The sequence below is a fragment of the Frankia sp. Allo2 genome, from assembly GCF_000733325.1.
Taxonomy (GTDB): domain Bacteria; phylum Actinomycetota; class Actinomycetes; order Frankiales; family Frankiaceae; genus Frankia; species Frankia casuarinae.
This window is the reverse complement of sequence record NZ_JPHT01000006.1, coordinates 115,344-173,014: the sequence shown is the minus strand read 5'-3', so window position 1 is coordinate 173,014 and position 57,671 is coordinate 115,344. Positions and strand designations below refer to the sequence as shown.

48 protein-coding genes (2 of these 48 cut by a window edge) are annotated in these 57,671 nt (G+C 72.3%); 29 read left to right on the top strand and 19 right to left on the bottom strand.

The window, feature by feature from the left end; genetic code table 11:
* From ALLO2_RS07170 to ALLO2_RS07150, 5 genes are all read right to left on the bottom strand, one after another.
* Nucleotides 1-197: the 5' portion of a VWA domain-containing protein gene (locus ALLO2_RS07170; protein ID WP_023840950.1), read on the bottom strand. The gene continues 763 nt to the left of window position 1, outside the view; only the first 197 of its 960 coding nucleotides appear in the window; it begins with the start codon at nt 195-197; the stop codon falls past the left edge of the window.
* Entirely contained in the window at nt 194-1,246 is a 1,053-nt protein-coding gene (locus tag ALLO2_RS07165) for a DUF58 domain-containing protein (protein ID WP_011435827.1), read from the bottom strand. The genes ALLO2_RS07170 and ALLO2_RS07165 overlap by 4 nt, the downstream gene beginning before the upstream one ends.
* Complete coding sequence (locus ALLO2_RS07160) at nt 1,243-2,352, bottom strand: MoxR family ATPase (RefSeq protein ID WP_011435828.1); 1,110 nt, start codon at nt 2,350-2,352, stop codon at nt 1,243-1,245. Before ALLO2_RS07160 ends, ALLO2_RS07165 begins: the two co-directional genes overlap by 4 nt.
* A 177-nt stretch (nt 2,353-2,529) precedes the next feature.
* Nucleotides 2,530-4,041, bottom strand: a complete 1,512-nt coding sequence (crtI, locus tag ALLO2_RS07155; protein WP_035730607.1) for a phytoene desaturase family protein — start codon at nt 4,039-4,041, stop codon at nt 2,530-2,532.
* Nucleotides 4,042-4,108: 67 nt separating this feature from the next.
* The gene (locus ALLO2_RS07150) at nt 4,109-5,323 is read right to left on the bottom strand and encodes a polyprenyl synthetase family protein (RefSeq protein ID WP_198030959.1); all 1,215 of its coding nucleotides are present in this window, start codon (nt 5,321-5,323) and stop codon (nt 4,109-4,111) included.
* A 69-nt stretch (nt 5,324-5,392) separates the two neighbouring features.
* On the opposite strand from ALLO2_RS07150, the gene ALLO2_RS07145 reads away from it, so the two are divergent.
* Both ALLO2_RS07145 and metF read left to right on the top strand, forming a co-directional pair.
* Complete coding sequence (locus tag ALLO2_RS07145; protein ID WP_023840952.1) at nt 5,393-6,079, top strand: hypothetical protein; 687 nt, start codon at nt 5,393-5,395, stop codon at nt 6,077-6,079.
* Between the two features lie 244 nt (nt 6,080-6,323).
* Nucleotides 6,324-7,220 (top strand): methylenetetrahydrofolate reductase [NAD(P)H], encoded by an 897-nt coding sequence (gene metF / locus ALLO2_RS07140; RefSeq protein ID WP_011435831.1) that lies wholly within the window; start codon nt 6,324-6,326, stop codon nt 7,218-7,220.
* 104 nt (nt 7,221-7,324) lie between these two features.
* On the opposite strand, the gene ALLO2_RS07135 is transcribed toward metF, so the two are convergent.
* Nucleotides 7,325-7,573, bottom strand: a complete 249-nt coding sequence (locus ALLO2_RS07135) for a hypothetical protein (RefSeq protein WP_011435832.1) — start codon at nt 7,571-7,573, stop codon at nt 7,325-7,327.
* Between the two features lie 289 nt (nt 7,574-7,862).
* Here ALLO2_RS07135 and ALLO2_RS07130 point away from each other — a divergent pair, with 289 nt between their 5' ends.
* Nucleotides 7,863-8,621 carry a CDP-alcohol phosphatidyltransferase family protein gene (locus ALLO2_RS07130; RefSeq protein ID WP_023840954.1) on the top strand — a complete coding sequence of 253 codons (759 nt, stop codon included), beginning with the start codon at nt 7,863-7,865 and terminating at the stop codon, nt 8,619-8,621.
* Here ALLO2_RS07130 and ALLO2_RS07125 read toward each other — a convergent pair.
* The 7 genes from ALLO2_RS07125 to ALLO2_RS07095 all read right to left on the bottom strand — a co-directional run bounded on the left by ALLO2_RS07125 (nt 8,544) and on the right by ALLO2_RS07095 (nt 20,490).
* A complete protein-coding gene (locus tag ALLO2_RS07125) occupies nt 8,544-10,031 on the bottom strand; it encodes an NAD(P)/FAD-dependent oxidoreductase (protein WP_035730605.1) in 1,488 nt (495 codons plus the stop codon). The two genes, ALLO2_RS07130 and ALLO2_RS07125, sit on opposite strands and share 78 nt — an antisense overlap.
* A gap of 141 nt (nt 10,032-10,172) precedes the next feature.
* Nucleotides 10,173-11,360, bottom strand: a complete 1,188-nt coding sequence (locus tag ALLO2_RS07120; RefSeq protein ID WP_011435835.1) for a glycosyltransferase family 2 protein — start codon at nt 11,358-11,360, stop codon at nt 10,173-10,175.
* Nucleotides 11,357-12,184, bottom strand: coding sequence for a bisanhydrobacterioruberin hydratase CruF (gene cruF, locus ALLO2_RS07115; RefSeq protein WP_035730602.1), 828 nt, complete (start codon nt 12,182-12,184; stop codon nt 11,357-11,359). The genes ALLO2_RS07120 and cruF overlap by 4 nt, the downstream gene beginning before the upstream one ends.
* Nucleotides 12,181-12,759, bottom strand: a complete 579-nt coding sequence (locus tag ALLO2_RS07110; RefSeq protein WP_232234953.1) for an N-acetyltransferase — start codon at nt 12,757-12,759, stop codon at nt 12,181-12,183. The genes cruF and ALLO2_RS07110 overlap by 4 nt, the downstream gene beginning before the upstream one ends.
* 220 nt (nt 12,760-12,979) lie before the next feature.
* Nucleotides 12,980-15,646, bottom strand: a complete 2,667-nt coding sequence (locus ALLO2_RS07105) for an FAD-dependent oxidoreductase (protein WP_023840956.1) — start codon at nt 15,644-15,646, stop codon at nt 12,980-12,982.
* Nucleotides 15,647-15,790: 144 nt separating this feature from the next.
* Nucleotides 15,791-16,534 carry a hypothetical protein gene (locus ALLO2_RS07100; RefSeq protein WP_011435839.1) on the bottom strand — a complete coding sequence of 248 codons (744 nt, stop codon included), beginning with the start codon at nt 16,532-16,534 and terminating at the stop codon, nt 15,791-15,793.
* On the bottom strand, nt 16,531-20,490 hold the full coding sequence (locus tag ALLO2_RS07095; protein WP_035730601.1) for a BTAD domain-containing putative transcriptional regulator: 3,960 nt from the start codon (nt 20,488-20,490) through the stop codon (nt 16,531-16,533). Before ALLO2_RS07095 ends, ALLO2_RS07100 begins: the two co-directional genes overlap by 4 nt.
* Nucleotides 20,491-20,826: 336 nt before the next feature.
* Here ALLO2_RS07095 and ALLO2_RS07090 point away from each other — a divergent pair, with 336 nt between their 5' ends.
* From ALLO2_RS07090 to ALLO2_RS07070, 5 genes are all read left to right on the top strand, one after another.
* Nucleotides 20,827-21,564, top strand: a complete 738-nt coding sequence (locus ALLO2_RS07090) for a hypothetical protein (protein WP_035730599.1) — start codon at nt 20,827-20,829, stop codon at nt 21,562-21,564.
* Nucleotides 21,565-21,638: 74 nt separating this feature from the next.
* On the top strand, nt 21,639-22,280 hold the full coding sequence (locus tag ALLO2_RS24070) for an SAV_6107 family HEPN domain-containing protein (RefSeq protein WP_011435842.1): 642 nt from the start codon (nt 21,639-21,641) through the stop codon (nt 22,278-22,280).
* A gap of 82 nt (nt 22,281-22,362) precedes the next feature.
* Entirely contained in the window at nt 22,363-22,518 is a 156-nt protein-coding gene (locus tag ALLO2_RS26965) for a hypothetical protein (protein ID WP_023840958.1), read from the top strand.
* A gap of 76 nt (nt 22,519-22,594) precedes the next feature.
* Nucleotides 22,595-23,407, top strand: a complete 813-nt coding sequence (locus tag ALLO2_RS07075; protein WP_011435843.1) for a bifunctional 2-polyprenyl-6-hydroxyphenol methylase/3-demethylubiquinol 3-O-methyltransferase UbiG — start codon at nt 22,595-22,597, stop codon at nt 23,405-23,407.
* Between the two features lie 167 nt (nt 23,408-23,574).
* Complete coding sequence (locus ALLO2_RS07070) at nt 23,575-23,985, top strand: DUF3040 domain-containing protein (protein WP_011435844.1); 411 nt, start codon at nt 23,575-23,577, stop codon at nt 23,983-23,985.
* On the opposite strand, the gene ALLO2_RS07065 is transcribed toward ALLO2_RS07070, so the two are convergent.
* From ALLO2_RS07065 to ALLO2_RS07055, 3 genes are read right to left on the bottom strand one after another with little or no spacing between them, the layout of a single operon-like run.
* Nucleotides 23,933-26,500 (bottom strand): transglutaminaseTgpA domain-containing protein, encoded by a 2,568-nt coding sequence (locus ALLO2_RS07065; RefSeq protein ID WP_232234945.1) that lies wholly within the window; start codon nt 26,498-26,500, stop codon nt 23,933-23,935. The genes ALLO2_RS07070 and ALLO2_RS07065 overlap by 53 nt on opposite strands.
* Nucleotides 26,497-27,900, bottom strand: a complete 1,404-nt coding sequence (locus ALLO2_RS07060; protein ID WP_035730682.1) for a DUF58 domain-containing protein — start codon at nt 27,898-27,900, stop codon at nt 26,497-26,499. Before ALLO2_RS07060 ends, ALLO2_RS07065 begins: the two co-directional genes overlap by 4 nt.
* Before the next feature lie 38 nt (nt 27,901-27,938).
* Nucleotides 27,939-28,967 carry a MoxR family ATPase gene (locus tag ALLO2_RS07055; protein ID WP_035730595.1) on the bottom strand — a complete coding sequence of 343 codons (1,029 nt, stop codon included), beginning with the start codon at nt 28,965-28,967 and terminating at the stop codon, nt 27,939-27,941.
* Between the two features lie 460 nt (nt 28,968-29,427).
* Between ALLO2_RS07055 and mraZ the strand changes: the two genes are divergently transcribed.
* From mraZ to murG, 9 genes are all read left to right on the top strand, one after another.
* The gene (gene mraZ, locus ALLO2_RS07050) at nt 29,428-29,859 is read left to right on the top strand and encodes a division/cell wall cluster transcriptional repressor MraZ (protein ID WP_011435848.1); all 432 of its coding nucleotides are present in this window, start codon (nt 29,428-29,430) and stop codon (nt 29,857-29,859) included.
* A gap of 223 nt (nt 29,860-30,082) precedes the next feature.
* Nucleotides 30,083-31,069 (top strand): 16S rRNA (cytosine(1402)-N(4))-methyltransferase RsmH, encoded by a 987-nt coding sequence (gene rsmH, locus ALLO2_RS07045; protein WP_035730593.1) that lies wholly within the window; start codon nt 30,083-30,085, stop codon nt 31,067-31,069.
* A gap of 853 nt (nt 31,070-31,922) precedes the next feature.
* Nucleotides 31,923-33,845, top strand: coding sequence for a peptidoglycan D,D-transpeptidase FtsI family protein (locus ALLO2_RS07035; protein ID WP_369808130.1), 1,923 nt, complete (start codon nt 31,923-31,925; stop codon nt 33,843-33,845).
* A gap of 73 nt (nt 33,846-33,918) precedes the next feature.
* Nucleotides 33,919-35,553 (top strand): UDP-N-acetylmuramoyl-L-alanyl-D-glutamate--2,6-diaminopimelate ligase, encoded by a 1,635-nt coding sequence (locus ALLO2_RS07030; RefSeq protein ID WP_084588371.1) that lies wholly within the window; start codon nt 33,919-33,921, stop codon nt 35,551-35,553.
* Nucleotides 35,550-36,953, top strand: a complete 1,404-nt coding sequence (gene murF, locus ALLO2_RS07025; protein ID WP_035730589.1) for a UDP-N-acetylmuramoyl-tripeptide--D-alanyl-D-alanine ligase — start codon at nt 35,550-35,552, stop codon at nt 36,951-36,953. Before ALLO2_RS07030 ends, murF begins: the two co-directional genes overlap by 4 nt.
* A 49-nt stretch (nt 36,954-37,002) precedes the next feature.
* Entirely contained in the window at nt 37,003-38,070 is a 1,068-nt protein-coding gene (gene mraY, locus ALLO2_RS07020; protein WP_035730587.1) for a phospho-N-acetylmuramoyl-pentapeptide-transferase, read from the top strand.
* Nucleotides 38,071-38,074: 4 nt separating this feature from the next.
* Nucleotides 38,075-39,490 carry a UDP-N-acetylmuramoyl-L-alanine--D-glutamate ligase gene (gene murD / locus ALLO2_RS07015; protein ID WP_011435855.1) on the top strand — a complete coding sequence of 472 codons (1,416 nt, stop codon included), beginning with the start codon at nt 38,075-38,077 and terminating at the stop codon, nt 39,488-39,490.
* A gap of 2 nt (nt 39,491-39,492) precedes the next feature.
* Entirely contained in the window at nt 39,493-41,085 is a 1,593-nt protein-coding gene (ftsW, locus tag ALLO2_RS07010; protein WP_035730586.1) for a putative lipid II flippase FtsW, read from the top strand.
* Between the two features lie 3 nt (nt 41,086-41,088).
* A complete protein-coding gene (gene murG, locus ALLO2_RS07005) occupies nt 41,089-42,219 on the top strand; it encodes an undecaprenyldiphospho-muramoylpentapeptide beta-N-acetylglucosaminyltransferase (protein WP_011435857.1) in 1,131 nt (376 codons plus the stop codon).
* 57 nt (nt 42,220-42,276) lie between these two features.
* On the opposite strand, the gene ALLO2_RS07000 is transcribed toward murG, so the two are convergent.
* On the bottom strand, nt 42,277-42,726 hold the full coding sequence (locus ALLO2_RS07000) for a nitroreductase family deazaflavin-dependent oxidoreductase (protein ID WP_011435858.1): 450 nt from the start codon (nt 42,724-42,726) through the stop codon (nt 42,277-42,279).
* Nucleotides 42,727-43,059: 333 nt separating this feature from the next.
* The gene (gene murC / locus ALLO2_RS06995) at nt 43,060-44,568 is read right to left on the bottom strand and encodes a UDP-N-acetylmuramate--L-alanine ligase (protein WP_035730583.1); all 1,509 of its coding nucleotides are present in this window, start codon (nt 44,566-44,568) and stop codon (nt 43,060-43,062) included.
* 435 nt (nt 44,569-45,003) lie between these two features.
* On the opposite strand from murC, the gene ftsZ reads away from it, so the two are divergent.
* From ftsZ to ALLO2_RS27770, 7 genes are all read left to right on the top strand, one after another.
* A complete protein-coding gene (gene ftsZ / locus ALLO2_RS06990; RefSeq protein WP_011435860.1) occupies nt 45,004-46,494 on the top strand; it encodes a cell division protein FtsZ in 1,491 nt (496 codons plus the stop codon).
* 23 nt (nt 46,495-46,517) lie between these two features.
* A complete protein-coding gene (gene pgeF, locus ALLO2_RS06985) occupies nt 46,518-47,201 on the top strand; it encodes a peptidoglycan editing factor PgeF (RefSeq protein ID WP_023840537.1) in 684 nt (227 codons plus the stop codon).
* Between the two features lie 14 nt (nt 47,202-47,215).
* Nucleotides 47,216-48,118, top strand: a complete 903-nt coding sequence (locus tag ALLO2_RS06980) for a YggS family pyridoxal phosphate enzyme (protein WP_232234944.1) — start codon at nt 47,216-47,218, stop codon at nt 48,116-48,118.
* A gap of 10 nt (nt 48,119-48,128) precedes the next feature.
* Entirely contained in the window at nt 48,129-48,671 is a 543-nt protein-coding gene (locus tag ALLO2_RS06975; RefSeq protein WP_023840535.1) for a cell division protein SepF, read from the top strand.
* Nucleotides 48,672-48,745: 74 nt separating this feature from the next.
* The gene (locus ALLO2_RS06970; protein ID WP_035730579.1) at nt 48,746-49,000 is read left to right on the top strand and encodes a YggT family protein; all 255 of its coding nucleotides are present in this window, start codon (nt 48,746-48,748) and stop codon (nt 48,998-49,000) included.
* A gap of 94 nt (nt 49,001-49,094) precedes the next feature.
* On the top strand, nt 49,095-50,045 hold the full coding sequence (locus ALLO2_RS06965; protein WP_011435865.1) for a DivIVA domain-containing protein: 951 nt from the start codon (nt 49,095-49,097) through the stop codon (nt 50,043-50,045).
* 133 nt (nt 50,046-50,178) lie between these two features.
* Nucleotides 50,179-50,304 (top strand): hypothetical protein, encoded by a 126-nt coding sequence (locus ALLO2_RS27770; protein WP_255361184.1) that lies wholly within the window; start codon nt 50,179-50,181, stop codon nt 50,302-50,304.
* A gap of 15 nt (nt 50,305-50,319) precedes the next feature.
* On the opposite strand, the gene ileS is transcribed toward ALLO2_RS27770, so the two are convergent.
* A complete protein-coding gene (ileS, locus tag ALLO2_RS06960) occupies nt 50,320-53,529 on the bottom strand; it encodes an isoleucine--tRNA ligase (RefSeq protein WP_035730669.1) in 3,210 nt (1,069 codons plus the stop codon).
* Nucleotides 53,530-54,022: 493 nt separating this feature from the next.
* Here ileS and ALLO2_RS06955 point away from each other — a divergent pair, with 493 nt between their 5' ends.
* The 5 genes from ALLO2_RS06955 to ALLO2_RS06935 form a co-directional block, all read left to right on the top strand.
* Nucleotides 54,023-54,706, top strand: coding sequence for a signal peptidase II (locus tag ALLO2_RS06955; protein WP_023840534.1), 684 nt, complete (start codon nt 54,023-54,025; stop codon nt 54,704-54,706).
* Nucleotides 54,687-55,628: an RluA family pseudouridine synthase gene (locus tag ALLO2_RS06950; RefSeq protein ID WP_011435868.1), complete on the top strand. Its 942-nt coding sequence runs from the start codon at nt 54,687-54,689 to the stop codon at nt 55,626-55,628. The genes ALLO2_RS06955 and ALLO2_RS06950 overlap by 20 nt, the downstream gene beginning before the upstream one ends.
* Entirely contained in the window at nt 55,625-56,686 is a 1,062-nt protein-coding gene (locus ALLO2_RS06945; protein ID WP_035730577.1) for a hypothetical protein, read from the top strand. The genes ALLO2_RS06950 and ALLO2_RS06945 overlap by 4 nt, the downstream gene beginning before the upstream one ends.
* A gap of 190 nt (nt 56,687-56,876) precedes the next feature.
* Nucleotides 56,877-57,521: a DUF6308 family protein gene (locus tag ALLO2_RS06940; protein ID WP_035730575.1), complete on the top strand. Its 645-nt coding sequence runs from the start codon at nt 56,877-56,879 to the stop codon at nt 57,519-57,521.
* A gap of 49 nt (nt 57,522-57,570) precedes the next feature.
* Nucleotides 57,571-57,671, top strand: the 5' portion of a protein-coding gene (locus ALLO2_RS06935; protein ID WP_011435871.1) for an ABC transporter ATP-binding protein. The gene runs 862 nt beyond the window's last position; 101 of the gene's 963 nt are visible here — the first part of the coding sequence; it begins with the start codon at nt 57,571-57,573; its stop codon lies beyond the right edge, outside the window.

The following is a 57,671-nucleotide window of genomic DNA, read 5'->3' as shown; positions in this document are numbered from 1 at the left end:
AGGGCGAGCAGCAGCAGCGCCGCCGGGACGTGACGGCGCCACCACTGCGGTCGGCGGGGAAGCACCGAGGACAGCAGCGACGTCGACGACAGCCGGGCGGCATACACCCGCCGCCGCGCCGAGACCACGACATAGGAGATCAGCAACGCGCCGACCCCCAGGTACAGCCACAGCCAGTGCCCGGCCAGGAAGCTCACCGGCTGCCTGCCCGACTGGTGCCTGCCCGACTGGTGGCGGGCGCCGCCGTGCCACCCTGGTCGGTCCGACCCACGGGCGGGCGGCGGCCGGCTCCCCGGCCGCGCCGGTTCGCCGAGGCGAACCGGACGATGTCGACCAGCCAGTCCGAGTCGGTGCGCAGGACCAGATGGTCGGCGCCGACCCGGCGCAACGCCAGCGAGACCGCGCTGCGGTGGGCGACGGCGGCCGCGGCGTAACGTTCCCGCAACCGCCGCGACGACGTCGGGACCTCGACGAACGCCCCCGTCTCGGCGTCGACGACGGGCAGCGGCCCGACCGGTGGCAGGGTCAGCTCGAGCGGGTCAACGATCTCGATGGCGAGCACCTGATGCCGCGCCGCGAGCACCCGCAGCGGCCGTTCCCAGCGCAGGTCGGTGGACAGGAAGTCGGAGACGACGACCGCGAGCCCCCGGCGGCGCGGCGGGCGCAGCAGGCCCTCCACCGCCGCGGCGAGGTCGGTGGCCGCCGCCGGATCGGGCCGGCGGCGGGGCCGGTCGTGCGCGCCGCGAGGCGCGGTGATGAGCGTGTGCAGCAGCGCCCGCAGCCCGTCCCGGCCGGGCCGGGCCGGGATCGCCCGTGGACCGGCCTGGGTCAGCGCGATCGCGCCCATCCGGTTGCCGGTGCGGGCGGTCAGGAAGCCGACCGCGGCCGTGGCGGCAATCGCCAGATCACGCTTCTGCCAGGTACCGGTGCCGAACTCGGTGCTGGCGGTGAGGTCCACCAGCGCCCAGGTCTCGAGCTCCCGGTCGGCGATGAGATCGTGGACGTGGGGGACGGTGGTCCGGGCCGTGACGGCCCAGTCCATCCGGCGCACGTCGTCACCGACGGCGTACTCGCGGCTCTCGGCCTTCTCGCTGCCCTGACCGGGCAGCAGCCCGAGATGATCGCCGAGGAGCATGCCGTCGAGACGGCGGAGCACGGTCAGTTCGAGCCGGCGCAGGGTCCGCTCCACCGCCGGATCGGTCGCCGACACGGAGCCGGCCCGGAGCCGGTCCGCGGGGTCCGTCATCCGGACGCACCCTGGTCGAGGTATTCCGGGAAGCCCGAACGCGGGTTCGTCCCCCACCCGCCGGCATGCGGACCGGTGGGGTAGTGGGGGCCCTGCTGGCGGGGCGCCACCTGAGGCTGCGGGACCACGCCCAGGATCCGGGCGGCGATCGCGTCCGCGGTCAGCCCCTCGGCCAGCGCCTCGTACGAGAGCACCAGGCGGTGGGGCAGGACGTCCAGGGCGACCGCGGCGACGTCGTCGGGTACGACGTAGTCGCGCCCGCGCAGCAGGCCGAGCGCGCGGGCCGCCGCGACCAGTCCGAGCGAGGCGCGCGGCGAGGCTCCGTAGGCCAGGTGGCCCTCGAGTTCGGGTAGACCCGCCTCGCCGGGGGACCGGGTGGCGAGCACCAGCCGGACGGCGAACTCGATGATGGCGTGATGGACGAACACCTCGTCGGCTCGGGTCTGCAGCCGGGTCAGCGCCTGCGGGGTCAGGACCCGCTCGGGGAGCGGTGGCGAGGTGCCCATCCGCCGGACGATCTCGAGCTCCTCCGCCGGGTTCGGGTAGGGGACGTTGACCTTCATCAGGAACCGGTCCCGCTGCGCCTCCGGTAGCGGGTAGACACCCTCGGATTCGATCGGGTTCTGGGTGGCCAGTACCAGGAACGGCTCGGGAAGCCGGTGGGTGACCCCGCCGAGCGAGACCTGCTTCTCCGACATCACCTCCAGCAGCGCCGACTGCACCTTCGCGGGTGCCCGGTTGATCTCGTCGGCGAGCACGAAGTTCGCGAAGACCGGGCCGAGCTCGACGTCGAACGCCTCCTGACTCGCCCGGTAGATGCGGGCACCGACGATGTCGGAGGGCACGAGGTCGTTGGTGAACTGGATGCGGACAAACGAACCGCCGACGACGGTTGCGAGGGTCTGCACGGCCAGCGTCTTCGCGACCCCGGGCACGCCCTCCAGCAGGCAGTGGCCCCGGGCGAGCAGGGCGACGAGCATACGTTCGACCATCCGGTCCTGTCCGACGATCACTTTTTTGATCTCGAACAGGGCGCGTTCGAGCAGCGCCGCGTCCGACGTGGTGTCCGGTACGGCGAGGCCGGCCGGGCTGTGCCCTTCGTCCATGGCAGCATTGTCCCAGCCGCATCGTGGAACAGGGTGCCAAAGGACTCGGCACGGCCTGGCCGGAAGCCTCTTCTAAGCCGCTCTTCAGCAACTTCTCGGCGGTGGGAAATGTTCGGGGCACCGGGGCACCGGGGCACCGGGCTGTCGGGCTGTCGGGCTGCCGGGGTGCGTCACGGGTCAGCACAGGGCGCGGGAACGGTAACCCCGGTCAGCGCCGAGGATCCGCTCCGCGGCCAGCCGGCCGGAAATGAGGACCATCGGGACCCCGACGCCGGGCCGGGTGCCGCTGCCGGCGAACACGACGTTCGCGAGGCCCGGGGCCAGGTTCGAGGGGCGGAACGGACCGGTCTGGCGAAAGGTGTGGGCCGCCGCGAACGGGGCGCCCGCCGCCATCCCGCGGGCCCGCCAGTCGGCGGGCGTGGTGACCTGCTCCACCTCGATGGCGTCGCCGAAGCCTCGGTAGCCGTGGCGTTCGCAGGTGGCGACCACCTCGTCGCGGTAGCGCGAGCGCAGCACCGACCAGTCGAGCGGGGCGGTGAGGTTGGGTGTGGGGAAGAGCACGTAGTACGTGTGGCCGCCGGCCGAGGCCATCGCGGGTTCGGTGCGTGAGGGGGTGGTGACGAGGAAGGACGGGTCGCTCATCAGCTCGCCGCGATCGATGATCTCGCGGAAGGTCGACCGCCAGGCCCGGCCGAAGTGGATGGTGTGATGCGCGGTGTGCGGGTACTCCACGCGCGCCCCAGCCAGCAGGAGGAAGCACGAGGGCGAGTACCGCAGGCGGCGCAGGCGGGCCGGCGCCGTCGAGGGAGGCAGCAGTTCGGTGTAGGCGATCGGCAGGNCGGGGNTGAGCACCACCACGTCGGCGCCGATGCGCTCCCCCGCCGCGGTGTGCACCGCGACCGCCCGGCCGCCCCGCACCTCCACCCGCGTCACCGTGGTCTCGTAGCGCAGGGTGGCACCGTGTTTGGCCGCGGCGCCGGCCAGCGCCTCGGCGACGGCGTGCATGCCGCCGGCCGGGTGGTAGACCCCGGCAACGCAGTCCATGTAGGAGATGACGGCATAGAGGGCCAGTGCGTCGTGCGGGGCGAGCCCGGCGTACATCGCCTGGAAGGAGAACATCCGCCGGGTCCGCGGGTCCCGTAGATGGCGGCCGACGACGGTGTCGAGCCGGCGGAAGCCGCCGAGGGCGGCCAGCCGGGCGAGCTGCGGGCGCAGCAACGACAGCGGGGAGTCGACCTGCGCGTCGATGAAGTGGCGCAGCTGGGTGCGGAACATTGCAGTGACGATTCCGACGAACCGCTCGAAGCCGGCCGCCTCCGCCGGGCCGCACAGCGCCCGGATCTCCTGTGCGGTGTCGGCGGGGNCGGCGCGGNTGTCCAGCGACGAACCGTCGGCGAAGAACCCCCGGTACATCGGGTCGAGCCGGGTCAGTGACAGCCAGCGGTCGAGATCCTCCCCGACACAGTCCAGGGCGTCGGCAATCAGCTCGGGCATGGTCAGGACGGTCGGTCCGGTGTCGAAACGATAGTCGCCCAGTGCGAGCAGGCCGGCCCGACCGCCGGGGGTCGCATCCCGCTCGAGCACCGTCACCCGCCGGCCGGCTCCGACCAGGCGCAGCGCGACCGACAGACCGGCGAGACCGGCCCCGACGATGACGACGTGATCCGTCGCTCCGGTCACCGTGCGCACCTGCCACCTGCTTCCTGGTCGATGGACTTCCCTGTCGATGGTGCGGTTACCCGATGTGGTCGGTTGCTCAATGTGATCGCGAAGTCGCTGCCATGGCGAGTTCCGTCAGGGCGGCGAGGGTTGTGACGTCCAGATCCGCCCGTCGGGCCGCCTCGACCGCCGTGGCGGTCCGGGCGGCGATCCGTTCCTCGGCGGCGGCCACCGCTCCGCTTGCGGCGATGATGTCGCGGGCCTCGGCGACCCGGGCGGCGCGGGCCGCGGGGTTCTCGGTGGGCCCGAATCCCGGGGAACATCCGGGTCCCCCGGAATACCCGGGATTCTCGGGCTGTCCCGCATCCTCAGGGTGCCCGGCGCGCCGGACCGGCGGGGAGATCAGCGTGCGCAGCCGGGCCGCCGCGGCCGGCTGCGCACGGGTCAGCGCGAGCGCCAGCAGGCCAGTGGGCCGCCCGTCACGCAGATCCTCCCCGGTGGGTTTTCCCGTCACCGCCGGATCGCCGAACACGCCCAGGAGGTCATCGCGGAGTTGGAACGCCTCGCCGAGCGGCAGGCCGAACGCCGCATAGGCCGCCAACAGGTCCGGCGGCGCGCCCGCGAGCAGACCGCCGAGCTGCAGGGGACGGACCACCGTGTAACCGGCGGTCTTGTACCGGGCGATGCGGACCGCCCGCCCGGGATCGAGGCCGCCGTGCGGACCGGCCTCGGCCTGGCCGACGAGGTCGAGGTACTGCCCCGCCATCAGCTCGCTGCGCATCCGCCCGTAGGTGGGCCAGGCCCGGACCAACGCCTCGGGTGGCATCCTGCTGGCCGCGAGCAGTTCGTCGGCCCAGGCCAGGAACAGATCGCCGAGCAGGATCGCGGCCGAGCGGCCGAAGTCGGCGGGATCACCCCGCCAGCCGGCGGTCCGGTGGACCCGGGAGAAGCGCCGGTGCGCGGCCGGCCTGCCGCGCCGTGTGTCGGAGGCGTCCATGACGTCGTCGTGGATCAGCGCGCAGGCGTGCAGCAGCTCGATGGCGGCGGCGGCGGTCACAATCTCGTCGCAGTCCGGGCCGCCCGCGCCCCGCCACCCCCAGTAGCAGAAGGCGGGACGCAACCGCTTGCCCTCCGCCAGCAGAAATTCGGTGGCGATACGGACGAACGGGATCAGATCGTCGTCGATTCCGCGCAGGAGCGCTCCGCGCGAACCGGCGAAGCGCCGCAACACGGCGGAGACCCGCCGGCGCACATCCACCGTGGTGTGGTCCGGCACCGTGGTGTGGTCCGGCACCGTGGTGTGGTCCGGCACCGTGGTGTGGTCCGGCACCGTGGTGTGGCCGGGGATTGGCCGGCGCCCGGGGTACCGTGCGGTGTGCCCGTGTTCGACACCGCCGTCGTCGTGGTCGCCGTTCTGCTGGTCGCCGCCGCACTGGGCGGATTGACCCTGTTGCGGCTGCCACCCGCGGAGCTGACTCACACTGTCGACGGTATCGACGCCGTGGAGGTTCTGGTGGCCGCCGGCCGCGTCGAGATCTCCGGGCGGGACCGCGAGGACGTGCACGTCGCGCTGACCGTGCGGCGTCGTCCCGGTCGGTCCGTACCCGTGCTCACGAGGGCCGGGAGCACGCTGCGGATCGACGGCCGGGCCAGCGACGTGCGGGTCAGGCTGACCGTGCCGCCACGGGTCCGGGTGCGGGCCGAGGTGCTCGCCGGCGAAATCACGCTGTGGGGGGTAGGCGGTGAACTGTCCCTGGTCACCCGCGATGGCACCATCGCCGGGCGGGAGCTCACGCGCGGTCCGGTCGCCGCGCGCAGCCGGGACGGCGACGTCAACCTGCACTTCAGCGAACCGCCGGACGGCGTGCGGGCGCAGAGCGAGACAGGCATGGTCACCGTCATGCTGCCCGACGGCGAGTACGGGGTGGAGGTGGAGACCGCCGATCCCGGGGCGGCCGACGTGGAGCTGACCCCGTCGGCGCACGCGGCGTGCCAGGTGGTGGCGCGCAGCGTGTCCGGGCGGGTACGGGTCGGTCTCGCCGCGCCGCTGGGACCCTTGTCTATCTGACGTCTCTTGTCCATCTACCGTCCATCTGGGTTGTCCCAGCTGGTCCCGCCCAACGAGCCCGTTTCAGCCGGGTTGCTCACCCACGTTGGTGGAATCGACGGATCATGACTCTCGCGTGATCACGCTGGGGATTCATGGGATCACGCCGGGGAAATGTTGCTGCCCGCTGTCGGGGCCTGATCGGTCGTGTTTCCGATCGGGGGTCCGTCTTCGATCGTGGCCACGCTCGGTCTACCCTCGTGCCATGGCGGCGGTCCGGAGTCTGAGCACGCAACCCACGACGATGGGCGAGTACCTCGCCACCGGTCGTGCGTCCTTTTCCTTCGAGTTCTTTCCGCCGAAGACGCCGGACGGCGAGCGGCAGTTGTGGACGGCCCTGCGCCAGATCGAGGCGCTGCATCCCTCGTTCGTCTCGGTGACGTACGGGGCGGGCGGGTCGACGCGCGAGGGCACGATCCGGGTGACCGAGCGGATCGCCACCGACACCACCCTCACGCCGATCGCCCATCTCACCGCGGTCAACCACTCCGTCGCCGAGCTGCGCCGGGTCATCGGCAACTACGCCGGCGTCGGGGTGCGCAACGTCCTGGCCCTGCGCGGCGACCCGCCAGGGGATCCGCAGGGCACCTGGACCGCCCATCCCGCGGGCCTGCGGCACGCGGACGAACTCGTGCGCCTGGTGAGGTCGGTCGGCGGCTTCTGCGTCGGCGTGGCAGCCTTCCCCGACAAGCACCCACGATCGGTCGACTTCGACAGCGACGCGCGCTACCTGGTGGGCAAGTTCGACGCCGGCGCGGACTACGCCATCACCCAGTTCTTCTTCGGCGCTGACGACTATTTCCGTCTCGTCGACCGGGTCCGCCGGCTGGGCTGCGACAAGCCGATCATTCCTGGGATCATGCCGGTGACGAACGTCGCGCAGATCGTCCGGATGGCGCAGCTGTCCGGCGCGGCCTTCCCGCCGGCGCTGGCCTCCCGGTTGCAGGCCGTCGCCGACGACCCGGCGGCCGTGCGGGCGATCGGGGTCGAGGTGGCGACCGAGTTGTCCCGTCGCCTGCTGGACGGCGGTGCACCGGGCCTGCACTTCATCACCCTCAACCGCTCCAGCGCCACCCGAGAGATCTACCAGGCGGTCCGATAGCCGGCCGCGGTCCGCGGGGTGGCCGATCCGCGGGGTGTCCCGGTGGCGCATGACGGGTGGGCCGCTCGCCTGACCCGTCCGCGCTCATGCCGCCGGGCCGGCACTCAGTCGTGCTCGTCGTAGGCATCGAAGACGCACAGCAGCCATTCGTCGCGGAGCGAATGCTCCCGGACCAGCGCGAACCCGGCCTGGTTGGCGGCGTCCACCACCGCCGTCACCAGGCTGAGATCAAGGGTGTTGAAGATCGGGGTGATCCGTACCGCAAGGATCACCTGGTCGCGATGGGCGGAGAAGACCGCCCGCGGGTCGAGGTCCTCAAGGGTCTCCACTACGCCGCCTACCTGTTCGGACACGTCACTCCCGCCACGTCTGGGTGGCACCGCTGTTCTCTCGTGACACCGCTGTTCCTCCGACACCGCGTCTCCCCACCTCGGGCCGGTCCGGTGACCGATCGACGCCTTCGGTTTTGGTCGCCGGCCGGACGCAGGGTGCCGCTACGGCTCGCGGTAGGGGACGACGAGACTCTATGTCCCAGCATGTCCCAGCGCGAGACGGCGTACCGGACGGATGGCGGCGTACCGGGCGGGGCGCTGGCCGTACCGGGCGGAACGGGATGGCGGAACGGGATGGACGACGGGCACGATGGACGACGTGAGCACCCCGCTACCCGGTCGGGACACCTACCTTGCCCAATGGTCGGCCCTGCACGGCGGCTACGACCTGGCGCGCGGGCTATGGCTCGTTCGTGCCTGGTTGACGGTGGTCTACTGGCTGGCCAGGCCGCTCGCCGCCCGCCGGGTGCGCCCGTCGGCGGTGACCGCCGGGGGGGCCGTGCTCACCGCCCTCGCGATTCCCCCGGCCGTGGCCGGTGGCCGGTGGCCACTGCTGGGGGCTCTGGTGATCGTGCTCAGTGGCCTGGCCGACAACCTCGACGGAGCGGTGGCGATTCTCACCCGACGCGCGAGCGCCTGGGGATATGTCCTGGACTCCGTCGTGGACCGCTGCGGTGACCTGGCCTACCTGCTGGCCCTGTGGTGTCTCGGCGCACCCGGCGGCCTCGTGATCGCGGCAGGCAGCATGCTGGGACTGCTGGAGTACACCCGGGCCCGGGCCGGCAACGCCGGCTTCGACGAGATCGGTGTGGTGACCGTCGGGGAGCGGCCGACCCGGATCATCATCGCCGCGGTTGGCTCGTTCGGAGCGGGTCTGGTGCCCGGCCTCGCGAACCTCGCCGCGAGTATCGCGACGACCGCGACGCTGGCGGTCTGCGCCATCGGCCTCCTTCAGCTCACGGCCACGGTCCACGCGGCCCTGACCGCCGGGTCAGGCCGGGCCGATGAGACCGGCGACGATGCCGGCGGAGAGCACGACGAGCGGCAGCCCGCCGCCGGGATGGGTTGACCCACCGACGAGGAACAGGCCGGGTACCCGGGATGCGTTCGGAGGCCGCAGGAAGGCCGCCCGCACGCCGTTCGAGGATCCACCGTAGATGGATCCGCCCACCGTCCCGGTGCGCCGTTCCAGATCCGCCGGGGTGATGGTCTCGTACCAGCGCAACCGGGAGCGGACGTCGAACCCGCGGGCGGCGAGCACGTCGAGGATGCGCCGGGCGTAGCCGTCGGTGAGCCCGGGACGGTCCCAGTCCAGGGTGCCTGCGCCGTTGTGGCCGCCCGCGCCGCGATGCGGGGGCGCGTTCACCAGGATGAACCACGCCTCGCAGCCCGGCGGCGCGCAGGCCGGGTCGGCGGGCGCGGCAAGATAGATAGTGGGATCGGCCGCCAGCCGGCCCGCGAAGACGGCATCGAACTCGGCATCGTAGTCGGCTGGGAAGGTGACCGTGTGATGCCCCAGCCCGGGCGTGCGACCCGTCAGGGCCAGCAGCAGCACGAAGCCGGACATCGACGGTACAGTCCGCCGCAGCCGCCGGCGGCCGACCCGATCGTTCACCAGCCGGCCGTAGAGCGCCGCCGCGTCGGCGTTCGCGACGACGACGTCCGCGGGCAGCCGGATACCGTCGGCGAGACGGACCCCGTCGACCCGGCCGCCGGGGGTCCGGGTCACCGCCAGCACCGGCGCGTCGAGCAGGATCCGGACGCCGCGTTCCTCGGCGCGGCGGGTGAGCGCATCCCCGAGGCGGCGCAGGCCGCCCGCGACGTACCAGCCCCCGAAGCGCCGTTCCGCGTGGACCACCGACACCAGAGCGGCGGGGGNGNGCCGGGGNTCGGACCCGGAGTAGGTGGCATAGCGGTCCAGGATCATCCGCAGCCGGGGATCACGCAGGTAGCGCAGGCCCAGCCGGCGCAGGCTCCGGCCGGGCGCGATCGCGGCGATGTCACCGGGTGCGGACCAGGCGAGCCGAACCAGCCCGGTCGCCGACACGGGACTGGACAGGAACGGTCCTTCGGCGGCGTCGAAGACCCGGCAGGCCCGGNCGGCGAGCCGCCGCCAGTCCTCGCCCGACCCGGGGGCGATCCGATCGTCCAGTTCGGCCACGAACGCGTCGTCGTCGGCATGTGCGGCGAGCGTCGTGCCGTCGGCGAACCGGTAGGACGCGATCGGGTCCAGCCGACGCAGCTCCACCTCGCCGCGCAACGGCCCGCCGGTCGCGGTGAACAGGTCCTCGAACACGCCGGGCATGGTCAGCAGGGACGGACCGGTGTCGAAGCCGAACCCATCGCGCTCGTACCAGCCGAGCTTGCCTCCGGTCCGCGACGACTGCTCGCAGACCGTCACGTCATGCCCGGTGGCGGCGAGCCGGGCCGCGGCCGCCAGCCCGCCCACACCGGCGCCGATCACCACAACACGGGCCATGCGACGACTGTACGAGCTGCTCCTTCCCGGTTATCCACGAGGAAGGAAACGGGCATCGAAGCCTCGGGAAGAAGAAGGAAGCCGCCGGAGGGGCAAGGGAAGCTCCTGGCGGGGTGCGGGGTGCGGGGTGCGGACCAGTGGTCAGGGGCAGCGGGTAACCGGTCGTCCCTTCCATCGGGCGGTACCCCGCCGACGACGCCACCACGACACCGCAGTCAGGTAGCCCAACAGGCTCACGGAAGCCGGATGAGCGGCGGCGTCGGGCCAGCTCCGGCCGCCCGTGCGGCGGGCGGCGAGCACCCGGCCGGCGACCCCGGCGAGGTACCCGACCGCGCCCGGGCCCGAGCCACCCAGTGCCGCCACCGCCGGCACGACGAACAGCCAGGCCAGCATGCCGATCTGCCCGACGCTGCCGAGCGTGCTTCCACCGGCGACGGCCAGCGACTTCGCGTAGCCGTCCCGCAGCTGTGACCATCCGGAGTACATCCGGTTGACCGCGAGATCGGTGCCGTCCACGACCACTCCCCGCCCGCCGGCACGCTTGAGCCTGCGCAGCAGGGCGACATCCTCGATGACCTGGTCCCGGACACCCTCGTGGCCGCCGGCCCGGCGGTAGGCCGCCACGTCCACGGCCAGCAGCTGTCCGCCCGCCGCCGAAAGCGACGGCCGGGCGGAGCGTTCGGCCAGCCGCAGCGGCAGCAGCGCCAGCCACGACCACTGGAGCAGGGGTTGGATCAGCCTTTCGGCGACACCGGCCGCCTCCTGACGCGGGTAGGGCGAGACGAGGTCGAGGCCGGCGTCCCGCAGGAGGAGAACGGTCCGCGCGACGCCGTCGGGGGCCACCGTGACGTCGGCGTCGACGAAGACGAGGACCGTGCCCGTGGCCGCCGCCGCGGCCCGGGCGCAGGCGTGCGGTTTGCCGAGCCAGCCGGCGGGCGGCTCCGCACCGCGCAGCGCGACGATCCGGTTGTCCCTCGCCGCCCACCGCGCGAGGATCTCCCCGGTGCCGTCGGTGGAACCGTCGTCGTAGACGAGGATCTCGAGGTCGGGCACCCACCGTGAGCCGAGCAGGGCCGACAGGCACCGCGGCAGGCTCCTGGCCTCGTCGCGGACGGGTAGCACGACCGTCACCCGTTCGCGTACCGGCCGGGCCGGCGGTGGGACGCGTAGCAGCCGCGCGTTCACCGCCGTGTGCACGGCGATGGCGGTGGACGCCACCGCGGCGGACCGTACCGCACCCGACCAGCATCGCCCGGCAAGCCACCGGGCCGGGGATCTCGGTACCGTCCGGTGCCTCGTCCCGTGCCCTGTCCGCCACGGCGCCGTCATCGTGGTGGGGAGCCCGCCGGGACCGGGCGGTCCCCGGCCCGGGCACGGTCCCGGGGTCCGGCCCGGGCCGCCGCGACGAGCGCAGCCCCCATCGCGATCCCGCCGGCCGCGGCCACACCGGGACGGTCGAAGAAGGTGAGGTTCGCCAGCGTCGAGGAGACGTAGGCCCACAGGAGAAGGGCGAGCGGGGCGCGCTCGTCGCGAGCCGTGCTCCCGGCCTGGTCCGGAAGCGCCGTCAACGCCGCGGTCATGGCGATCGCGACGGCCACCCAGCCGGCGGTGTTGGTGAGTGGGATTCCGTTGAGCGTCGGGCCGCCGCCGAGCCACCGCCAGTACCCCGCGGCGACCATCTGCGGGTCGATGAAAAGATCCCAGGCCGCGAGGACGAGCGCGGCCAGCACGACGGTGCGCGCCCGGCCGCGGTGGTGGCGACGGGCCAGGACATACGCCGGGTAGGTCGCCATCGCCCAGGCCATCGGCACCACGACCGGGACGCCGTACAGGCNGGNGCCCAGNGNNNNGCCGTAGACGTAGCGGCCGAAGGGCCAGCCGGTGTGCACGCCCACGGTCTCCACGAGCAGCCCGCCGCCGACGGTCACGGCGAGAAACCCGGCGGTCCACGCTCGGCCACGGGTGAGCAGGGCGTGGCTCACCGAGGAGGCGAAGAACAGCACGATCGAGGCGATGGCGAGCGCCGCCCCGGCGGATCCGGTGACCAACGGACAGGGGAGCTGCACCGCCACGGTGGCCGCCGCGAAGATCCACGGCACCGCGGTGGGCCGCGCCGGCCGCGCCGATCCGGTGAAGAGCGCGTCGGCGGTCATCGTACCGGTGCGTGCCGGTCGGCTCCTTGGGCGGAGGCAGCGTCGGGACGGGCGGGGGAGCGTCCGCGGAGCTCCTTGCCGAGCACGGCGTAGGGGGTGAGGGTCCCGGGGAACTGGAAGTCGGACAACAATGGAACGAATCCCTCATGATCGTACAACCGGCGCGCCGGACTGCCCGGGGGTTCGAGGGCGGACAGCGCGGCCGTGCGTTGCGGGGCCCCGCGCAGCAGCTCCCGCAGTATGGTGCGCCCGATCGCCCGGCCCTGGTAGGCGGGCAGGACGTGCAGCTCCACGATCTCGAGACAGTCGTCGAGCCAGTACGCGGCCGAGTCCGGCGGGAGCGCGCCGGCGACGACGTCGTGCCACCACTGGCCGACCCGGCCGGGCAGGGCGTAGGTGATCCCGATGAGTTCGTCGTCGGGTGTGACGGCCGCCACGGCACGAAGGTCCCGCCGCTCGAAGTGCCGGCGCGCATGGGCGGCCCGGTCCCGGGCGGCCCGCTGCGGGTCAGGCTCGTGGTGATCGAGGAAAGCGGCCTTGTAGACCGCGATGACATCGTCGAGCCGGGTGCGCATCCGGCTCGGGGACCAGCGGACCACCCTCACGTCCACGTCGGTCACCGGCGTCGCCTCCTGTCCGCGCCCGGATCGCCGACCTGGCCCCACGAGTCGGGTCCGGCGAGCCAGGAGGCTGGGGCGCACCATCACGTCGCTCGACGATAACTCGCCGCCCGCCGGCACCGCTCGGCGATGGGAATTACTGCTACGTAACGTCATTCCACTGATGTGGAGGGTGCTAACTCCGGATGGGTGGGAGACCGGCCCGATCACCGGCCATGGCGAGCGTGGCGCAGCGCGGCGTGCCGGCGAGGAGGTCGGCCACCAGCATGGCCACCGCCGGGGCCTGCACGGTGCCACCCGCGTTCGTCCCTGCCGCCACGATCACCCGGCCGCCGTGGTCTGCCACGGCCTCGACAAGGGGGAGGCCGTCCGGGGTCGCCGGGCGCTCGCAGACGCGGACGTCGAGCATCTCCACGCTGCCGTCAGGCCGGCGCAGCGTCGGGAACAGGCCGGCGACCGCCTGCTCGAAAACCGCGCGCAGACGGGCGACGCCGCTGTCCGCGGCCGCCCGCACGGCGGTGCCCAGATACCCGAATCCGCCGCTGACATGGATCCTGGCACCATCGGCGGACAGCGTCACATTGATCACACCTAGGGGATCTCCGGCGTGGACCTTCACCGGCCGTCGCAGACCCGGGTTCGGCAGGGTCAGCGAGAGGCCGAGCAGATGCGCGACGGCACCGGCGCCGGGCCAGGCGGCGCCCAGCAGCCGCTGCAGGTCGCGGCCGGCCACGGTCACCACGGCCCAGCCGGTGCGCAGGGTCGAGCCGTCCGCGAGATGCAGCCGGACCCCGCTGCCGGCTCCGTTCCCGATTTCGTGCCCGGCCTCGTTCCCGTTGCCGTCGGGGTTCCCGTCGAGGTTCCCGTCGATGTCGGTCTCGATGTCGGTCTCGATGTCGGTCTCGATGTCGGTCTCGATGCGTTCCACCCGGGTGCCGGCGCGCACCTCGACGCCCGCGGCCCGCAGCCGGTCGATGAGTACCGTGGCCAGATCGTGGATGTTGACCGCGTAGCCGTCCACCTCGACCGCTGCGGTCACCTCCCGGACGCCGTCGGGCAGCGGGACCGAGCGGCCCAGCGCGGGCCAGTCGCGAACCAGGTCCGCCCGGGACAACCGAACGACCCGCCCCCCCGCGGACCGCTGCAGCCGCTCGCCCGCGGCGAGGTCGTCCGGACCGAGATAGATCCGCGGGATGCGGGCGTCCCAGCGCAACCCGCACCCGGCAGCGAGCCCGTCCCCGCCGTCGGCGAGCGCGAAAAGATGCTCCCACCCGCGCAACCCCAGCCGGTTCAGGGCGATCACCAGGTCCCGGGCCACCGCGTGCAGCCCGGGACGGTCGGCGCACTGCTCGAAGGCGCCGGCCCAGGCCCTCTCCGGCTCCGACAGCGACTCCGGGTCCCGTAGCCGCCAGCCGCCGTGCGTCGGATCGCGATCGAGGACACCCGCGCGGCTCGCGTCCGCCTGCGGCAGGGTCTCGGTCGCCGACAGGTGCCGACCGTTCGTCCCCGCGAACGTCGTGCCCTGGGCGGCAGGGTCTGCCCGGTCGGCAGGCGCGGCGTCGAGGACCCGGACGGGGTGGCCCCGCAGCCGCAGCACGAGCGCGATCGTGAGTCCGACGATCCCGCCGCCGACGACCACCACGTCGTGCTTGTCGACGGCGGAACCGTCAGAGGCCGGGTCCTCGACGGCCCGGCGGCCGGTGCCCCGCCGATCGCCCCGGCGATCGGCCAGGTCATGACGATCGTCCTTCGGGCCGTTCCCGGTGAGGTCGTTCCCGGTGAGGTCGTTCCCGGTGAGGTCGTCCAGGTCGGCCCGTCCGACCACCGCGAGGAACGCCTGATCGAGATCGTTGCTGCAGGCGGGACTGTGCATCGCCACGGAGCAGAGAGTGAATCCGCGCCGCGGCTCCCCGCCGTCCTCGGCGATCCGCCCCGCGAGCAGCTCGCGGACCGGGCCGAGGAACCGGGGGGCGTTGTCGATCACGACCTCCAGGTCGCGGCGGTCGTAGGCGTCGACCAGCGCCCGGTCGGTGAAGACGTGCGGTTCGCTGACCGACACGAGTCGGCGGCCGGTGAACGACTTGACGTGCCGCATGTCGATCATGCCCGCGGATATCCGGGGCCCGTCGTGCACGAGGGGCGCGGCGATGCTGATCAGATCGGCGGCGTCGAGGACGTCCTCGACGGTGCGGGCGACGTGGATCCGGTCTACCGGCAGTCGGTGCTTCGCCGCCCAGAGCGCGACCGTCGCCGGCCTCGCCGCGAGTGAGGGAGCGTGCACGGCCAGGTGCCAGCCGCGTGCGACGCCCTCCCGGGCGACCCGGCTGTTGATGTTTCCGGCGCCGACGAGGCCGAGCACGCCCGGCCGATCGGTGCGCGTGGCGGCCCCGGCCGACTCGGCGCCGGGTGCGTGGCCGAGCGGGTCGAACAGCCGGTCGACGATGAACCGGGCGACGTGCCGGGCGTTGACCTCGGGGGTGTTGCGCACCTCGATCCGGTGGCGGGCCGCGGCGGCCAGGTCGACGGCAGCGAGGGAGGTGCCCCGGCGGACCAGCAGCAGGGGTCGGTCCCGGCCGGCCTCCGCCGGGTCCGTGCGGACCGCGGTGGCCCACCGTTCGAGTGCCGGTCCATCCACCGCGTTCACCCCGACGACGAGGGTGTGCGGCCGCAGTTCGACCAGGGCGTCGGCCAGGCCCGTCGGCCGGGTGGCCAGCTCCGGGCGTAGCCGGGCGGCGTCGTGCCGAGTGACGAGCCGCGCGACCCGTTCGCTCACCGGTGTCGCGATCAGAACCCGACGGCGGGGGGGCTGCGTCCAGGGCGCCTGCTCGCGGGGTATCGACATGCGGCTTGCTTCACCCGGTTCGTGGGAAGGTGCGGGGCGTGGGAAGGTACGGGCGGCCCCTCCACGGTGGCGGGTGCCGTTCAACGGGGTGTCAAAGCAGGCCGTGTCCCCGCCCGGATACGGCGGGGGGCCGTGGCCGGATCTTCAACGCGGCGTCAACGTCGGCCCGGGGCTGACCTGCAGGAGAGGATCCCGCCCGCCCAGCGTCCCCCGCGAGCCGAGCACCGCGAACCGCGCGAACAGTTCCTCGCTGTACCAGCCGACCATCGGTGTGCGCCGGACGACCTCGCTGTGCGCGGGGCGGCCGTAAGCGAACCTGCGCAGCGACGCCGCGTCCTGCCAGAGGCTGAACGTTCCCTGTAAGCCGATCGGCGCCTCCCCGATGCCAGCCGCGAAGATCAGACCCTCGGCCTCGGCGAGGTCGACCGCCACCGCCGGCACCGCTTGGCGGAAGGCGAGGGTGTGCCGCAGGGCGATGCGGGCCCGGGTGATCACCGCGACCGCCGCGGGGGCGCTCGCGGGAGGCGGAACGTTCGACGCCGCCGGGTCGCCGAAGGGCTCCTGCCGTGACCACCGCCCACGTGACGACAGCGGGTGAAGGTCGATCCGCCAGCGTTCTTCGGCCAGCGACGACCATGCCCGCACCGGCGCGGATCGTTCGAAGGAACGGGCCGCCGACGGGGAGGACCAGACGGCGACCATCGCCCACTGGCACGGATCGGCGTCGCGCAGGGTGAAACTGCTCGCCGAACCGGTGCCCAGCAGTTTTGCGAAGGTCAGTCCCGGTGTGTGCCGCAGGGCGGTACGGTCGGCGGCCATCCGCGCCAGGGCGTAACCGATCCGTCGCCGGGGCACCCGCCAGAAGTCGACGGTGACAAGCGTGCTCATCGCCGCACCGATGACAGGCGCAGCAAGCTGTCCCGGGCGGCCCCGTACTTGTCGGCGAAGGCCGTGGCCACGGCCCCGGCGCCGTCGTTGTCGCGCAGGGGTACCATCCGGCACCGTCCGGTTCCAGCCAGTACATGCCGACCGTCGCCCGCCACCTCCGCGAGCAGGCCGTCCGGACCGCCGCGGCCCAGCAGCGCGACGAGGTCGGGGGAGGAGACGTACACCGCCCCGTCGAGGCGCACGAACTCGGCCTGTACCTCGAGATGGCCCGCGTCCGACGGGGAGACGCGCAGCGGCACCCGCAGATAGTCGTCCAAGGCGGTGCTCCCTTCCAGACTCCAGAGCCGCTCGAAGTGCTGTTCGACGAACTGGACCAGGGTGGAGGAGACGGCCGCCTCGTGCTGGGTCGCGGCGGCCGAGGAGTACCCGACGGGGAACGTCGAGACCAGCGCCCCGGTGTCCCAGCGGTGATACGTCGTCAGGGGCTGTTCGGTGTAGAGACGCACCGCGAGCCGGGAGCGCAGGACGGGAGCGAGCCGATCCCGCAGTGCCTCGAGGACCAGCAGGTTCGAGCGGATCATGCCCGGTACGTCGACGCTGTGCAGGAGGTCGGCGGCTCGTCCGGCCACGGCCGGGGAGTCCGGGTCGAGTAGGAGCACCTGAATGATCGCTCCGGCGTCGACCGCCGCGAGCACCGCGTCGGCGAAGGCGGTCCGGTGCTCGGGGGTCGCCAGATCCGTCCAGGTGTTGAGTAACCGGACGCTGCGCCGGGACGATGCGATCCGGGCGATGAAGTACGCCGGGTCGAACGTGCTGAGCAGCCGCCCGCTGGTGAACTGGGTGGGCTCGGCCGTGACCGGTGCGCTCAGCCGTTCCTCGGCGGCCGGCAGCTCGGGGGAGCCCTGCTGACGTAGCAGCGTGATGCCCTGCTGCCAGGATCGCCGCGCCGCCGGATGGTCGTCCATCTGGGCGAGGATGTCACCCCGGCGGATGAGCACGCGTGGCTCCCAGCGGGTGTCGGGTAGCTCGGCGAGCAGCGGCAGGCTCTCGTTGTAGCTTGCCAGAGCCCGGTCCAACCGGTACTGGAAACGGTGGAGATCGCCCAACCGGCGCAGGGCCAGCGCCTCCAGCGGGCGGTTGCCGAGTTCGCGGGCGATCGACAGGCTCATCGTCAGGCAGTTGATGCCGTCGGTGAGCTCGTCCCGGTCGCCGTGGACCATGGCGACGTTCACCAGGGTCTCCGCCTCGGCCTTGCGGGCGCCGCCCCGGCGCATCATCTCCAGGCCGGCCTCGAAGTGGACCAGGGCCGCGGAGAACTCCCCCCGACCGCGGCAGGCGTCGGCCAGCCCGCGCAGCGTCCGGGCCTCACCCAGCTCGTCGCCGAAGTCGACGAAGATCTTCCGGGCGCGGGTGAGGCGTTCCGTGGCCAGCGCCAGGTGGTCGACCGTAGCCCGGTAGACCTCGACCGCCGGTTGACCGTCGGGGTCCGTGCCGTCCGCGTCCAGTCGCCAGAAGGCGTCCTCGAAGGCCAGCGTGATGTCGCGCTCGGCGAGGTTGGTCAGCAGCGTCGCCTCGGCGAGGCGGTGCCCGCCCCGGCGGGCCGCGGCCAGCCCCAGGACGTGGCTCTGCTCCCAGTCGCCCCAGTGCGCCGCGAAGGCGTAGAACTCGGCGGCCTCGGTGGCGAGCAGCCAGGTCGGCTCGTCGAGACCGGCCGCGTGGGCCTGGTCGATCAGGCTCAGGAGGTTTCCCCGTTCCCCGCCGAACCAGACCAGCGGCCGACCGACCAGGTCGGCGACGCCTGCCTGTTCAAACCGAAACACGGCCCCCGTCGTGAGCGCCGCCGCGTCCTCGGCGGCGGGGGTGAGGGTGCGCACCCCGCCGGGGCTGAAGGTGTCGACCGCCTCCCGCAGCATCGCCAGATAGGCGTACAGCAGCCGCCCCAAGGCCGCCCGGTGTTCTCCGGACACGGTGGAGGGGGCCTCGGTGGAGGGGGCCTCGGTGGAGGGGGCCCCGGCGGAGGGGGCCCCGGCAGCGTCGTGGTGCCCGTTGCCGGTGTGCCCGTTGCCGGTGTGCCCGTTGCCGGTGTGACGGTTGTCCCCGCCGGCCTCGGGGATCCGACCCGGGGCCGCGGGGTGGCCGAGCGGGGTGCCGACCCCGGTCTCGCGCTCCCGGGCGAACACCCGGAGCAGGTCGTGAAAGCGGTAGCGCTCGGTTCCCGTCCGGTCGGCGCCACGTCGTTCGAGTAGCTGGGCGTCGGCGAGCCGGTCGACGACGTCCTCGGCTTCGTCGAGGTCGAGGTCGAGGACCGCCGCCGCGGCCCATGGCGCGAAATCGCTCATCGCGGGCAGCGACAGCAGCCGGAAGGCGCGCTGCTCGTCCGGCGGCCGGCCCTCGTAGCTCAGCGAGAAGCTGGCCCGGATCTCCAGGTCGCCGGCCTCCAGCCAGGACAGCCGGTCGCGTTCGTTGGCGAGCCGCCCGGCCAGGCGGGCCAGTTTCCAGTGCGGATGGGCGGCCAGCTTGCGCCCGGCGATCTGGATCGCCAGCGGTAGGTAGCCGCACAGGCCGACGATGTCACGCGCGGCCTCGGGCTCGGTGTCGACCCGCTGCGTGCTGACCATCTTGGCCAGCAGCTCCACCGCGTCACTGGGCAGCAGGACGTCCACCATCCAGTACGGGGCGCTCAGACCGTGCAGCCGCGACCGACTCGTGATGATGACCGCGCAGCCCGGGCTGGTCGGCAGCAGCGGCCGGATCTGTGCCTCGCCCCCCGCGTTGTCGAGGATGATCAGGACCTTGCGGGTCGCGAGCAGCTCCCGGTACATCTCGCCGAGATCGTCGGGGTCGGCCGGTACCGCGGAGCGGCTGACCCCGAGCGTCTGGACGAACCGGGACAGCACCCGGGCCGGGGCCAGCGGGGTGCTGTTGCCCCGCAGGTCCACGTACAGCGTGTCGGTGAACCCCGTGCGGACGCGATGCGCGATGTGCACGGCCAGGGCGGTCTTGCCGGCGCCGGCCTTACCCGCGAACGCCGCCACCACGGTTCCCCGTGACAGCCCGACCGGATCGGTCAGCATGGCGTGCACCTGGGCCTGGATCGTGTCGCGCCCGGTGTATTCGCGGATGTCNGGGGGCAGCTGGTNCCCCCCCTGGCTNGNGGGCGCCANGGAGACCCGCCGGTCGAGCGAGCGGGGCGGGGTCCAGGCCAGGCTGGACGCGCCGCGCAGCACGTCCTCCTGCAGCTGCTGCAACATCGCGGAGTCCAGCCCCAGGTCGTGCAGCGCCTCCAGGCCCTCCCGGCAGGCCCGGGCCGCGTCCTCGATCCGACCGTCCCGGTAGAAGGCGAGAACCAGCTCTCGGCGCAGCCCGTCGTCGTGGGGGTGCCGTGTCACCAGCACGCGCAGATCCCCGATGACCTCGCGATGACGACCCAGAGAGAGATCGGCGGCGATCCGGGTCTTGGCGATGTCGAGCTGGAGTTCGTCGAGGGCGTCCACGTAGGCCCGGGTGAACGGGTAGTCGATCAGGTCGACCAGCGGCGGTCCCCGCCAGAGGGCCTGGGCCTCCTGCAACGGGGCGATCGCGCTCACCGGGTCACCGTCATCCACCGCGCGCCGGCCCTGTTCCAGCAGCCGACGGGCCTGCTCGGAGTCGATCTGCTCCGGGCGCACGTCAAGGACGTACCCGGTCCCCTTGCGCAACAGCACCTCGGAACCGGTCTCCAGCCGCCGCCGCAGCTCGCTGACATGGGTGCGCAATGTGGCCAGCGCCTTCTCCGGCGGTGGGCCCCCCCAGATCACCNCCAGCAGCCGGTGACCGGGCACCACCTGACCGGCTTCCAGCAGCAACGCGGCCATCAGCACCTTGCGCTGGGTGCCGCCGAGCACGATGGGTGCTCCCCCGGCAGTGATCTCCAACGGGCCGAGGATGGCGAACTGCAGGCTGTCGCGGTCAGGCATCTGGTCCTCTCGTACGACCCCCGGTGATGTCTGTATTACCGCAGCGTGCGCCGGGAGGGGACATGGCGGCAACTACCGATCTGGAACGGCCCCCTGTCGTTTCCGCGTCAGGCCTGCTCCGGCGCCCGGTGTCCGGTGCGACGCGGGTGGCGGTCCGACTCCGTGGGGTGTCGTGTGACCCGATCGCGGAATCCAGGTGTTCCGATCAACACATTCTCAATGGTTCTGGTGATTGTGCGTGCAGTGGGTGTTGATCGCTTGGAGGTGCACTGAGTCCACGAAATCGAGGCGGCAGACGGCCGGGAGACGGCCGGCGAGGCGGAGGGGGTTGGGAACATGGCGATCACGGTGCCCAGGAGCCTGGCGAGGCGGCCCGCGTCGGCGGCGGGCCCGGCGGTGACCCCGGCGGTGACCCCGGCGGTGACCCGGACCCGGACACCGCGGACGACGGCCGGGGCGGACCTTCTCCCGCGGCGGGCCGGCGGACTGCCGCACGAGCTGATCTTCCGGATCGAGTCGGTATCCCGGCACGCCTCGGTCCGGCACGTGCACGTCGAGACCGACGAGGGCGCGGTGCTGGCCGACTGGTGGTCGCGGGGCCGGGTCGAGCTGATGGCGGCCGGCCGGCCGTTCGTGCTGGAGACCGACCTCGACGGTTTCGGGATCCGTCTGGTCGAACCCATGGGACGGGTGCCCCTGGCCGCCTTCGAGCCAGGCCGCCACGGGGGCTGGGTGCGCCTGTCGGACGGTGCCACGCTGCGTTGGCTCAGGTCGACCCGCGGCGAGTTCGCCAGCGGGCTCGTGGGTCACCGTGATGTGAACATCATCCGGTTTGCGCTGGACGGAACGGCGCTTGTCGTGGCCGATCCGGATGCGCTCGACCCGAGGGTCACCCGGGTGGCCCGGACGACAGGTGCGGATTCGGGACATGTCTGTCGGGGGAAAGTCGCGGACCCGCGGCTGGGATGGGTTCCCGACGTGGTGGCCCTGCTCGTCCTCGGCTGGTTTCTTCGGGTGGTCGAGTCCGAGGTCGCCGGATCTGCTCGATCGCGTGTTCGATACCTCGATGCTTGACGGGCGGCGCTGGCGAGGGTTCACTACTTCGTGATCGAACCTATGTTCGAGACTCGGGAGGTGTTGTGACCACCGTGACCAGTCGGCCGATCAGTGGCTCGGACAGTGGCTCGGACCCGGCGGGAGGAGCGGCCCGCGGTAAGGGTGCGTTTGGCGGCCCCGGTGGATCCACCGGGCCGCACGGTGGATCCACCGGGCCGGTTGGACGGACCCTGGTGCCGGCGGCGGGGTTGCCTCGCCGCTCCCGCGACGATCTGTTGGTCGCCGCCCGGCGCGGTCTCGGTGAGGCCGAGTGCGCCCAGACGGCCGGGGAGCGCTACGCCCTCGCCCACCTCGCGGCGCTGCGGGCGGCGGCCGCTGTCCTGGCGGACCGGGCCCGGCCCCGTCCCGGTCGTCGCGGTCGGCCCGTGAGTGCCTGGTGCCTGCTTGTCCGGGTGGCCCCCGAGCTCGCGGAGTGGGCGGAGTTCTTCGCGGCGGGGGCCGCCCGGCGATCGGCGGCCGAGGCCGGGCTGAAGGTAGTGACCAGGCGGGAGGCCGATGATCTGATCCGTCAGGTCGATCTGTTCGTCGGGGTTGTCGAGGGCGTACTGGGCCTCCCGTCCCAACCGATGATCGCCGGCACCGGTCCGGTCGGGCCTGGGGAGGTCACGATGGTCATGTCGCCGGGCCGAGGGCAGGCTGACCGTGGTCGGCCCGGCGGCGCCCCGGGTGGGTGACGAGCGGTTGCGTTTACGGTGAGCATCGGTCACTATCGGTTACCTTCCGAGGGGTAGTGGTTGGCGGAGCAGGAGATCATCGATGGTCCTCACCGGTTCTGAGCATCGGCACCGCGGCGCGCATCGGGCCGTGCCGTCCGCCGTTGCGCGTCGCAACATCTGGGTACTGCGGGTCGTAGGGCTGTCGGCTGGCGGGCTGGTCGTCGGGGTCGCCATAGGCCTCACCGTGGGTCGGTGACGCGCCTGGTCCTCCGGCGTGGGCGAGCGGGCTGACGGCGGCGCCGACGATGCCGGCGTGAGGAGGCGCGACGCGCATGACCAGCCATGTCACCGGCGCGGATCTGCGGCAGGCCGCGATCTGGCACGGCCTGCGGACGGTCCTGCCCGGATCGGCAGCGGGGGTTCCGGCCTGGTCGGTGGCCCCGACGGCCACAGCCATCCCGCCGATCATCGTTGACGCGGGCGGTGGGAGTGGTGGCTTCGCCGTACCCCTGGCGGTCGAGGGCTACCTGGTGATCGTCGTGGACCCGTCGCCGGACGCCCTGGCAGCGTTGCGCCGTCGCGCCGACGAACGGGGCGTCGCCGACCGGGTCACGGCCGAGCAGGGCGATCTGGCCGACCTGACCGGCATCGTCGGAGCCGAGACCGCCGATTTGTTGCTGTGCCACTCCGTCCTCGACGTCGTTGACGATCCCGAGGCCGCGCTGGCGGGGGCCCTGCGGGTGCTGCGCCCGGGAGGCGTTCTCAGCCTCGTCGTCGCGGGCCGGGCTGCCACGGTGCTCGCCCGCGCCCTGGCGGGTCGCTTCGAGCAGGCGCAGGCCGTGCTGACCGGCCAGGGCGCCGGGGCGCCCCGGACGCCCGCCGGGTTCACCACCGCCGAGATCGTCGCGCTGGTGAACGCGGCGGGCGCGGACGTCGTCGACGTCCACGGGGTGCGCGTGTTCGCCGACCTGGTCCCCGGGGCGCGGGTCGACTCCGATCCCTTCACCGCGCAGCGGCTGCTGCGCCTGGAACTGGCCGCGGCCGCCCTGGAGCCGTTCCGTGACCTCGCGGCACAGCTGCACGTGCTTGCCCGCCGTCGTGCCGCTGGTACCGCTCGCGAAGCCGGCGCCGCCGGGTTCCCGTGACCGTGGATTTCCCGGTATGAAAGACCCCAGTTCGGGCACGGACCAGGTGACGGGAATCGCTCGGTTCCAACCAGCATGACAGGTTGCCTACCGCACCCGCCCGCACATGCCTATCCTTGGTTATCAGGTTCCGTCCGCCGGGCCTACAGGTCGTGGGAGGAGCGTCGATGCCGCTCTCGGAGAACGAGCAGCGCCTGCTGGAGCAGATCGAGCGCGCTCTCGTACAGGACGATCCAAAGTTTGCCAGTACCGTGCGTTCGACGGACCCCCGTACCTATCTGCTGCGCCGGGTGCGCCGCAGCGCGGTCGTCTTCGTCCTCGGTCTGGCCGTCCTGGTCGTCGGTGTGGTACTCAACCGGGTACCGCTGACGGTGATCCTCGGCATCCTCGGTTTCCTCATGATGTTGTTCGCCGCGCTGCGCGGTGCGGCAGACCTGCGCCGGATCAGCGGCCGTGACACCGGTCACCGGCGGCCGGGCGGCGTGCAGGGGGGATCGAAGCCGAAGCCGCGGGCTAGGGCTCCGTTCATGGAACGGGTCGAGGAGCGGTGGCGGCGGCGCTGGGAGGACCGTCCCTGACCGCGTCCAGCCAGTCCTGATTGTCCTGATTGTCTTCGTTCTGAACCGTGGTGGGCGTGGCGGGTCCGTCGTCCTTACCGCCTCCCCNTCCCNTCCTCGACCGTCCGCGCGCCGAGGCCGGCGCGGCGCGCCGGAGAACCGATGCCGGGGCGATCCGCGCCAACATCCGCCTGGCCCGCGGTGCCAGCGCCAACAGCGTGGTGGTGGCCAGGACGACATCTTCGCTGAGGTCTGCGACGGANGGCGGCGCGGCCATCTCCGGCGGCGCGTAGCGGGCCCGCTCCTCCGCGGAGGCCAGTCGGGCGAGTGCCGCGCGGGCCTGCGGGTAGGTCGTGGGGGGCTCGCTGCCCCCGGACTGCCACGCAGACGGTTCCGGGCCGGATCCCGGAGCCTGTGCGGTGGTCGGCTCGGCGTCCAGGTAGGCGGTCAGCCGGGCCACTCCGGCCCGCGGCGAGTCGTTCGGCCGGATCATGATTCCCAGGTCCGCGGCGACGTCCAGCAGTTCCGCCCAGGCGTCGTGGACCCGTTCCACCGTCGCCCCAGACGGATCTGGGGGATCGTCTTCGGCCGGGCGCAGCCGGACCCGCCTCCGCCGGATCCGGATGATCGCCGGAACGGCTAGCAGGCCCAGGACGGGCAGGGCAGCGCACAGCCAGACCACCCAGGAGGGAATTTCGGTGGAGGTCGATGCGTCGTCACCTGACCGCGCAGCGCCCATCGCGGTCGGATCGTCGCCGGGAGCCGGCGTGGAGGTATCCGGCACGGGCACCGGCTCGGGCACTGCCTGCGGTTCGGCCTGAGCCTGCTCTTCCGGCAGGGCGGCGTCGTTGTCGGGGTCCTCGGGCCCGGCGGGGGCGTAGGACGGCGCCGAGGTGGTTCCGTCGCTGCGGCGGGTCGGCTCGAAGCTGATCCAGCCGATCGACGGGAACCAGACCTCGGGCCAGGCGTGCGCCTGCCGGTTGGTGATGACGTAGCTGCCGTCGCTCTGCCGCTCCCCGGGGACGAAGCCGATCGCGACCCGGGCGGGTAGGCCCAGTATCCGCACCATGACCGTCATGGCCGAGGCGAACTGTTCGCAGTAGCCGCGGTGGGTGTCGAACAGGAACTGGCTGAGCGCGCCCTCCTGCGTGGTGGGGGCGCCCCGGAGGTCGTAGGTGAACTGCGGCCCCCGCAGGTATTCCTGGATCGCGTACACCTTTTCATAGGGGGTGCGCGCACCCGCGGTCACGGCCTTGGTGAGCTGACGCAGCTGGGGATCGAGATTGTCAGGGAGCGCGGTCGCGACGCCGAGCGAGTCCGGGATCGGCCCGGTCGCGGCCTGAAGCTGCGCGCTTGTGGGATTCGGCACCACCGCGTCCACCTGGTAGTGCGCGTTCGCCGTCGAGGTCCGGGTCGAGAAGATCGTGCCTGTCGGGCTCGCCAGCCGCCAGTCGCCGGTCAGCCCCTCGATCCGGATTGGGATGCCCGGAACCGGCAGATACAGCTCGTTGAACCGCCCGGTGACGGCCACCTCCGCACGCACCGACTGGGTAGCGCCGCCCGTCCGTGGTTTCGGTAATCCCTCGCTGACCCGGTCTTCCCGGGTGGCATTCAACGCCCGCAGGGTGAACAGTTGGCCGTCGAAGTTCTCCAGCGCCGTCAGTCGCAGATACTTCGGCTCGTCGGAGCGCAGCCGAAGCAGGGGCACCTCCGTGCTGGCGTGCAGCTGCTGGCTCACCGAGACGATCGGCTGCACGACGCTGGCCGAACTCGGACCGTCCCCGGCACCGGATCCACCCTTGCGCGACACCAGTCCCTCGCCGTCAAGGGACGGCAGGCCAAGCGGCACCACGATCGCGGCGACCAGCGCGGTGACGGCGACCCCGAGCGCGCCCACGGCGATGCGACCGCCGAACATCTCGACGCCAGCCCTCCGCTGGTCGGAGACGGTCCGGCCCCATCGCTCGTACGCCAACCGCCCGTCGAGCAGGAGCAGGGCGATGAAGCTCACCGCGCCGAGCAGGAAGGGCACCACGCCGACCCCCCCGGGCAGAATCGCCGCCGACACCGCATACAGCGCCAGCAGCGGAAGGCCGCCGAGCGTCGGGTGGTCGAACTTCACCACGATCAGATCGACGATCATCACCAGGAGGTAGACGCCGATCACCGTGAGGACCACCAGGCCCGGCCGGGCGGGCACCGGCGCGGCCAGCCGTGAGATGTCGGAGCCGCCGGCGGAGATGAGCGTGTGCAGCGTCTCGACCGTGGTGGCGGTCGGCAGGAAGCCCAGCAACGCCGTCGACCGCGCGGACAGCACGGTGACGGTGCCGATGAGGCCGACCAGACTGAGCAGGATCTCGGCCGCCGCCGGCAGCCGGAGCAGGCGGCTCGCCACCCCCGTCCCGACGGCCACGGTCGTGGCAACGAGCACCGGCCCGAACCACCAGAGGACACCCTCGAACAGACGGGTCAGCGCGCTGGTGGACAGCAGACAGGCGACGGTGGCGATCACTGTGGGCACCGGGCGGGCGTTCACGGCACCGACCGTCCGCCGGTGTGGAGATCGCCGGTGTGCCCCGTCGCCCCGGTGAGTCCCGTCGCCCCGGTGAGTCCCACGGTCCTGGTGAGTCCCGCGGCCCCGGGACGTCCGGAGACTCCGGCGGCACCCGGGGCACCGACGCCGCCCGGGCCCCGGGCCCGGGCGGCGACCCGCGGCCACATCGCCGCGAGGCTGGTGCCCGCCGCCGCGCCGAGGACCGCCCAGCCGGCGCGGGTGAGCACCGCGTGCGTCGTTTCGAGGTCGGCGGCGATCTTCGGGGCCGCCGCGGCGGTGCTCCAGCTGGCCACGTTGACGAGCACCGCGATCGCCGGGGCGCTGCGGGGCCGCAGCCCGGCCAGCGCGGTGGCGGTGGGCGCATCGGTGTGGCCGAGGACGGCGACGAACATGCCGCCGCGATCGACTCGCCCGCGGCCGGCCGCGAGCGCTGGGTACAGGGACTCGGTGGGGGCGGGCGTCAGCGTCGAAAGCTCGTCAAGGAGCCCGCCGACGGTACCCTCCGCGGCGATGGCCGCCAGCCCCTGATCGGTCAGCAGCCGGACCCGGTACCCGCCCCGGACGAGGTGGACGCCGATCGCCCCGACCGCGCTCACCGCCCACTCGAACGACGCTGACGGGCCCCCGTCAGGCCACGCCCGGGCCCGAGTGTCGATCAGGATGGTCGCCCCGCCCGTCCGCGGGTGCTCCTCGCGCCGGACCATCAGCTCGCCGCGGCGGGCGGTCGTCTTCCAGTGCACCTTGCGCAGGTCGTCGCCGGACCGGTACGGACGGGTCGTCGTCTCGTCCTCACCCACGAGCCCGGTCGCGCGGCGCAGCTCGGTGCTGACGCGCGCGGCACCGGTCGGGCGGGCCGGCGGCAGCCGCTCGATCGGGGGGGCCACGACCAGTTCGTCCAGGCTGCGGAAACTGCGCGACAGTTCGCACAGCCCGAACGGGTCACCGAGGCGGATCGCCATCGGTCCGATCTGGTAGCGGCCGCGCATCCCCGCGTGGAGGACATAGGACAGGTCCCGGCTGCCACCGGGCTCGATCCGGTCGAGTACGAACCGGGCCCCGCCGCCCAGCCCGTCCGCGGCAGCGTCCTCCAGCAGGAGCACCGACGACGGCGACCGGCTGACGTTCTCCAGCCTGATCTGGACCGAGACCCGGTCCCCGGCGGTCACCCGGCTCGGTTCGAGCCGGCGGGTGCAGGCGAGCCGGTAGCGGGTCCGGCAGACGAAGGCCGCCGCGAGCACGGGGAGGAGCATGACGAGCAGGCCGATCCGCAGCAGGTCCTGCTCGCCGAGCACGGCCGCGGACGCCGCGCAGGCGATGCCGGCGGCGACGAACGACCGGCCGCGGATCGTCAGGCCACGCAGCGCCGCGACAAAGTCACGCACCCGGAGGTTCCGCACCCGGAGGTTCCGCACACGGAGCTCTAACGGCCGTGCCGGGTCGGGCGTGCCGTACCGGGGCGAAGGATCGGAATCCGGCGCAGGACGTCGGTCAGGATGCGGGCGGCGACCTCGATCGTCGGCTCCCCGGAGAGCATGATCTCGGGGTGCAGCAGTAGGCGGTGCGCCATGACCGGGACAGCCATCTCCTGAACGTCGTCGGGGAGGACGAAACCGCGCTGGTCCAGGGCCGCGCGGGCCCGGGCAGCACGGATGAGATGCAGCGCCGCCCGGGGGGACGCGCCGAGCGCGATCTCGGGATGCGTGCGGGTCCCGCCGACCAGGTCGACGATGTAGTGGCGCACCTCGGGCGAGACGTGCACCGTGCGGACGAGTGCGATCAGCTTGGCGATCTCGGCGGCGTCGGTGACCGGGGTGATGCCGGCCAGCGGGTTGGCGTTGCCGTGGCTGTCGAGCATCTCCAGCTCGGCCGCGGGGGAGGGGTAGCCCATCGAGATCCGGGCGGTGAAACGGTCGCGCTGGGCCTCCGGCAACGCCCGGGTGCCCTCCATCTCCACCGGGTTCTGGGTCGCGATCACCATGAAGGGTGACTCGAGCCGGTAGGTGACGCCGTCGACCGTGACCTGGTGTTCTTCCATGCATTCGAGGAGCGCCGACTGCGCCTTCGGCTCGGCGCGGTTGATCTCGTCGCCGACGACGATGTTGGCGAACACCGGGCCGGGACGGAACTCGAAGTCACGGGTGCCCTGGTTGTAGATGCTGACTCCGGTGACGTCGCCGGGGAGCAGGTCCGGAGTGAACTGGATGCGGCGCACCCGGGCATCGATGNACCGTGCGAGGGCCTTGGCGAGCATGGTCTTGCCGACCCCGGGGACGTCCTCGATCAGCAGATGACCCTCGGACAGCAGCACGACCAGGGCCGTCGTGATCGCCTCGGACTTGCCGTCGATGACCGTCTCGACGCTGGTCCGCACTCGATTGGTGACGTCGGCGAGATGGCCGATGTCGGTCACCGGGTCACGCCAGTGCAGAAGACCAGGGTCGGTCACCACGAGGTTGGCCCCCCTCCGGGTGTCGAGTGTCGGGATGCGTCGCGCGTCGGGATGCGCGGACCCGGCCCCGGTGGGACCTGTCCCCCCCCGAGTGTGACATCCACCGCGGGCGCGCAGGCCGTGGTGGTCGAGGAAACATGCCTCGAAGCGGAACCCGACAGGAGATTGAGGGGTAGGTGTCCGTAGCTGACCGGCCTCGCCGGGACGGCGAGTGAGACCAAATGTTCCTTCGCCCACCAGAGTCATTTGTACTGATTTTTTGCGATTTATACCACCTTCTTCTTAGGTATCGCGGGCGACCCCCGATAGAGGGGGTTCGGTGGGGTGGTGCGGGGTGTTGAGGGGGTGTCGGGTGGGGGGGAGTGGGGTAGAGTGGCGCGCAGTGGGGGACAGCAGCTTACGGGTGGCCGTCGCGGGGTGACCTGTCGCTGTCTTCCTCGCAGTGGCGAGGAGGTTGCCGGTGTTTCTCGGCAGCCACGCGCCGCGGCTCGACGACAAAGGGCGACTGACGCTGCCCGCGAAATTCCGCGACGAGTTGGAGGGGGGGCTTGTGATCACCAAGGGGCAGGAACGCTGCCTGTACGTCTTTCCGATGGCGGAGTTCACTCGGATCAGCGAGTCCCTCCGTACCGTTCCGGTTACCGCAAAGGCGTTGCGTGACTACAGTCGGGTGTTCTTCTCCTCGGCCGCGGACGACGTGCCGGACCGGCAGGGGCGGATCACGGTTCCGGCTCCGCTGCGGTCCTACGCGGGCTTGATGCGCGACTGCGTGGTCAATGGGGCCAACACCCGGATTGAGATCTGGGATGCCCAGCGGTGGCAGGCCTACCTGGAAAGCCAGGAGGAGAGCTTCGCCGAGCTGTCCGAGGAGGTCCTGCCCGGAGTGATCTGAGCTGCCTTGGGTTCATGGATCCGGGTGCTCCGCGGGCTCGCCACGCGCACCGTCCCCTCCGGCTGTCCCTTCCCCGGCGGCCGGCATCCGGGACGTACGCGAGGGCGGTCGGCCCCGGTCACCCGACCCGGGCCCGCCGCCCGGTGGCTTCCGCCGACGAAGCCCCCATGCCCGTCAGCACATCTGAAGACGAGGTCCACGAGCGGTCGAGGGAGGCTCAGCACTGAACGCCACACATACGCCTGTGCTGACCGACCGTGTACTGACTTTGTTGGCTCCCGCCCTGCGGGCATCCGGAGCGATCGTGGTGGACGCGACGGTGGGTCTCGGTGGGCATGCCGCGGCTGTGCTCACGGCCTTCCCGCACGTACGGCTGGTGGGGCTCGACCGCGACCCCGACGCCCTGGAGCGCAGCGGTGAGCGGCTGCACGGGCTCGCCCCCGGCCGGGTGGAGCTCGTCCACGCCGTCTACGACGAGGTGGCCGAGATCCTGGACCGGCTCGGTCATCCGGTGGTGCAGGGCATCCTGTTCGACCTCGGCGTGTCGTCGTTGCAGCTGGACACGGACGACCGTGGGTTCGCCTACTCCCGGGACGCGCCGCTGGACATGCGGATGGACCAGACACGGGGCAGGACGGCCGCCGACGTCCTCAACACCTACGATGCCGACGCGCTGACCCGCATCCTGCGGGAATACGGCGAGGAGCGCTTCGCCCGCCGCATCGCCGGTGCGATCGTCCAGGCCAGGGCCGTCACCCCGTTCGCCACCTCGGCGCGGCTCGCCGACCTGGTACGCGACGCCATCCCGGCGCCGGCCCGGCGGACCGGCGGCAATCCGGCAAAACGCACTTTCCAGGCGTTACGTATCGAGGTCAACGCCGAACTCGACGTGCTCGCCCGGGCGTTGCCCGCGGCCTTCGACGCGCTGGCCGTGTCCGGCCGGCTCGTCGTCCTGTCGTACCACTCGCTTGAGGACCGGCTGGTCAAGCGGCAACTGCGCGGCTACGCGGAGGCCTCGGTCCCGCCGGACCTGCCGGTGGTGCCCGAGGGCGCGGGCCCCAGGTTGCGCTGGTTGACCCGAGGTGCGGAACCGGCGAGCGAGACCGAGAAGGCCGAGAACCCGCGGGCGGCCTCCGTCCGCCTGCGTGCCGTCGAACGTACCGCGCCGAACCCGGACCACACCCGGAAACCGACCGGAGGTGCATCGTGACCGCTCCCGCGCAGCCGCTCGCCCGCGCCGGGCGTTCCGGTTCCGCCTCCGCCCGGACCGGCTCCGCCCGGACCGGCTCCGGGCAAGGGGGCCCTGGGCGGATGACAAGCGCCCCGACCCCCTCGACGGGGCGGCCCGCGGCCCGCTCGGCCGCCGCGACCGCTCCGGCCATCGGCCCGCAGCCGCGCCGGGCGTCGAGCCGGGCGCGGCTCGCGGTGGTCCGGCCTGCGCCGGACGGGGGCCGCAAGGGTCCCTTCGTCGTGTTGCTGCTGGTCCTGCTGGGCGCTGGTCTGCTCTGCCTGCTGCTGCTGAACCTGGCGTTGATGGAGAACTCGTTCCAGGCCAACACTCTGCGCAATCGGGCGTCCGCCCTGGCCGACGAGGAACAGGCGCTGTCGGTGCATGCCGACCAGCTCTCCGATCCGGCGTCGCTGGCCGCGCAGGCCTCCCGCTACGGCATGATCCCCGGCGGGATACCGGAATACCTTCCGCCGGGCGCTCCGCTGCCCGTTGGTTCCCGGACCCTGGCCCGGGAACCGGGCAGCGGATCCGTCATCATCGTCGTGCCCGCATCGCCCGGCCCGAGCCCGGCCGGCGGTCCCGGGAAGACCGGCGGTCCCGGGAAGAACGGTCAGCCAGCGGCCGGCGCGACGGCGGGTGGNGCCGGCGGAACCGCTCACGCCCACCTTCCCGCCACCGGGGCGAACGCTGCCGCGGCCGGTGGTGCCGCGATCGGGGCGGCGGGAAAGGCCGGAGCCGGGCAGTGAGCTCGACGCCCCCGGGCTCCCCTCAGCGCGGCCGCGGACGGCTACGCCTTGTTCCTCCACCGCCACCTTCAGTGTATGGCGGTCGGTTGCGGAGGGATGTCGACGACCCGGGTCGGGCGGTCGGCGACGGGCCCGGTGCGGACGAGTACGGCGACGAGGAGCACGACGGCCGGTATCCGGGCGGCCGGTATGTGGGCCGGCCAGGCTCGGTGCCCTGGCGTCCCGGTCGGGTCAGCCGGCCGCGGCACCCCCCGGCTCGTCGCGCCTACCGGCTGGGCAGCCCGCGTCGGCGGCTGCGGGTGTCCATCGTGCTCATGTGCGCGGTCCTCAGTGTCCTCGGGCTGCGCCTGACCCAGCTGCAGGGTTTCTCCGCCTCCACCTACGCGGCCCAGGCCGAGGCCCAGCGGCTGCGGACCATCGTGCTGCCCGCGGCGCGTGGCGCCATCACCGACCGGGCGGGCCACACGCTCGCGCAGTATGTCGAGCTGCGGGCCGTCTACGCGAACCCGACGAACGTCAGGGACATCGCGGGGACGGCCGCGAAGCTCGCGCCGGTCCTCGACGACAGCACCGAGGCGTTGCGCAGACGGCTTACCACCGACCCGGCCGAGCACATCAAGTTCGTCTACCTCGCCCGCGGGCTCACTCCGGACGTGGCGGAGAAGGTCAGCGCCCTGGGGCTGCGCGGTATCGGCATCACCGAGGAACGCGGACGCACCTACCCGTCCCGGGAACTGGCCGCGAACGTCATCGGGTTCATGCGGCACGGCGATGGTGACATCCTCGAGGGCGGCGGCGGGCTGGAGCTGGCGTATGACGAGGTGCTGCGCGGTACCGACGGCCTTCGCCGACTGGAGGCGAACCCGGCGGGCATCGAGATCCCCTCGGGCCAGAGCCGCGAGAAGGACCCGATCCCGGGTTCTTCGCTGCGCCTGACCCTCGAGCGGGACATCCAGTGGAACGCCCAGAACGCGATCGCCGACGCGGTCCGTACCTCCGAGGCCGACGGCGGCACGGCCGTCGTGATGGACCCCCGCACCGGGGACATCCTCGCGATGGCCGACGCGCCGCAGTTCGACCCGAACAACATCACCGCCCGGGACACCCCGGCGCTGGGCAATCGGTCCACGCGGGACGCCTACGAGCCCGGCAGCGTCAACAAAGTGATCACGATGGCCGCGGCGCTGGACCGCGGTCTGATCNCCTCCGAGACCCCGATGACCATCCCGCCGTTCATCACCCGGGGTGGGGTACGCATCGAGGACTCCGAGCCGCACGGCGTCGAACATCTCACCGCCGCCGGCGTCCTGGCCCGCTCCAGCAACATCGGCACCGTGGAGATCTCCGAGCGGGTCGGGCGGATCGGGCTGGAGCAGGCGCTGCGCTCGTTCGGGCTCGGTGCCCGCACGGGTCTGAACTTCCCCGGCGAGGGCGCCGGCCTGCTGCCGGCAGCCCGGGACTGGTCGGGCAGCCAGGCCGCCACCATTTCCTACGGGCAGGGCATGTCGGCGACGGCGCTCCAGATGGCCTCGGTGTACGCGACTATCGCGAACGGCGGTGTTCGCGTGACCCCGCGGCTTGTCGACGCCATCACCGGTCCGGACGGCGTCGTCAAGGTGACTCCCCAACCGCCTGGTCAGCGCGTCGTCAGCGCGCAGACCGCGGCCACGCTCACCCGGATGCTCGAGGCGGTGGCGACGAACGAGGGCACGGCGCCGCTTGCCGAGGTTCCCGGTTACCGGGTGGCCGGCAAGACGGGCACCGCCAAACGGCCCGACCCGGTGCACGGCGGTTACCAGGGCTACGTTCCCTCGTTCATCGGGTTCGCCCCGGCGGATGATCCGCGGGTGGTGGTGGAGATCGTCCTGGACAACCCGAAGAAGGGTTACTTCGGCGGTCAGGTCGCCGCGCCCGTGTTCCAACGTGTCATGTCCTTCGCGTTGACCACCCTCGGCGTGCCACAGCCGATCACCAGGCCCGCACCGCTCCTGCTCGACCTGGACAGATGATCGCGATCCGCGCCGGGACGTGGTGGGCGGGGAAGGTCGGCTGGACCACCGCCGTGCCCGGGCGCCCGTGGGGATGGCCGTGCCCGCCCCCACTAAGGTCGTGACCGTGACCTCTCCGGCACCTCGACCGGCTGCCCCGCCCGCGTGCAGCCTCGCCGATCTGCGCGCGGTGCTCGCGGCCGTGGCGCCCGTCCCGGAGCCGGCGGCGTTCGCGGGTGCGGGACATTCGCCGTCGGACACACATGCGGACACACATGCGGACACGGACACGGACGTGATCGTGCATGGCGTCACCCACGACTCGCATGCGGTCCGGCCGGGCGACCTCCACGCGGCACTGCCCGGTGCCCACACGCACGGTGCGGCCTTCGCGGCCGCCGCGGTGGCCGGCGGCGCCGTCGCCGTGCTCACCGACGCCGAGGGCGCCCGCCGGATCGCGGCCATGCCGCCCGGCCCCCCCGGGGAAGTCCCGGTGCTTGTCAGCGACGATCCACGGCGCGACCTCGCCCCGGTGGCGGCGAGGATCTACGGTGATCCCTCTGCGGCGCTGCGCCTGCTCGGCGTCACCGGCACCAACGGGAAGACGACCACGGCCTTCCTGCTCGACGCCGGGCTGCGCGCCGCCGGCCACACCACGGGCCTGATCGGCACGATCGAGACCCGGATCGCCGACGAACGGCTGGCCTCCGCCCGCACCACCCCGGAGGCGAGCGACCNGCAGGCCCTGCTCGCCACGATGGTCGAGCGTGGCGTGGGGGCCGCCACGATGGAGGTGTCCAGCCACGCGCTGGCCCTGCACCGGGCCGACGCCCTGCACTTCGCCGGGGCCGTGTTCACCAACCTCAGCCAGGACCATCTGGACTTCCACTCCTCCATGGAGGACTACTTCGCGGCGAAGGCGTCCCTGTTCGACCCGGCCCGGACCGCCGTCGCGGTGATCGGCGTGGCGGACCGGTGGGGCCGCCGGCTCGCCGAACGGCATCCCGGCGCGATCACGTTCGCCGTCGAGGGGCCGGCCGACTGGACGGCCCGGGACGTCTCCTACGGGCCGACCGGCACACTGCTGCGCGCCGAGGGTCCGGACGGGCTGCGGGTGGATCTGTCCGTGCCGCTGCCCGGCGCCTTTAACGTCGCCAACACGCTCGGCGCGCTGGCGCTGCTCGTCGCCATCGGGGTCCCCCCGGCCACGGCGGCGGCGGGGATCGGCTCCCTGCCCGGGGTGCCCGGCCGGATGGAGCGGGTCGACGCCGGCCAGCCGTTCCTGGCCCTGGTCGACTTCGCGCACACCCCGGACGCGGTCACGACGCTGCTCGAGACGGTTCGCCCGCTGGTGAAGGGCAGGGTCATCGTCGTGCTCGGCTGCGGTGGCGACCGCGACCGCGGCAAGCGCCCGCTGATGGGGGCCGCCGCGGCGACACTCGCCGACGTCGCGATCCTCACGAACGACAATCCGCGCTCGGAGGATCCGGCGGAGATCCTCGCCCAGATGCTCGCCGGGGTCACGGCGCTGTCGGCCTCGGCCACGGTCTTGGTCGAACCGGACCGCGCCGCGGCCATCGCGGCCGCCGTGGCCGAGGCCGGACCTCAGGACGCCGTCGTTGTCGCCGGCAAGGGTCATGAGTCGGGCCAGGAACAGGCGGGGGNGGNGACCCCCTTCGACGATCGGGTCGCCCTGCGCGCCGCGCTCTCCTCGGTGGAGAGGAGATGATCCCGCTGACCCTGGCCGAGGTCGCGTCGGCGACCGGCGGCCGGCTCGACGCGGTGCCCGACCCGGGCGTCACGGTGCGTTCGGTCGTCGTCGACTCCCGCGAGGTCCGCGACGGCGCCTTGTTCGTCGCCCTGGCTGGCAGCCGGGTCGACGGGCACGACTTCGCCGCCGCCGCCGTCGCCGCCGGCGCGTCCGCCGTGCTCGCCGCCCGGTCGGTGGGCGAGCCGGCCGTCATCGTTCCCGATCCGCCTTCGGCGCTCGCCGCGCTCGCCGCGTACGTCCGTGATCTGGCCGCCGCCACCGTGGTCGCCGTGACCGGGTCGGCGGGCAAGACGACGACCAAGGACCTGCTCGCCGACGTGCTGGGCGGGCTCGCCCCGACGGTGGCCGCGCCCNGCTCCTTCAACAACGAGATCGGACTGCCGCTGACGCTGCTGCGCACCGAGCCGGACACGGCGTTCGTCGTCCTGGAGATGGGTGCCCGCGGTCCGGGGCACATCGCCACCCTCTGCGCGGTAGCCCGCCCGGCTGTGGGGGTGGTCCTCAACGTCGGCAGTGCCCACCTGGGCGAGTACGCCGACGGCCGGCTGGGGATCGCCGCGGCTAAGGGCGAGCTTGCCGAGGCCGCGAGCGAGGCCGTCGTGCTCAACGCCGATGACCCGCTGGTCGCGGCGATGGCGGTTCGGACGACGGCCGAAGTGATCACTTTCGGGGAGGGTGGACGGGCCGACGTGCGGGCCGGTGCCGTCGATGTCGACCGGCTGGGCCGCGCCTCGTTCGACCTGCTGGCGCACGGCGAGCACCATCGGGTGACCCTCGGGCTCGTCGGCGCGCACCAGGTGCCGAACGCGTTGGCCGCGGCGGCCGTCGCGATCCGGCTGGGGCTGTCCCCGGACCGGGTCGCCGCGGCGCTGTCCGCCGCCCGCCCGCGCAGCCGGTGGCGGATGGAGGTGACCTCCNCCGCGGCCGGGGTGGTGGTCGTCAACGACGCCTACAACGCGAACCCGGAGTCGATGCGGGCGGCGCTGAAGGCGTTGGTGGACATGCGGGGGAAGGGCCGGGCGTTCGCGGTGCTCGGTCCGATGGGGGAACTCGGTGACGCCGCCGCCGCCGAGCACGACGTGCTCGGCCGGTTCGCGGTCCGCCTNGGGGTCGATCGACTGATCGNGGNGGGTCCGGCGGCCCGCCATATCCACCTGGGCGCCTCGCTGGAAGGCTCCTGGGACGGGGAGTCGGTGGAGGTGACCGACGCCGAGGAGGCGGTGGCCCTGGTGGCCGCGCAGGCCGGACCGGACGACGTGGTACTGGTNAAGGCCAGCCGGTCCTTCGGTCTGGAGCGCGTCGCCGAGGCGTTGGTGACCAGATTCGGCGTCCTCGGCGCCGGGATCGAGGGGACATGACGGCGGACGGCTGGCTTCACACACGCGGACCCGCGCGGGTGACGCACGCGTGAGAGGCGTTCTTATCGCGGCCATGGTCGCGTTGGTCGTGTCGTTGCTGGGCACACCCTGGGTGATCCGGCTCTTCCGCCGGCAGGGATATGGCCAGGAGATCCGCGAGGACGGGCCGTCCAGCCACCTGACCAAGCGGGGCACCCCCACGATGGGGGGCACTGTCATCATTGTCGCTGCCCTGGCCGGGTACTTCCTGGCCCACCTGGTGACCGGCATCGGGTTCACCGCGTCGGGTCTGCTTGTGCTGATGGTGATGACCGGGCTTGGCCTGGTCGGCTTTCTGGACGACTACATCAAGATCCGCAAGCAGCGCAGCCTCGGGCTCACCGCCCGGATGAAGTTCACCGGGCAGGCCGCGGTCGCGATCGTCTTCGGCCTGCTGGCCGTCCGGTTCAAGAACGACGCCGGGCTGCTCCCCGGCTCGACGTACATCTCGATCGTGCGGGACACGAGTCTCTCCGTCGGCATCATCGCCTTTCCCTTGCTGGCCTGGATCATCATCGCCGCGACCTCTAACGCGGTGAACCTCACCGACGGCCTCGACGGCCTCGCGGCCGGCACCTCGGCAATGGTGTTCGGCGCGTACGTCATCATCTCCTTCTGGCAGTTCGGCAACCTGTGCGAGCCGCACGCGGCCGAGGCGGGCTGTTACCTCGTGCGTGATCCCCTCGACGTCGCGCTGGTCGCGGCGGCGGCGATGGGGGCCTGTTTCGGGTTCCTGTGGTGGAACGCCAGCCCGGCGAAGATCTTCATGNGGGACACCGGGTCGCTCGCGCTGGGTGGTGCCTTCGCCAGTATCGCGATCGTCAGCCGGACCGAGCTGCTTCTCGTCGTCCTCGGCGGCCTGTTCGTCATCGAGACCCTGTCCGTGATGATCCAGGTCGCGTTCTTCAAGGCGACGAAGAAACGCGTGTTCAACATGGNGCCGATCCATCACCATTTCGAGCTCGCCGAATGGCCCGAGACGACGGTGATCATCAGATTCTGGATCGTCTCGGGACTCGCGGTGGCCTTCGGCCTGGGCCTGTTCTACGCGGAGTTCCTCTCCCACGGAGGTGGCTGACGCCATGACGGGCGACGGTCAGGGCCCGGGCGACGGTCAGGGCCCAGGCAACCTCACGACCTCGATCTCCTGGGCGGGCCTGCCCGTGCTGGTCGTCGGGATCGGGGTCTCCGGGCTCGCCGCGGCCCGGGCGCTGCTTGCCCGCGGTGCGCGGGTCCGGGTCGTCGACGCCGGCGACTCCCCACGTCACCAGGGTGCGGCCGCGACGCTGCGGGCGCTCGGGGCCGAGGTGAACCTCGGCGGCCTGCCGGCCGGCCCCGGGGACAGCGCCCTCGTCGTCACCTCGCCCGGCGTCCCGCCGACGGCCCCGCTGATCACCGGGGCGGCCGGCGCCGGGATCCCGGTCTGGGGGGAGGTGGAGCTCGCCTGGCGGTGGCGGGGTGGGAGCCGGTGGCTCGCCGTCACGGGAACGAACGGCAAGACGACGACCACCGAGATGCTCGGCGCGATGCTCGCCGCCGGTGGCCGGCGATCCACCACCGCCGGGAACATCGGGACCCCGATCGTGGACGCGGTTGCCGCCGAGCCGCCCTACGAGACCCTCGCGGTGGAACTGTCCAGCTTCCAGCTCCATTACACCCACACCATGGCCCCCCTCGCCGCGGCCGTGCTCAACGTCGCCCCCGACCATCTCGACTGGCACGGGGGCGCGGCGGCCTATGCGGCAGCGAAGGCGGGGATCTGGCGTCGTCCCGGGACGACCGCGATCGGCAACGCCGACGACGCAACCAGCGCGGACCTGCTCGCCGCCGCTCCGGGGCGGCGGGTCCTGTTCGGTCTCGACCCGGCGGCCCGGCCGCGGCCCGGCCTGACCGTCGTCGACGGCCACCTCGTCGACGACGCCTTCGGTGGCGGGCGGCTGGTCGCCGTCCGTGACCTCGTGCTGACAAGTCCGCACATGATCTCCAATGCGCTGGCCGCCGCCGCGCTTGCCCGCGCCGAGGGCGTTGGCCCGGCCGCGATCGGCGCGGCGCTCGTCGCTTTCCGGCCCGGCGCCCACCGCAACGCCGAGGTGGCCGTCATCGACGGGGTCCGCTGGGTGGATGACAGCAAGGCGACGAACCCACACGCCGCCGCCGCGTCGCTGGCCGGCTACCCCTCGGTGGTGTGGATCGCGGGCGGCCTCAACAAGGGCCTCGCCTTCGACGATCTCGTCCGCGACGCGCGCCGGGTGCTGCGCGCCGCGGTCCTCATCGGGCGCTGCGCCGATGAGATCGCCGCCGCTCTCGCCCGACACGCCCCCGATGTCCCCGTGGAACGGGCTGACGGCATGGACGATGCGGTGAAGGCTGCGGCGGCGTTCGCGACCACCGGTGACACTGTGCTCTTGGCGCCGGCCGCGGCCTCGATGGACATGTTCCGGGACTACGCGGCGCGCGGAGATCTGTTCGCGGCGGCGGTCCGCGCACGAGAGGGGTAACCGTGGCGGGGTCGGGAGCGTCGTCGCCGCCGTCCACCGGGACGTCGGCGCGGCCCGCGCGGGCGGCGCGAGGGCCCAAAGCCGTGCGAACCGGCTCCGCGGCCGAGCCCGACTCCGCCGGCGGGGGAACCGGCGCGGCGGACGGGGCCGAAGCACGGCTGCCGCTGCTCGACCGGCCGTTGGCGTCCTACTACCTGCTGCTGTCCTCGGCCGCTCTGCTGCTGGTGCTCGGACTGGTCATGGTCCTGTCGGCGTCGAGCGTGCGCTCCTACGCCGACTTCGGCTCCTCCTACACGCTGTTCATCCGGCAGGTGATCTGGGTCGCGATCGGTCTGCCGGTGGTCGCCGTCGCCTCCCGGCTGCCTGTGCGGGTCTTCCGCGCCTTTGCCTACCCGTTGTTGCTCGGGACCGTGCTGATGCTGATGGCGGTGCTCATCCCGGGTATCGGCAGCGTGCGTGGTGGCGCCCGCCAGTGGATCGTCGTCGGGCCGATCACGATCCAGCCCAGCGAGTTGGCGAAGATCGCCCTTGCGCTGTGGTGTTCGGATCTGCTTGTCCGCAAACGGCGGCTGCTGTCCGACCCCAAACACCTGCTCGTTCCGCTGGTCCCGGTGTTCCTGTTCATCGACCTGCTGCTGCTGCTGGAACCGGATCTCGGCGGGGCGATCTGCGTGACCGTCGTGCCGTTGACCGTGCTGTGGGTGATCGGTACCCCGATGCGCCTCTACACCGGGATCCTGGGATCGATGGTCGCGGCGGCGTCGGTCCTCGCCGTGGTCGAGCCCTACCGCGTCCGGCGCCTGCTGTCGTTCACCGATCCGTTCGCCGACGCGCACGGCGACGGCTTCCAGGCCGTGCAGGGCATCTATGCCCTGTCGACCGGCGGCTGGTGGGGGGAGGGCCTTGGCGCATCCCGGGAGAAGTGGCCGCAGTTACTGCCCGCGGTGCACACCGACTTCATCCTCGCGATCATCGGCGAGGAACTCGGGCTGGTCGGCAGCCTGGTGGTGGTGGGCCTGTTCGGCGTGCTGGGATACGCGGGCCTGCGGATTGCGCACCGTTGTGACGAGCTGTTCGTCCGGCTCGCCGCAGCGGGGGTCACCGCCTGGATCCTCGTCCAGGCGGTGGTCAACATAGGTGCCGTCGTGGGTCTGTTGCCGATTACCGGCGTCACCCTTCCGCTGGTGTCGTTCGGTGGCTCCGCGTTGCTGCCGACCCTCGCGGCCCTCGGCATGCTGCTCTCCTTCGCCCGGTCCGAGCCGGCCGCGGCCGAATTCTTGTCCCGACGGGCCGAGGAACGCCACGCCGCGCGTCTCGCCGCGTCCGGCCGGCGCCGCCAGCGCTGGCGCCGCGGCCGGGAGCGGCGCGCCGATGCCACCGGGGNGATACCGCGGGAGGAGAGGCGGCCGCCCGGCCGCCGGGGCCACCGACCGGACCTCGGCCTCGTACCGGTCGACGACGCGCGGTCGGGTCCGGTGGGTCCGGTGCCGGAGTCCGGGTCGGGGCGTTCGTCGGGGCGCATATCATCCCGTGTGCGGGCCCGGGTGACCGGGGCCGGGCTGCCCGGGAGACGGCGTGATGTGTCATCGTCTTGACCGATGTTGCGAAGCGTAGTGCTCGCCGGCGGCGGGACAGCCGGCCACGTGGAACCCGCACTCGCCGTCGCGGACGCGCTGCGGGCGACCGACTCCCGGGTACGGCTGACCCTGCTCGGCACCGCGACCGGTCTGGAGGCGCGCCTGGTGCCCGCCCGGGGCCATGAGTTGGCGACGGTGCCGAAGGTCCCGATGCCGCGCCGCCCCACCCCGGCCGTGTTCAAGCTGCCCGCCCGGTTCCTCGACGCGATCTGTCAGGCGGGGGAGACCCTCGACCTGGTTCGGGCGGACGTGGTCGTGGGGTTCGGTGGATACGTGTCCGCGCCCGCGTACCTCGCCGCCCGGCGCCGCGGCATCCCGATCGTGGTGCACGAGGCGAACCCGCTGCCGGGACTGGCCAACCGGCTCGGCGCCCGGCTCACCCCGTTCGTCGCCACGTCCTACCCGAGCACGCCCCTGCGCGGCGCGACGCTCACCGGGATCCCGCTGCGGGGGGAGATCCTCACCCTCGACCGTTCCCCGGCCGCGATGCGGGCCGCCCGGGCGCGCTACGGGCTCGACCCGCACCGGCCGACCCTGCTCGTCTTCGGCGGTTCGCAGGGCGCCCGCTCGCTCAACCAGGTGATGACGGCGGCGGCGCATCCCCTTGCCGCCGCCGGGATCCAGGTGCTGCACGCGACCGGACCGAAGAACTTCGACGAGGTCGCCGCGGCGCTGCCCCTCGACCTGCCCACGCCATACGAGCTGCGGCCGTACCTCGACCACATCCCCTCGGCCTACGCCGCGGCCGACATGACCCTGTGCCGGTCGGGCGCGATGACATGCGCGGAACTCGCCGCGGCGGGGCTCCCGGCGGTGTACGTCCCCCTGCCGCACGGCAACGGTGAGCAGCGCCGCAACGCGCTGCCGACGGTGGAGGCCGGCGGTGGTCTCCTCGTCGACGACGCCGAGCTCAGCGCGTCCTGGCTGCTCGAGAACGCGCTGCCGGTGCTCATCTCCGCCGAACGGCTGGCGAAGATGTCGGCCGCCTGCGCCGGCAGCGGCCATCCCCAGGCCGCCGCCGCGATCGTCGCCATGATCCGGGACGCCGCCGCCACCCGGCGGCGATCCCGCCCGCGGCACGCGGCTCCCTGACCGCTCCGCCGTCCCCGGCCGCTGGACAGCCAGGGGGTGTCCAACGCTGGCCGGTTATCACAGCGTGACCAGCACGACCACCGGGATCTCCCGTTCCACCTGCTCCTGGTGGCCGCGGATCCCCGGCATCGTCTCGACCAGTGCCTCGTAGAGCCGCTGCCGCTCGTCCCCGGTGGCGGTCAACGCCTCGGCCTCGAACCGGTCGGTGCCGAGCTCCACCACGACCTTCGGCTCGGCCGTCAGGTTCTGGTACCAGTCCGGATGCCGTGGGGCGGCCATGTTGGACGCGAAGACGACGATGCGGCCGGGACCGCCGTCCATGACGTACCCCAGCGGGGTGGTGTGCTCCTTCCCGCTGCGCCGCCCGGTCGTCGTCACGAGCACCAGCCTGGAACCGGGCAGCGTCTTCTCCAACACGCCGCCAGTCGCCCGGTACTCGGCGATCACGGTCTGATTGACCGCCCTGACGTCGAAGCCAGGTCTGCGCGGGTCCTGCGTGTCGGCCATCGTCTCGATCCTCACCTGTCGCNGCCGGCCATGCCGGCGGGGGCGTGTTGCGGCAGTCAACCATCGACGCCGGGCAACAGCCGGCAGGATCATCGCCCGGGACGTCGCGTCGGCGTTACGGGTCCGCGGCGCGGTGCCGCTTTCACGCCGGGGAGGAGGCGCCGTCTCACGGGCATCGGATGGCACTTCTTTGTACGAGAGAATTGAAGCCCTTNTTNTTTTCGACGGTNCCCCNCCGCGGTNCCTCACCGCCGTTCGGACGGCCGTGGGGGAGTACCCGTCGCGGCGAGGTAAGGCGGCATGAGAGCGCCATTGGACGCTCACATGCAACGGTCAACCGGCCGCCGAGAAGCCCAGGGCGGCCAGCAGCCGGGGACCGACCGTGGTGATCGTTCCCGCTCCGAGCGTGAGCAGCAGGATCCCCCGCGACGCCTCGTCGCTCAGGGTGACGCGGACGTCCGTGGCGAGTCGTTCGACGAGTTCGGGCCAGGACACGTAGTATGTTGCCGCCGGCTCGCTCACCCGCTTGACCAGGTCGACGGCATGCAGACCGAGGTCGTCGGTCTCGCGGGCGGCATAGATGTCGGTGACGTACACCCGGTCGGCGTCGCTGAACGCGGCCGCGAAGTCGTCCAGTAGCGCGGCGAACCGACTGAACGTATGTGGCTGGAGTACCGTCCAGATCTGCCGTCCCCGAGCCCGTGAACGGGCCGCGGCGAGCGTCAGACGGACCTCCGTCGGATGATGCGCGTAGTCGTCGATCACCTCCAGGCTGCCCGGACCTCCGGCGGGTCCGACGCCGGTGCTGTCGGCGGGGCCGTTCCAGAAGCCCACGAACTCGAACCGTCGGGCCGCGCCGGNGAAGGNCGTCAGGGNGGNGAGGGNCTGGGCGGGAGCGACTCCCAGCTCGGTGGCGGTGGCGAGGACCGCGAGCGCGTTCAGCACCGAGTGCCGGCCGGGTACCGTCAGGGTCAGCGCGCCGATCTCCTGACCGGCCCGCAGGACGGTCGCCCTGGTCATGTCGTCCCCCGCGGTGGTGACGACGTCGACGGCGCGCCAGTGGCGTTCGGCACCGAAGCCGTAGTCGATCACCGCGACGTCATTCACCGCGACGTCATTGCCGGGCCGCTGGCGACCCAGCTCGGTGAGGACGGCGACCACCCCGGGATGATCTCCGCAGACGACCAGTCGTCCACCCGGCCGGACCCGTCGGGCGAACGCGGCGAAGGCCGTCCGGACCGATGCCTCGTCGGGGAAGACGTCAGGGTGCTCCCACTCGACGTTGGTGATGACGGCGATGCTCGGGTCGAGGCCCGCGAAGGCGCCGCCGTACTCGTCGGACTCCAGGACGAAGACGTCGCCGGAGCCGGCCAGCGCGTTCCCTCCCAGCTGTGACACCTCCGCGCCGATGACCGCCGTGGGATCCAGCCCGGCGGCGCGCAGGACCAGGGTGAGCATCGCCGAGGTGGTCGACTTGCCGTGCGAACCGGCGACGGCGACCAGCCGGTAGCCGGCGGTGAGCTCCGGTAGCCATTCCGAACGGCGGCGCACGGGCAGACCGAGCGCGCGGGCGGCGACGATCTCCGGATGGTCGTCGGGCAGCGCACTGGACGCGACCACGACATCCGCACCGGCGAGCTCGGCGGCGAAGGCGGCCGGACCGGGCGTGGCCCCGATCCGGATCGGTACCCCCCGTGCGCGTAGGGTCGCCACCCGGGGCGAGTCTTCGGAGTCACTGCCGCTCACCGTCCCGCCGCCCGCGAGATGGATCTGGGCCAGCGGAGACAGGCCGCTGCCTCCGATGCCGAGGAAATGGACGTGCTGGGTGCGCTGACCGGTCACGGGAGGCAGTACACCATCATCGGCCCCGGTGGTGGTGAGGTCTCTTGATCCGTGGCACGGCCAGGCGTCGGGATCCGTACATTGATCGGGGTCCGTACATTGAGACGAAGCCCCCGTCGGCTGCGCCGGGAAGGTCGCCGGAGGCGAGTCACGGTTACCACAGACTCCTTCCGGGGCGGGGGTCCCCGCATTGTGGCGAAGCCACCATGCGGGGAAAGTCGTGACGCGCCGACAGCGTCCTTGACCACCGCCGAAGCCGTGCCTACTGTCCGATCCACAGTCGGAAGTTGACATAACTGTAACCGTCTAGCTGACGGTGAAGGTTGAGACTTCGACTGCTTTCCTCGCTCGCCGCGCGGCTCCGCCTTCCCGCGGCGGCGCAGGGGCGGGGTAACCCCCGTCCGACCACCGACGCCGCTGGAGGACCGACACCGCATGGCTGCCCCACAGAACTATCTCGCGGTCATCAAGGTCGTCGGGATCGGTGGTGGTGGCGTCAACGCCGTCAACCGGATGATCGAAGTCGGTCTCAAGGGCGTCGAGTTCATCGCCATCAACACCGATGCCCAGGCCCTGCTCATGAGCGACGCCGACGTGAAACTCGATGTCGGCCGTGAGCTCACCCGAGGCCTCGGCGCCGGAGCCGACCCCGAGGTCGGCCGCCAGGCTGCCGAGGATCACCGGGAGGAGATCGAGGAGGTCCTCAAGGGGGCCGACATGGTCTTCGTCACCGCGGGTGAGGGTGGTGGCACGGGTACCGGCGGTGCGCCGGTCGTCGCGAACGTCGCCCGCTCCCTCGGAGCACTCACCATCGGTGTGGTCACCCGGCCGTTCACCTTCGAGGGTCGGCGCCGGGCCACTCAGGCCGACACCGGTATCGACACTTTGCGTAATGAGGTCGACACCCTCATCGTCATCCCGAACGACCGTCTGCTGGCGATGACGGACCGGGACATCAGCGTTCTCGACGCCTTCCGCAGCGCCGACCAGGTGTTGCTCTCCGGTGTCCAGGGCATCACTGACCTGATCACCACGCCCGGCCTGATCAACCTGGACTTCGCCGACGTCAAGACGGTCATGTCCCATGCCGGCAGCGCCCTGATGGGCATCGGACGGGCCCGCGGCGACGACCGGGCCACCGTCGCCGCCGAACAGGCCATCGCGTCCCCCCTGCTCGAGGCGAGCATGGACGGGGCTCAGGGGGTGCTGCTCAACATCTCGGGTGGGTCGGACCTCGGCCTGTTCGAGATCAACGCGGCCGCCGAGCTGGTCGCCGACGCGGCCCACCCGGAAGCGAACATCATCTTCGGTGCGGTCATCGACGACGCACTCGGGGACGAGGTGCGGGTGACGGTCATCGCCGCCGGCTTCGACACCGTCCAGGACCGGCGGACCCGCACCCTCAACGCGGCGGGGCAGCGGCGCCCGCCGGGGCCGGCCGGCGGGTCGGCTGCCGGGCCGCCGACGGTGGCCGCCCCGGCCACCTCGCCCGCGACAACGATCCTGCCGCCGCTGCCGACGATCTCCACAGTCCCGTCTCGGACGCCGCCCGCCGCCCCCGCCACCCCCGCCGCGCCCCCGCCCGTCGCGCCGGTCCCGCCGCCCACACCGAGCTACCTGCAGGCACCCCCGCCGCCGATCGCGCCGTCGAACGTCGGTCATTACCACCCGGAACCGCTGCCGGGGGCGCCGGCCTCGAACGAACCCGCTGCGGCCGCCACGGCCGAATCGACCGTGATCCCGACGATCGAGTCTCGCCTCGCCCCGCCGAACCGTGAACCGGTGGAGCCGCCGGTCGATCAGGCCTATGGTCAGCACCGCCCGGAGCCGCCGCGCACTGCTCCCCGGCCGACCTACCCGCCTCGCCGGCCGGTGCGGCCGGTGGCCGACGACGACGAGTTGGACGTGCCGGACTTCCTCAAGTAGCCGGTGCCAGGCAGACTTCCGGCATGCCGGTTCTCGTCACCTCGCGCTCGGGCGGGGTCAGCGACCCGCCGTTCGAGGGACTCAATCTGGGCGACCACGTCGGGGATGCCGACGAGGCCGTCGCCGTCAACCGACGCCGGCTCGTCGACCGGCTGCGGATGCCGGTCCAGTACATGCGGCAGGTGCATGGGAGGCAGGTCGCCGTGTTGCGTCGGCACGGGCCGCCTCCACAGGCGGACGCGCTGGTGACCGATGTCCCCGGCCTCGTGCTCGCCGTGATGGTTGCCGACTGCGCACCGGTGCTGTTCGAGGCCCCCGCGGTGGTGGGAGTGGCGCACGCCGGCCGGGTTGGGATGGCCAGTGGCGTGATACACGCCACTCTTGGGGTCCTCGAGCGGCTCGGCGCCGCCCGGGACGAGCTCCGTGTCACCATCGGTCCATGTATCTGTGCCGGCTGTTACGAGGTGCCGGAGGATCTTCGTTGCGAGGTGGATACCCAGGTGCCGGGGAGTGCGGCCACCACCCGCGTCGGCACCGCGGCGATCGACCTGCGTGCCGGTATCCGTCGTCAACTCGCCGCCGCCGGTGTGACCGATATAATAATTTCTGCTCGATGCACCGCCGAGGATCCGGAGCTCTACTCCTACCGTCGAGAGGGTCGGACGGGACGCTTCGCCGGTCTGGCCTGGCTCGGGCCGACGCCATGATCCACCGGCCCGAGATGCCCGCGAGGCATGGCGCATCCGGCTCGGGGGAGTCCGACGGACCGTTCGACCCGGACCGGCCTGCCCCGGACCGGCCCGCCCCGATCGAGCTCGATCCGGCGCGCCTGGACCGGTTGACGCAGCGGCTGGCCGAGGTCCGGGCTCGGATCGNGGGGGCGGCCNGGGCCGCGGGCCGTGATCCGGACCACCTCACCCTCATTGCGGTCAGTAAAACCTACCCACCCCAGGATGTTGTGATGATGCACACGCTCGGGGTGCGGCACTTCGCCGAGAACCGGGAGCAGGAGGCCGGGCCGAAGGTGAGTCTCGTCACCCGGCTGATCGGCGGGGAACGGAGCGTCCCGGCCAAGGGAACCGGTGACGGCCTGTCCTCCGGTGCCACCGGTTCCGACGATCCGATCTGGCATTTCGTGGGACAACTGCAGCGCAACAAGGCCAGATCCGTTCTTCGTTGGGCGGATTGGGTGCAGTCGGTGGATCGGGTGAGCCTGGTGCCAGTGCTCTCCCGGCTGGCAATGGAACGCGGCCGCCCGCTGTCGATCTGTCTCCAGGTCTCGTTGGACCTCCCTGGTGCTTCCGATGGGAAGATCGGCGCGTCGATCGCCGGCTCGAGGCGCGGAGGGATCGATCCGGCCGGCCTTTCCGCCCTGGCCGATCTTGTCGAGGAGGCGCCGGGACTGGCCCTGCGAGGCGTGATGGCTGTCGCCCCCCGGAGGGGGCAGCCACGACCTGCGTTCGCGCGACTGCGTGAGGTGGCGGAACGCCTGAAGGTGGGGCATCCCCAGGCCACCGTCATCAGTGCCGGCATGTCGGGAGATCTTGAGGACGCTGTGGCCGAAGGCGCGACACACCTTCGGATCGGCACCGCTTTGTTCGGTGAACGGCCTGGTGTCCCTTAGAGTCGCGCCCATGGGGCTCGGGCGCAGGGCGATGGTCTACCTCGGTCTGGCCGAGGAGGATGAGGACTATCTCGACGACGACTATGACGACGGTCGTGCGGTCGGTCGTGACGACCGGCGTGCTATGCACGAACCGGTTCCGATGGACCGTACGGTCCGTCGGATAGACGCACGTGAGGAGCCGGTCGCCATGCCGCGACGTCCACCGGTCGAACCGCTGCGTCCCGCCGGTCCCGTGCCGATGCGCAGGGTGGCCGCGGTGGAGGAGTCGCACCCCTACCGGATCACCACGCTTCAGCCACGCAGCTACAATGAGGCGCGCCAGATCGGCGAGGAGTTCAGGGACGGGACGCCCGTTATCATGAACCTCACCGACATGGACGATGCCGACGCCAAGCGGCTGGTCGACTTCGCCGCAGGTCTGATCTTCGGGCTGCGGGGCGACCTCGAGAAGGTGACAAACAAGGTCTTCCTGCTCTCGCCGCACAACGTCGAGGTCACCGAGACGGACAAGCGACGCATCCGCGAGGGTGGGTTCTACAACCAGTCATAGTCAGGGGGCGTTCGCGTCCCCCCCGTTTCTCAGGAGAGAGCACCATCAGCACAGTAGGAAGCTTGATCTTTTGGGTGCTGACGGTCTATCTGTTGCTCCTGATAGCACGATGGATCATCGATCTGGTTCTTGCCCTCAGCCGATCGTTCCGCCCGACCGGCCCGCTGGTACTGGTCTTCGAGATCGTGTACACGGTAACTGACCCTCCGTTACGATTCATCCGGCGATTTCTTCCGCCGTTGCGGGTGGGTAGCGTTGCGCTTGACCTCGGGTTCCTGCTGCTCTTCCTAGTGGTCATCGTGCTTCGAAGCTATGCGCAGAGGCTGTGACGGGGTTGTTGTGCACACCGCGAGCGCGGGCGCGGCAGACTGCCCGCAGACCGCCCTCTCTTCGGGGAGCGGCGATGCCGCACGAGGAGGCGACGTGGCTCTGACACCACAGGACGTTCAGAACAAGGTCTTCAGTCCGACGAGGTTTCGCACGGGCTACAACGAGGATGAGGTCGACACCTTCCTCGACGAGGTCGAGGCCGAGCTGACGCGGCTGCTGGACGAGAACAGCGACCTGCGCCGGCAGCTCGACGAGGCCCGGCGTTCCGGCGGTGGTGGTCCGGGCGTGCCCGCGCAGATCCTCGAGGAGAACCAGGGCCTGCGCCGCCAGCTCGACGAGGCGCGTCGCCAGATCGCCCAGGCGCAGGCCCAGGCCGCCCAGGCTGCCCGGGAGCGGGGCCAGCAGCCGCAGCCCCCCGCGCCGCAGCAGGGTGGCGCCCCCACCACGGTGATCTCGGCGGTGGGTACCTCCGGACCGCCCGCCCGGGCCGGCGGCAACCCGCAGGTGGAGGCCGACATCGAGCAGCGGGTCGCCCGTACCCTCGTGCTGGCCCAGCGCACGGCGGACGAGGCGCTGCGCGAGGCGCGCGCGGAGTCCGAACGCGCCCGCCGCGAGGCGAGGGCGGACGCGGACCGCATCATCGGTGAGGCCCGGGCGCACGTGGCCGAGCAGCTCGGCGGCTTGGAGGACGACAAGCGTCGTCTCGAGGGCCAGGTCGAGCAGCTTCGGGCGTTCGAGCGGGAGTACCGCACCCGGCTGCGGGCCTACCTGGAGATGCAGCTGCGGGACCTGGACGGCATGCCGACCCAGCCGGCCGTCGGTGCCGGCGGGCCTCCGCGGCCGGGCCTCAACCCGGGNGGNGGACCCACACCGCCCGCGGTGGGCATGGGGCCCAGTGGCGCTGCGCAGAGCCCCGCCCACCAGCCGACCTTCCCGCCCGGTCCGCCCCTGCCCGCCGGCGCCGCCATGGCCCGCGACAACGGTCACGGCCGGCCGGACATGGACGCCACCCGGCGGGACGCCCCGGGAATGCAGGAGTTCTGATCATCCACCGCGCGGCCCTCGGCGGGTCCGGCGTGGCCCTCGGCACCGGCGCGGACGGCCGGTCTCGTGATGGGGTGATCGAGAGATGCTGACGCTTTGTGGAGCGGTTCTTGCTCTGTGTACGGTTCTTGCGGTGGTCGGCATCCTCGCCGGCAGCGGTTTCGTCTATGCGTCCCTGATCTTGACGCTGGCCGCCGCGGCGCTGCTCCCGGCGGGAGCAGTACGCCGGGCCTCTCGCTGGCCCCGGGCCTCTCGCTGACCCCGGGCCTCGGTCTCAGCCGCCGGTCGTCTCGTGCCGGGTGAGCGTGAACGCCAGGCCCAGCTCCTCGGCCGCCGAGCGGGCTGCCGTCTCGCGCGGCTGCGCCGCAGGTAGCTCCGTGCGGGCCGCCTCGGTGAAGGAGACCGCCAGCACCTCCTCGGCCACCGTCTGACCGTGGGTACGCAGAGCGAGCGCGGTCTCCTCGCGCGTCGCCGCCCAGGAGACGTCCACCCGGTCGGTGATCTCCAGCCCCGCCGCCTTGCGCGCGTCCTGGAGCACCCGGACGACGTCGCGGGCGAGCCCGGCGCGGGCGAGCTGCGGGGAGATCTCCAGGTCGAGGGCGACGGAGAGCCCGGACTCGGCGGTGACCGCCCAGCCCTGCCGCGGCGTCTCCGTGATGATCAGCTCGTCCCCGGACAGCTCGACGTCCTCCCCGTCAACGGTGACGGTGAGCCGTCCGTTGACGGGAGGACCGGCGGCCGCGATGGCCGCGGCGGCCGCCTTGGTGTTCCTGCCGAAGCGCCGCCCCAGCGCCCGGAAGTTCGGCTTCACCGAGATGTCGACGACCTCCGAGGTCGCCGGCTCCACCGTGGTCACGTTGAGCTCCTCGGTGATCTGCGCGATCAGCTCGGGGGAGAGCTCGTCAAAGGCACTCGCGCCGACGACCGCCCGCGGCAACGGCTGGCGGGTGCGCACCCCGCTGGCGGCCCGGGCGGCGCGGCCGAGTTCCACGATCCGCCGGACGAGATCCATCTGCTCCGAGAGCTCCGGCGTGTGCAGCCCCGCCGGGAGCTCGGGCCAGGCGGCCAGGTGCACCGAGTCGGGGGTCCGCGGGGATGCGTCGGCGAACAGCCGTGACCACAGCCAGTCGGTGAGGAACGGCGTGAACGGCGCCATCACCCGGGTCAGCGCGTCCAGGCAGGTGTGCAGGGTGCTCAGGGCGTCGGCGTCGCCGGCCCAGAACCGGCGGCGGGACCGGCGGACGTACCAGTTGGACAGGTCGTCGACGAACCGGGCGATCCGCCGCCCGGCCCGCAGCGAGTCGAAGNTCTCCAGCGCATCGTCCACCTCGGCGACGGTGGCCGCGAGCTCGGACAGCGCCCAGCGGTCCAGCACGTGCCGTCGGGCCGGCGGTGTCGCGCGCGGGTCCGCGGCCGGGTCCGCGCCTGGGCGCCAGCCGGCTGCCCCGGCATAGAGAGCGAAGAAGGACGAGGTGTTCCAGTAGGTGAGCAGGACCTTGCGGACGATGTCCTCGATCGCCTCGTGACTCACCCGGCGGTCCGCCCACGGCGAGCCGCCGGCGAGCATCAGCCAGCGGACCGCGTCCGCGCCGTGCCGCTCGAACAGCTCGAAGGGATCGAGCACGTTGCCGAGATGCTTGCTCATCTTGCGGCCGTCGGCGTCCAGGAGCAGGCCGAGACAGAGCACCGTCTCGTAGGAGGAGCGGCCGAACACCAGCGTGCCGACCGCCATCATCGTGTAGAACCAGCCGCGGGTCTGGTCGATCGCCTCGCAAATGTACTGCGCCGGGTACTGCCGGGTGAACGCCGCGAGGTTGTGGTGCGGGGCGCCCCACTGGGCGAACGGCATCGCGCCGCTGTCATACCAGACGTCGATCACCTCGGGCACCCGGTGCGAGGCGCCGCCACAGGTCGGGCAGGTCCCGGTGACCTCGTCGACGAACGGGCGGTGCGGGTCGAGGTCGGCCAGGTTCCGCCCGGCGAGCTCGGAGAGCTCCGCGAGTGACCCGACGCACACCAGGTGGGTGGGGTCGTCGTCGCAGCGCCAGACCGGCAGCGGTGTCCCCCAGTATCGGTTGCGGGACAGCGCCCAGTCGACGTTGCCGCGCAGCCACTCGCCGTACCGACCGGTCTTGATCCGCTCGGGGTGCCAGGTCGTCCGCTCGTTCTGCGCCAGCAGCTCGTCGCGGATGGCGGTGGTCCGGATGTACCAGGACGGCAGCGGATAGTAGATCAACGGTGTGTGACAGCGCCAGCAGTGCGGATAACTGTGCGTATACGTCGACGCCCGCCACAGCCGGCCCCGCTCGCGCAGGTCGGCGGTCAGCGGCGCGTCGGCATCCTTGAAGAACATCCCACCGACCAGGGGGACGTCGGCGAGGAAGCGACCGTCCGTCCCGATCGGGTTCACCACCGGCAGCCCGCTCGCCCGGCAGACCGCGAGGTCCTCCGCGCCGAACGCTGGCGCCTGGTGGACCAGGCCCGTGCCATCCGTGGTCGTCACGTAGTCGGCGAGCACGACCGAGTGCGGGACGCCGGTGCCGGCCGCGAACCGCTCGGCCGCCAGCAGCTCGAACGGGCGGGTGTAGCGGGCACCGGCCAGCTCCGCCCCGCGGAACCGCTCGACGATCTCGGCGTCCTCGCCGAGGGCCGCGGTGACCAGTGGTTCGGCGACGACGAACAACTCCCCGTCCCCCGCGCGGGCCAGGACGTACTCCNCCTCCGGGTGAACGGCCACCGCCGTGTTCGACACCAGCGTCCACGGGGTCGTCGTCCATACCAGCAGCTGCGCACCCTGCCCGGCGAGGCCCAGGGCGTCGGCGACGAGCGGGAAACGGACGTAGACCGAGGGGTCGTCGACGTCCGAGTAGCCCTGGGACACCTCGTGGTCACTAAGCGGCGTTTCGTCGCGCGGGCAGTACGGGGTGACCCGGAAGTCCTCGACCAGCAGGCCCTGGTCGAAGATCTGCTTGAGCGACCACCAGACGCTCTCGACGTAGCTGGTGTCCATGGTGCGGTAGGCGCCATCGAGGTCGACCCAATAGCCCATCCGCTCGGTCATCGCGGAGAAGTCCGCGACATGGCGCAGCACCGACTCGCGGCACCGGGCGTTGAACTCGGCGATGCCGAACGCCTCGATGTCGTTTTTGCTGGTGAAGCCGAGCTCCTTCTCGACCGCGAGCTCGACGGGCAGCCCGTGGCAGTCCCAGCCCGCCCGCCGGGGAACGTGGTAGCCCTTCATCGTCCGGTAGCGGGGGAACAGGTCCTTGAAGACCCTGGCCTCCACGTGGTGCGCCCCCGGCCTGCCGTTGGCGGTGGGTGGGCCCTCGTAGAAAACCCACAGCGGGCGGTCCGCGGTGGCCTCCAGCGAACGGTGGAACACCTTGGTGTCGCGCCAGCGGGCCAACGTCTCCCGCTCCAGGGCGGGCAGGTCCACCTGGGCGGGCAGCGGAGCGAAGGTGGGATGCCGCAGAGGGGTGCTCATCGTGGGGACCCGGTCTCCATAGTCGTAATCTCCGTCGGGCTGGTTCTCCAACGGAGGGACGACGCCTCACCGGTCCCGGGCGTGACCATCCGGCCGATGCGCCGGCCGCCTGTCCTACCCGGACCGGGGGTACCGCGGTACCACCCTCCTTGCGCACCCGCTCGGCCGGATCGGGCCGAGGGATGGCCCCTCGTTGTCCTCGCGGCGGCCGGATCTACTGGGGACCCGATGGTCGACCGGATTCCGTTCTTCCGGCGGCTCGGGGGTGATCTTCGCGACGCGCTGGCCACCGGGCTTCCACCGACCCCGGCTCGCTCGGGCTGCGCCCGCCGCTACTCGTCCCCGTCCACGCCGTACCGCTGTCCATCAGCGTAGCTCAGCGGGACGAGTGGTCCCGTCCCCGGCTCGGCCCTTCGCCGCGCGGCCGGTTCATCGTCGGGACTCGGGGCCGTAGAGTGGTCCGGTAGGAGAGGTGCCGACCATCGGGAGCGGTGTGTCCGAAGATCCCGTCGATCACGCGGTGACCGCGCCGGGGGGCGTCACCCCGGGCGCGGGGTCCGTCGCGCCGGCGATGTCGACGAAGCCCTCGGCCCCGCCCGGGGGGTCGACGCCGGTGCCGCACGGGCGGGACGAGGCTCGCCCTACCGTCGGTTCCCGCCGGGCGGTGGCCACGCTGACGGTCGCGGCGGCGATCGTCCTGCTGTCGGACATCCTCACCAAGCATGTCGCGGTGGCCACCCTGTCTGACCGGGGGCCTGTCGAGGTCATCCCCGGCCTGCTCGACCTGGAGCTCACCCGCAACTCCGGAGCGGCCTTCAGCCTCGCGGGCGGCGCGACGGTGCTACTCAGCCTGGTCGCCCTGGCCGTGGTCGCGGTGGTGGTGTTCACCGCCCGCCGGCTGCGGTCGGTGGGGTGGGCTCTCGTGCTCGGCGCCCTGCTCGGCGGGGCGGTGGGCAACCTCGCCGACCGCCTCTTCCGCGCGCCCGGTCCCCTGCGCGGTCACGTCGTGGACTTCGTCCACCTCCACTACTGGCCCATCTTCAACGTGGCCGACTCCGCGATCGTCTGCGGCGGCGTGCTCGCGGTCATCCTGTCCCTGCGCGGCGTGGGTCTGGACGGCACGCGCTACGCCGAGCATCATCCCCCCGGCGGGGGCAGTGACCATCACGGGCGGTGACCTGCGGTCCCTGCCGGTCCCGGACGGGCTCGACGGCGTCCGTCTCGACGCGGCGATCGCGAGGATGTTCGGGCTGTCGCGGACCGTGGCCGCCGCGCTCGTCGACGACGGCCAGGCGAGCCTCGACGGGAAGGTCCGGGGCCGGTCCGACCGGGTCAGCGGCGGTGCCTGGCTGGAGGTCCGGCTGCCCGCTCCGCCGCGTCCGGTGGCGGTGGAACCCACGCCGGTCGAGGCTCTCGGCATTCTCTACGACGACGACGACATCATCGTGGTGGACAAGCCGGTCGGGGTCGCCGTCCATCCGGCGCCCGGCTTCACCGGACCGACCGTGATCGGGGCGTTGGCCGCCGCGGGATACCGCATTTCCACCTCGGGCGCGGCCGAGCGTCAGGGGGTGGTGCACCGTCTCGACGTCGGTACCACCGGGGTGATGGTGGTCGCCAAGAGCGAGCGCGCATATACCCTGCTGAAACGGGCGTTTCGTGACCGTACGGTGGACAAGCGCTACCGGGCCGTGGTGCAGGGCCATCCCGATCCGCTGCGGGGCACCGTGGACGCCCCGATCGACCGGCATCCGCGCCGGCCGGGGCTGTTCGCCGTCGTCGCGGACGGCAAGCCGAGTATCACCCACTACGACCTCCAGGAGGCGTTCCGGGCCGCCTCCCTGCTGTCCGTGCGATTGGAGACCGGGCGCACCCACCAGATCCGGGTGCACATGTCCGCCCTGCGGCACCCGTGTGTCGGGGATCTCGCCTACGGGGCCGATCCCACGCTCGCCGAGCGGCTCGGCCTGACCCGCCAGTGGCTGCACGCGGCGCGGCTGTCCTTCGATCATCCCGGTCACGGCGGACGGGTCGAGTTCACCAGTCCGGACCCGGCTGACCTGGCCGAGGCGGTGGAACGGCTGCGGGACCAGCCATGACGGAGCCGGCGACGCTCGGGGAGGCGACCTCGGCGCCGGTGCCCGCTCCCGCGGCACCCGGGGGAGCGGTGCCGGCCCCGGCCCCCGCCTGCCGGGGGTGGTCCACCGTGCGCCCACCGGTCCACGGGTTGGGGGCGCTGCTCGATCGGGTCGACGCCCGCACGCTGCCGGCGACCTCTCGCGCGATCGCGATCGTCCGGGCGTGGATGGTGGGCCTGGCGGAGCGGGAGATCGGTCGGGTCCGCCGGACCCGGGACCGGGTCCGGCCCTCGCCTGCCGGCTCCGACGACGATGACGGTCCGCCGGCCCTGCTCGACGTGGCCGGAGTCACGCCCGGCGGGGTGGTGGACTGGGGCGTCCGGATGCTCGTCCTCGGACTCGTCGCGTTGATCGTGGTGAGCGCGACGGCCGCGATCCTGCAGGGCGTCGATCATGCTCCGTCGTCCGGACCGTCCTCCTCGGCGACCGAGCAGGCAGCGACGTCCGCGAACCAGCCGGCGGCGCCCGACCAGCCGGTGGCGCCCGCGCTGCCCGCGGTGACGATCGGCCCCGGGCCGAACGACCCGGTCGCCGACTACCTCGGCGCCAGCCGGCAGAACCTCGCGTTGCTGACCTCGGCCGCCCCCGGCGCCGATCTCTACGCCGTGGCCAGTCTCACCGCGCCCCGCNCCCCCGCCGACCTGCTCGAGGTGTTCGGCGACTTCCGGACCGTCCAGGTGTTCTTCACCGCCGGTATCGGGGGTGAACAGGAGCAGGCCGTCGTGCGCGATCCGGTGGCCGACGTCCGGGCGGCCTTCGGGTCGGCGGCGGCCCAGGCGGACGCCCGAGCCGCCGCCGACACACAGGTCGGCAACACCGCCGCCGCCGACCGCGAGCGGCGGGCGGCGAACGACCTGCGGGCCGGGTGCGGGTGTCTGTTCGCCGTGGTGGTCCGCGCCCCGGCCGGCCGGCTCTCGCAGCTCGAAACCGATCCCCGGGTGCGGGTGGTGGATCCGGCCCCACCGGGAAGCGGGCCGCCGGGTGTGAGATTCATCCCACTGTCCCCGGACCGTCGCTGATCCGGTTGAGCCGTCCGCATGATCGGACGACGTGCCGGGCACGGGTGGCGGACGGTGACCGTTCTGGCGTGGCATCCGACCCCTGCGCCATCGTCGACCGGGACAGGAGAGGATGAGGGGCGAGACCGGCTTCGTCACCTGGGGTTGCGACCGGCCGGGGAGTTCACGGATCATGATGAGGAGACCCAGGTTGAAGCTGGCGAAGGGCACCCGGGAGGTCTTCGACGCGGAGAGCCTGCTCGAGGAGTACCTGGGGCCGCGCAAGCGAGGTCTGCGCTACGCCTACCCGTACTACGACGGCCTGGTCACCAATAGTGATCCGGATCTGCTGTGCACCGGGGATCTCCTGGCCCCGTGCCTGCTCGGCGTCCACGTGGACCTGGATCGGATGCACACGCTCACCGCGCTGATGCCGTTGCTGCAGCGGGCGTTGGACAGGCTTCCTCCCGGCATCGAGCTCATCGAGGCCGACGAGGTCACCCTCGATCTGGTCGCCGCGCTCTACGACCCCCTCGACGACCCGGACGTCTCCGACCGGGACGTCAAGGGCTCCCTCATCGCCAAGGTGCTGCACCGCAAGCGGCCCGCCCTGGTCCCGTTGTTCGACTCCAAGGTGAGGATCTTCTACCAGCACGAGGACTGCGTCCCGCCGTCGCCGCGGGACGGGCGGTCCTGGCGGCAGTACATGGGCCTGCTCATCCGCGCGATGCAGTACGACCTGCGGGAGAACGCCGAGGAGTTCCGCCGGCTCGGGGCGCTGGTACCCGTCGCGGGTCCCCCGATCACCCCGCTGCGGATGCTCGACGTCGTGGTGTGGATGAGCAGCGCGGTGTGATCAGCGCCCGTTGTCGGCCCGGGACCATCGACCGGCTCCGACTGCGACAATGGTCGATGTGTTGAGCTACGCGGTCCGCGGGCTCACCCGGCGGCACGGGACGGGTGAGCATGCCGTTCTCGCCAATGATCGGATCGATCTCGACGTCCG

Bases quoted from the DNA above. Each gene is read 5' to 3' on its own strand.
- ALLO2_RS07090 (WP_035730599.1), top strand. From the start codon at position 20,827: ATGGCGATCACGGTGCCCAGGAGCCTGGCGAGGCGGCCCGCGTCGGCG.
- murD (WP_011435855.1), top strand. From the start codon at position 38,075: ATGACGGGCGACGGTCAGGGCCCGGGCGACGGTCAGGGCCCAGGCAAC.
- ALLO2_RS07160 (WP_011435828.1), bottom strand. From the start codon at position 2,352: ATGGACGAAGGGCACAGCCCGGCCGGCCTCGCCGTACCGGACACCACG.
- ALLO2_RS07165 (WP_011435827.1), bottom strand. From the start codon at position 1,246: ATGACGGACCCCGCGGACCGGCTCCGGGCCGGCTCCGTGTCGGCGACC.
- ALLO2_RS07130 (WP_023840954.1), top strand. From the start codon at position 7,863: ATGGACGACGTGAGCACCCCGCTACCCGGTCGGGACACCTACCTTGCC.
- ALLO2_RS06975 (WP_023840535.1), top strand. From the start codon at position 48,129: ATGGGGCTCGGGCGCAGGGCGATGGTCTACCTCGGTCTGGCCGAGGAG.
- ALLO2_RS07100 (WP_011435839.1), bottom strand. From the start codon at position 16,534: ATGAGCACGCTTGTCACCGTCGACTTCTGGCGGGTGCCCCGGCGACGG.
- murG (WP_011435857.1), top strand. From the start codon at position 41,089: ATGTTGCGAAGCGTAGTGCTCGCCGGCGGCGGGACAGCCGGCCACGTG.
- ALLO2_RS07070 (WP_011435844.1), top strand. From the start codon at position 23,575: ATGCCGCTCTCGGAGAACGAGCAGCGCCTGCTGGAGCAGATCGAGCGC.
- ALLO2_RS07105 (WP_023840956.1), bottom strand. From the start codon at position 15,646: ATGTCGATACCCCGCGAGCAGGCGCCCTGGACGCAGCCCCCCCGCCGT.
- ALLO2_RS07000 (WP_011435858.1), bottom strand. From the start codon at position 42,726: ATGGCCGACACGCAGGACCCGCGCAGACCTGGCTTCGACGTCAGGGCG.
- ALLO2_RS07110 (WP_232234953.1), bottom strand. From the start codon at position 12,759: ATGCGCACCCGGCTCGACGATGTCATCGCGGTCTACAAGGCCGCTTTC.
- metF (WP_011435831.1), top strand. From the start codon at position 6,324: ATGGCGGCGGTCCGGAGTCTGAGCACGCAACCCACGACGATGGGCGAG.
- pgeF (WP_023840537.1), top strand. From the start codon at position 46,518: ATGCCGGTTCTCGTCACCTCGCGCTCGGGCGGGGTCAGCGACCCGCCG.
- ALLO2_RS07120 (WP_011435835.1), bottom strand. From the start codon at position 11,360: ATGACGGCGCCGTGGCGGACAGGGCACGGGACGAGGCACCGGACGGTA.
- ALLO2_RS26965 (WP_023840958.1), top strand. From the start codon at position 22,363: ATGGTCCTCACCGGTTCTGAGCATCGGCACCGCGGCGCGCATCGGGCC.
- ftsZ (WP_011435860.1), top strand. From the start codon at position 45,004: ATGGCTGCCCCACAGAACTATCTCGCGGTCATCAAGGTCGTCGGGATC.
- ALLO2_RS07075 (WP_011435843.1), top strand. From the start codon at position 22,595: ATGACCAGCCATGTCACCGGCGCGGATCTGCGGCAGGCCGCGATCTGG.